Here is a 57671-nt window from a genome sequence, read left to right on the forward strand (position 1 = left end):
CACCTACATTCCCGCCATCGCCACAATTTCTCCCGTTACCTCCAAAACAGTCTAGAAAACCATCATATATCATTATGATACTGTCACTTCACGTCTGTGATGTTCCGCGCCCCCCTTAAATCTGCCACAAATGTGTATAGAATTTCATGGTGATTTTTTAGTTACAAATACCCATCCAAAAAAATCGTCCAAAACACATTCTCTGTTTTCTTCTGGCAGGAGCAATTCGGGTCGCTGTCTAATCCGGTAAGTAGGATTCAGCTATAAATTGGAGGTTTAGCGGTTAGAATGAAATTAAATTATTGTTCTATATAATAATTATTAGTGTCACGTTTAATGAATTAAATAACCTTTCTTTGTAAGAGTTACGTTGCCATACCTTCATAATGAGTAATGAGTAATGAGTTTTTTATGCTACGGCTCAGTTTGTTAAATAATTAAGTATTAAATCGGTCCTTAATGTTTTTACATGTATTTTAATGATAATTAATCTGTCGAATATCTAGCAATGATGTACTCTTTTAATATTATTTGTGAATCTATCAGATAAGTCCCGTTGCGTTATGAGATATTTGGCTATGGCTGCTTTCAGCAGGATAAATCAAGGATAAGCAGGGAGTGGATTAACATGTATTTTAACAGGCAGTGGATTATACCTTATTTGTTAAGCGCACTATTAACTCAGGAAAATGAGATTATGTGCTCGGTGGCATTATGAAGACATTAATTGACTGTTATGTAGATGTTTTTCGTTTCGCTTTGATTCTGGAAAAACAGCCTGATTTTAACCATAATTATCAGTATATTCGTGAAAAAACCACAGAGGTTTTTGAAAGGGCGGCGAAAGCCGCGGAGTCGCAGGGCTATAGTGATTCTGAATGCGATCGGGCATTATTGGCTGTCATGGTTTGGTTTGATGAGTTTATTTTATCCTCCTCGCTCTCTTATGCTAAGCAATGGAAAGATATTTTGCTGCAAACACAATTATTTCAGACCACTACCGGTGGGGATGTTTTTTTCAACCAGCTAGAAAAAATTGATAAAAATGAAAATGAGCTTCGAATGGTCTATTTACTTTGCCTGCGGCTAGGATTTCATGGGAAATATAACAAGGACAACGATATTTTCCTGGATAAAACTATTGCCAATGAAGAAAAATGCTTGCCTGAGTATTGTTATCTCAAATTAGTTGATATTAGCCATAAACTGATGTGTTCCAGGAAAAAATCAATAATTAAGTTGATATTAAATCGAGTTATTAATAGGAGATGGTCAGCATCTATTATTGTACTCCTTTTTTTCTCTGTTATTTCGTGGATTGAGTTTTTTTGATGCTTACAGGCTCGACCTATGATTAAGAAAGTAACGATCCTCCACGGGGCGGGAATGTGGGCTCAGCGGTCTTTAGCTTTGCGTATCTTTATTACGCTATGGCGGGGATTTTGCCATAAAAAGGCCAGAATAGGATTATTAGTCATGCTATTCGGATTAATGGTTCTCTGGGGATGGCGGAGCTGGGCATTAATCACTTTTAAAATAAAAAGTCTCGATCCAAATGCGTTGGTTACTCAATTACAGATCAACGAGCGCTGGCAAGATTCGCCGCTGAGTTATCTCCCTTTTATCCCCATATTGAAATGGCAGCATCGAACTATTGAAAAAGCGCTATTGGAAAGCGCTCCTGCTGATTTGGGAAATATCACAGAGGAATTTCGCCGCTATTATGACCGCTTCCGCACTGAAGCACCAATACGGCAGCGTGAAATGATACTGGCGTTGGCTCAGTATATTTTGGTTAAACAAAGCCTTTTCGAGCACGATTATCTTGTCGATTCTTTTGAACGGCTACGTTATGTCAAAAAACCAGTTTCTGATGTTGCCGCTCCTATTTTATTACCTTACATCCAATTAGCTTTGCAGCGTGCTCAATGGCGATTACAACCGGAAAAAAGCGAGTTAACTCAGCTACGGCAATTATTGGCTCGGTTAGTAGAAAGCGATCCCCAATGGCGCTGGTTGCTGGCCAGTGCATCTAATGCTTCGGTAAAGCCTGCAGTTAACATCTGGCTCCATTCTTTGTCTATGGACGATTTTCCCGATCTTTGGACGTTAGTCCGCGTACAGCAGGTAAATGATTGGCTGGAAACCGTTGAACAGGCGGTTGGCGATGATATTGCACTGACAACGTTCACCGCTTTTCGCCAGCAATGGCCATCTATTCGGCAGGAAAACTGGCTAGAGCTTCTATTTAACGTGGTTAATGAGGATTTTCCGCCATTGAGCGCGCAGGAGTGGCAGGATCGTTTGTTAAGTATCAGGCAGGGTAGTAGTCCGTCGATGGAATTTGCCAGACAAATGAATCTGCAATTATCTGATATTTCCGAAGCGCAGAGCCAGCCTTGGTTACAAGAACACCGGCGTTTAATCATTCTCGATCAATATACTACGCGATCACCGAACATGGGATATCTGCACAAAATAAAGCAACAATGGCAGCAGCGTATCGAGCGGTGGCTGATGCCGGAGCCTCGGTCGGCAGCGGCTTCAACCAAAGTGTCGCTCCGCGCATGGCAGGCTTGGCGAGAGGCATTAAGTTTTGCGGTTGAAGAAAGTATCAAGACTGCGCAGGATAGCCGTAATTTGACCGAAGGGTTGTTCCAGCAACAGGAGGAAACGACGAGTAATCCGCTGCAACGGCTGTTTCAACGTTAGTCGAACTGCAAAAAGGAGCCGGTAATCATGCGCAGGATTTGGGAATAATGGCGGTGTGGAAGCTGTATCAAAGCGACGGTGATTTTCTATTAGCTCATGCTATTCGCTGTACTGGATGCTGGGTTCAGAAACAGTGGGAGGATCAGGTATTGGAGCCAATGAACCAGAATGGGAAAGGGCTGAGCTACGATGAGCGGCAGGCGCTGGCGTGGCAGTATGTATCAGACTTTTTAGCTGGTCCGGCTCAGGCGATTTTGAGCATGAGTGAGAAAGGGCCACAGATTAACCACTATCAGGGGAAATCTGCCGCTTTAACGCCGGGTTTTCTCGGATTGCTCGGAACCTTGTCGCAAAGAGAAAATACCATAGCCAATGTTGCTAGAAAAAATATGCAGCAGCCCTGGCCGAAAAGCCAGCAAGATAAGGCTTTGAAGGTCGATTCGGATGGTCTTCGCCAGCGCCATTCTTTGGACATAAATCCGCAACAATCGATGGCATCATGGTCATTCCAATTACCGCCGAAGGTTGTTCACTGCCAATAATATTATGTTAAATAGCTTGTCGATGGGATGGCCATTTAACGTGAATAATTATCATTTGCGTTAATTGTTGTAGTGATTTATGTAAACCAAGTGTGAAATATATGTGATTCTGTGCGCAAAAATAGACCAATTTTATGCTGGTTTTGTTAGTGATATCACGTCTAATATTCTTTTGAACCGATATATATCAATTTTGATACAAATATAACCAATTGATTATAAAGTGTTTTTGTAATTTCACACCGTCATTTATCTTCAAAAGTCAGTTGTTATTCCTTAGCTTGCTTGTACTTGTCTATACGAGTATATGTTAATAAACATCCAAAGCGAGCAGTGCCTATTGGCACTCAGAAACCCTGTTGAAGGAAATTGCCGTGACTGCTGAAAACAGATTTCGTGATAGTGAAATTCGCGCCCCGCGTGGTACGCAACTGAATGCCAAAAGCTGGTTTACCGAAGCGCCACTGCGCATGCTAATGAACAACCTGGATCCTGAGGTGGCTGAAAATCCTAAGGAATTAGTGGTTTATGGCGGAATTGGCCGAGCGGCTCGTAACTGGGAATGTTACGACAAAATTGTTGAAAGCCTGAAACAGCTTAATGATGACGAAACGCTGTTGATTCAGTCCGGTAAGCCCGTTGGTGTGTTTAAAACTCACAGCAACGCGCCACGAGTGCTGATCGCCAATTCCAATCTGGTGCCACATTGGGCCAATTGGGAGCACTTTAACGAACTGGATGCGAAAGGGCTGGCAATGTACGGTCAGATGACCGCAGGCAGTTGGATCTATATCGGTAGTCAAGGCATCGTACAGGGCACCTATGAGACATTTGTGGAAGCAGGCCGCCAACATTTTAACGGTAGCCTAAAAGGGCGCTGGGTTCTCACCGCCGGTTTAGGCGGGATGGGCGGCGCGCAGCCTCTGGCGGCCACTCTGGCGGGCGCTTGCTCGTTGAATATCGAGTGCCAGCAAAGCCGCATCGATTTTCGTTTAAAAACGCGCTATGTGGATGAGCAAGCAACGGATTTAGACGATGCGTTAGCGCGAATCAAAAAATATACCGCTGCTGGCGAAGCCGTTTCTATTGCTTTGTGCGGTAACGCCGCCGAAATTCTGCCGGAATTGGTACGCCGTGGCGTTCGCCCGGATATGGTGACTGACCAAACTAGCGCCCATGACCCTCTTAATGGTTATTTGCCGAAAGGTTGGGGCTGGGAAGAGTACCGTCAGCGCGCGCAAAGCGAACCAACTTTAGTCGTCAACGCGGCTAAAACCTCTATGGCCGAGCATGTTGAAGCCATGCTGGCTTTCCAAAAAATGGGTATCCCGACTTTCGATTACGGCAACAATATACGCCAAATGGCCAAAGACATGGGTGTCAGTAATGCTTTTGATTTCCCTGGCTTTGTTCCTGCCTATATTCGTCCATTATTCTGTCGCGGTATTGGGCCATTCCGCTGGGCTGCGCTCTCTGGAGAGGCGGAAGATATTTATAAAACTGATGCCAAAGTAAAAGAGCTGATTCCAGATGATGAGCATTTGCATCGTTGGCTGGATATGGCGCGCGAACGTATTAGTTTTCAAGGATTACCGGCGCGTATTTGCTGGGTCGGTTTAGGTCAGCGGGCAAAATTAGGCCTGGCTTTCAATGAGATGGTTCGCAGTGGCGAGCTGTCTGCCCCTATCGTTATTGGCCGCGATCATCTGGATTCCGGCTCGGTCGCCAGCCCGAACCGGGAAACTGAAGCGATGCAGGACGGCTCCGATGCAGTTTCTGACTGGCCGTTGCTTAACGCATTACTCAACACCGCCAGCGGCGCGACCTGGGTTTCTCTGCATCACGGCGGCGGCGTAGGCATGGGCTTCTCACAGCATTCCGGCATGGTCGTTGTATGCGACGGAAGCGATGAGGCCGCAGAACGTATTGCCAGAGTTCTTCATAACGATCCGGCCACCGGCGTGATGCGTCATGCCGATGCGGGATACGAGATTGCGATCAATTGCGCGCAACAACAAGGGCTTAACTTGCCGATGGTTGCCGCCACTCAAGGGAAAAAAGCATGAAAACTCTGACACTGCGTCCGGGTCAGTTGACGCTGGCCGATCTGCGCCATATTTATCAGCAGCCGGTACGCATCATCCTGGATGATGAATCCTATGGGCCAATTCAGAAAAGTGTGGATTGCGTGCAGGCCATTTTGGCCGAGAAACGCACCGCTTATGGTATTAACACCGGTTTTGGATTGCTAGCTTCAACCCGTATTGCGACGGAAGATTTGGAAAACTTACAGCGCTCAATCGTACTCTCTCACGCGGCTGGCGTCGGTGAAGCCAATGATGACGCTATCGTGCGCCTGATTATGGTTTTGAAAGTAAATAGTCTGGCTCGCGGTTTTTCCGGTATTCGTCTGGAAGTGATTCAGGCGCTTATTGCGATGATTAATGCCGAGGTTTACCCCCATATTCCGTTAAAAGGTTCCGTCGGCGCTTCAGGCGATTTGGCACCTCTGGCGCATATGAGTTTGCTGTTGTTGGGTGAAGGCAAGGCTCGTCATCAGGGGGCGTGGTTGTCAGCCACCGATGCGCTGGCAAAAGCCGGTCTTAAACCGCTGACGTTGGCGGCGAAAGAAGGGCTGGCGCTGCTCAATGGGACTCAGGTTTCTACCGCTTATGCGCTGCGCGGCTTGTTTGAAACGGAAGATTTGTATGCGGCCGCGACGGTATGTGGCGGTCTGACGGTTGAAGCGGCGTTGGGTTCGCGTAGTCCGTTCGATGCTCGCATTCATGAGGTACGTGGTCAGAGAGGGCAAATTGACGCCGCCCATGCTTACCGTCACTTGCTCGGCACAAAGAGCCAGGTTTCTGATTCCCATAGAAACTGCGAAAAAGTGCAGGACCCGTATTCTCTGCGCTGTCAGCCGCAGGTTATGGGCGCGTGTCTGACCCAAATGCGTCAGGCTGCCGAAGTTCTGGCGATTGAATCGAACGCAGTGTCTGATAACCCATTGGTCTTTGCCGAACAGGGCGACGTGCTATCTGGCGGTAACTTCCATGCGGAACCGGTGGCGATGGCGGCAGATAATTTGGCGCTGGCGCTGGCCGAGATAGGTTCTTTGTCTGAGCGTCGTATCTCGTTAATGATGGATAAACATATGTCCCAGTTACCGCCGTTCCTGGTGGATAACGGCGGCGTTAACTCCGGCTTTATGATTGCACAGGTGACCGCCGCGGCGCTGACCAGTGAGAATAAAGGGCTGGCTTTTCCATCAAGCGTGGATAGCATCCCGACCTCTGCGAATCAGGAAGACCACGTTTCTATGGCACCGAGAGCCGGTAAGCGCCTGTGGGAAATGGCCGAAAATGTGCGCGGGATTCTGGCGGTTGAGTGGCTGGCGGCCTGTCAGGGGCTGGATCTACGTAAGGGCTTAAAAACGTCTGATACGCTGGAATCTGCGCGCCATTTGCTCCGAGAACAGGTGGCCTATTATGATAAAGATCGCTTCTTCGCTCCCGACATTGAAGCCGCCAGTCAACTGCTGTCTCAGCGCCATTTAAATGCGTTGATGCCTGCCGGATTGCTTCCAAGCCTTTCATAAAATAATAAAAACAGATCTTATGGGTGATTCCAAATACTGGTATCACCCTCTCTGAACCCCTGCCTGAAAGGGCTTAAACATTGCGAGAATGCACCATGAAAAATGATTCATCCACGCTCAAACGCGGTCTTAGCGCGCGGCATATTCGCTTTATGGCGTTAGGTTCGGCCATTGGTACCGGGCTGTTTTATGGTTCGGCTGAGGCGATTCGTCTGGCTGGCCCGGCGGTGTTACTGGCTTACTTAATTGGTGGCGCAGCCGTTTTCATGGTGATGCGAGCGTTGGGTGAAATGGCGGTGCACGATCCGGTGGCAGGTTCTTTTGGTCATTATGCCGGTCGCTACCTCGGGCCGTTAGCAGGCTTTCTGACCGGCTGGACCTATACTTTTGAGATGGTCATCGTGGCGCTGGCCGACGTTACCGCGTTCGGTATCTATATGGGGTTATGGTTCCCAGACGCGCCGCAGTGGGTGTGGGTGCTCAGCATTATCTTCTTTATCGGCGCGCTGAATTTGTGCAGTGTTAAAGTATTTGGCGAAATGGAATTTTGGCTTTCATTGCTGAAAGTCACCGCAATTATCGCCATGATCGCCGCAGGTTTGGGCATTATGATGTTTGGCTTTGGTGCCGGGCATGAAAGCACTGGCTTAAGTAATTTGTGGTCGCATCAGGGTTTTATGCCGAATGGCATCAGTGGCGTGATAGCTTCATTTGCCGTCGTGATGTTTGCCTTTGGTGGTATTGAGATCATTGGGGTTACCGCCAGCGAAGCGAAGAATCCGGAAAAAGTGCTTCCGAAGGCCATCAACACGGTGCCGGTGCGCATTTTGCTGTTTTACGTTCTGACGTTATTAGTGCTGATGGCGATTTATCCGTGGAATAGCATTGGGCAGAATGGGAGCCCTTTTGTTGAGATTTTCAGCAGTCTGGGAATCAGTTCTGCGGCAAATATCCTTAATTTGGTGGTGATCACTGCCGCAATATCCGCGATCAACAGCGATATTTACGGCGCGGGGCGTATGATGTTTGGTATGTCTCAGGAAGGATTGGCACCTAAATGTTTTAGCCGCCTGACGCGTAATGGCGTGCCCTGGATGACGATTTTAGTGATGTCAGTGGCTTTGCTGTGCGGTGTGGTTCTTAACTATCTGATTCCGAAGAATGTATTCCTGATTATTGCCTCTATCGCCACTTTTGCCACCGTGTGGGTATGGCTGATGATCCTGATTTCGCAGGTAGCCATGCGCCGCTCCATGAGTAAGGAAAGTGCCTCTCGTCTGGCATTCCCGGTGCCATTCTGGCCGGTAGCACCAATGCTGGCCATTCTGTTTATGGGCTTTATTATTATGGTGTTGGGCTATTTCCCGGATACTCGGATTGCGATGTATGTAGGATTAGGCTGGATCATATTAATGACGCTGGCATGGTGGATTTGGGCGCGAAAAGCGTCGGCAACACCGGTTGACCTGACAGAGCGTAGCGAGTCTTAAACTACGTTGAGGAAAGGAATGAACGGGCTGCTTGATGCAGCCTGTTTTACTTCACTACTTCACTACTTCACTACTTCACTTTCGTTTTAACTCTCTTTTGATTTCCCCGCCGTTGACGCATTAATTTTCGCTGCCAGCTGATGTGTTAACTTCGTCAATTCGGTATTTTGGCGCAATAATTCCAGCATTTGTTCGGCCATGGTCGCGGCCATTTTCTGTCGTTCCTCATTGGCGATAGCCAGCGCCTCCCGGTGCTGTGCGTCAGCTTCGGCATTGGCTTTATCACGTTCAGCCTGACGAGTTTGAGCCAACAGGATCAGCGGCGCAGCGTAGGCGGCCTGTAAGCTGAACGCCAGATTCAGCAAGATAAAGGGATAGATATCAAATTTGGCGAAACCCATAACGTTGGCACCGATCCACAGAACAACAATCAGCGTTTGTGCTCCCAGAAAAAGCGGAGTGCCAAAAAATCGGGCGAAAGCCTCTGCTTTTAGCGCAAACCAGCCGTTGCCAAAGGGGCCGGACAGATGCTCGTGAGTGTGATGGAAGCGAAGATAATCACGACGCGAGCCGCTACCTGATTTGGTCGTTGGCTCAGTTTGAGGGCTATTCATATGTTTTATCCATATAGTGAATTTGTGAGATTCAATTTTAACTAGGGTCTTTATTTACCTTAGTGGAAAATAGCGCAGGTTGTTTTAGTCGTTTAATTAACCAATTGCTTATTTATTCAACGTTAACTTCTATTCTAGCCGAATGAAATCCGGTTAAGATACTGGGATTGCCGAATGGTGATAAACTCAATGTTATATTGATTCCTAATACAGGTCGGGAGTAGCGACGCATGCCTACCAGAGCTATTACGCGGTGGATTAAACGAATTGTACTGGTAGTGGTGGTGATTGCCGTTACCCTATTGGCCGTGCGAATTTACGATACGCAAAGAGGCCCTAAACTTGAGCTTTGGCATACCTTTGTTCCCCATGAAATGCGGGCGGGAGAAATAGATAAAGCCAACTGGGCGGATTATCTGAAAGCGGAAGACAATGTTTTTGCCGAAGTTAAAGCTAATGTGACGGACAAGCTGGAACCCAGAGTTGAGGTGCCGTTAAACCGTTACTATTCCGGTAGCCCTATTTATTCCCCGCATTTTGCCAATGACTGGAACCGTTCTTATATATTGAATCCGGAAGGCACGCCGAAAGGGGCGGTGGTTTTATTACACGGTTTAACCGATACGCCATACAGCCTACGTCATATTGCCGAAAATTATCGTCAACGAGGCTACGTGGCTGTCGGTATTCGTTTGCCGGCTCATGGTTCTGTACCTGCGGCGTTGACGGATGTGGATTGGCAGGATTGGATGGCCGCTACCCGTTTGGCGGTTCGTGAAGCCAAGATATTGAGCGGAAAAGAGTTGCCGCTGCATGTTGTGGGCTTTTCCAACGGCGGCGCGCTGGCGATGAAGTATGCGTTGGATTCTCTGGAAGATCCGCAGTTAGCGAAACCTGAGCGAGTGATCCTGATTTCACCGATGATTGGCGTCACCAGTTTTGCCCGTTTTGCCGGTATCGCTGGCTGGCCCGCTATTTTCCCCGCGTTTGCAAAAGCGTCCTGGTTGGGCATAGTGCCGGAGTTTAACCCGTTTAAATACAATTCGTTCCCGGTAAATGCGGCTCGACAATCCTACCTGTTGACGGCGGCGCTGCAACAGCAGATTTCCCGCGATGCGCGAGATAACAAACTGGAAAGTCTGCCGCCCATTCTGACCTTCCAGTCGCTGATGGATTCCACCGTTAGTACCCGCGCTGTGGTTACCGCGTTGTACAATCACCTGCCAAAAAATGGCAGTGAAGTGGTGCTGTTTGATTTAAACCGCGCCGCTAGCTTTGGCCCGTTATTACGCACGTCGTCTTATACCGCGTTGGCTCGTTTGTTGCCGCCGCCGCCGCGTAACTACAACACCACGGTAATTACCAATGTGTCACCGGAAAGTAACGACACTTTGGCCATAACCACTCTGGCCGGTGAAACCACGGAAACGTCAGTACCGACCGGATTGATTTATCCACCGGACATTTTCTCGCTGTCTCACGTGGCTTTGCCTTTCCCAATGAGCGATTCGCTGTATGGCCGCTATCCGGAACCTCGGGATCAGTACGGTATCAGCTTGGGCACCTTTGCTGCGCGCGGGGAGCGAGCGGTGCTGGTAGTGGGATTAGATTCTCTGATGCGTATTTCATCAAATCCGTTCTATCCGTATATGCTGCAACGCATTGATGCCAAAATAGACGCGCCAGCTAAGTAACTAAGTAAAGTAAGCGCAGAAAGCCTCCATTTACTGGGGGCTTTTTATTTGAGCTGAAATTGCTTGCGATTACATCGCACACTATATATATTGAATCCATAGTTTTTGAATTGGACGCCTGACGTTGAAGAATCCGTTACTGCTTGACCAGCAAATGTGCTTTGCACTGTATTCCGCCAATCTGGCGTTGCATAAAGTTTATCGTAAGCTGTTGGGGAAGCTGGGTCTGACCTATCCGCAATATTTGGTGATGCTGGTGCTGTGGGAAAGGGATGAAGTGACGGTATCGGATATTGGACAACGGCTGTTTTTGGATTCCGCGACTCTCACGCCATTGTTAAAACGTATGGAAAACGCAGAACTGCTGATCCGCACCCGCGCATCCAATGATGAGCGGCAGGTGATCATCCGTTTGACCGAGCAAGGTCGTGCGTTGCGCGAGCAGGCTCAGGGTATTCCAGAAGCGGTGATGTGCGCTGCAGACTGTGATTTTGATAAATTAGTAGATATAAAACAACAGCTTGAATCATTGCGAGAGAAGTTGTTGCAGGAAATCTGATTTCCATAGATGAGAGCCACAATGACATGGCTCCAATCTGTTCTACACTTATTATTGTAAAACCATTTAAATAGTGTGCGATTTAATAGTAACTTATTTAAATGTTATTTCTTGAAACATAAACTAGGCCAATGATTACCTAAAAAGGAAAATATTATGTCTATTGAGAAAGTTGTTTATCGTGCGAAAGCCAAAGCTACCGGTGGCCGTGACGGCCGTGCGACCTCTTCTGACGGCGTACTGGATGTTAAACTGGGTGTGCCAAAGGAAATGGGCGGCGCTGGCGGCGCAGTCACCAACCCAGAGCAACTGTTTGCTGCTGGCTATTCTGCTTGCTTCCTTGGCGCGCTGAAGTTTGTCGCCGCTCAGGATAAAGTGAAAATTCCTGATGATGCGCAAATCGAAGGAACCGTTGGTATTGGCGCTATTCCTACTGGTTTCGGCATTGAAGTCCAGCTGGATATCAGCCTGCCGGGCGTTGAGCGCAGCGTAGCGGAAGAGTTGGTGAAAAAAGCCCACATTGTGTGCCCTTACTCTAATGCCACTCGCGGCAATATCGACGTGACGCTGAACCTGAAGTAATAGGCTCGTCTGGATTTTATGCATCCATAAAGGGCGAAATGTCCTTTATGGGTGATTTATCTATTCCCCTCTTTTATTTACCTTTCTCTCGCCATTCCTCTGTTTTTTTCCTGATTTTCTCGCCATAACTTTGTTCCGGCGCATGTCTGCTCGCGTGATAATCCATAAGATATTTATTGCTGGTGAAATCAATAGTGTGCTTATCACCTGTAAACGGAACCAGCAGTGATGATTACTGTCTGATACATTCAAGTTGTAAATAGTTTGCCCCCGGGATCCCATTTTTTATGGACAGAGTTAAGTCTTTATCGCAGCAAAACATGTCTTTGTTGTTGGCTATCTATATTGGTATTTTCCTGAATATTTCGGTCTTTTACCGTAGATTCGACTCATTTTCCCAGGGTATTCAAGGTATAAAGGTGCTTTCCGCCGTCACTGAGGTGGTGGCTATTATTCTGTTTACCTTCTTTATGATGCGCCTGATTTCGCTGGGTGGCCGTTTGTTTTACCGCATTACTGCCAGCCTGTTAGTGCTGATTTCCGTTGCTGCCAGCTATTACATGACGTTCTTCAACGTAGTGATTGGTTACGGCATCGTGGTGTCGGTGATGACGACGGATATCGACCTCTCGAAAGAGGTCATTGGTCTGCATTTCGTTCTATGGATGGCGTTGGTCAGCGTCTTACCGTTGCTGCTGATTTGGAAGAACGCTTTGCGATTAACGTTGCTAGAGCAGTGTCGCACGCCGGGTCAGCGTATTAAGCCATTGTTATTACTGGTCGCCGTGGTGGCTTTGGTTTGGTTGCCTTTACGCTATCTGGATAAGGCGCAAAAACTGGATGAACAGCTAAAAACGGTAGATTTACCGAGTTATGGCGGCGTGGTGGCTCACTCTTACTTACCGTCTAACTGGCTGGCTGCCTTGGGTTTATATGCTTACACCCAATATGACGAAAGCCACGATGCAGCTACGTTACTCGATCCCACCAAAGAATTTACCTATGTTGCCCCCGCAGATATCGATCAAACCTATGTCGTCTTTATTATTGGCGAAACGACCCGCTGGGATCATATGGGAATTTTGGGCTATCCGCGTGATACCACGCCGCGCCTGAGTAAAGAAAAGAATTTGGTGGCTTTCAAGGGGACGTCTTGCGATACCTCGACAAAACTTTCTCTGCGCTGCATGTTTGTTCGGGAAGGCGGGGCGGCAGATAACCCGCAGCGTACTTTGAAGGAACAGAATATTTTCTCCGTGTTGAAATCACTGGGCTTCAGCTCTGAACTGTTCGCGATGCAAAGCGAAGTGTGGTTCTACAATAATGCCAATGCGGATAATTACTCATTCCGTGAAATCATTGCCTCTGAGAAACGCAACGACGGCAAACCGGTGGATGACATGTTGTTAGTAGATGAACTGAAAGAGTCACTGGGCCGCTATCCGGATGGAAAGCATCTGGTGGTATTACATACCAAAGGTTCTCATTATTTATATTCTCAACGTTATCCCCGCAGTTACGCTCGCTACACGCCGGAATGTATGGGCGTAGACGATTCCTGTACTCGTCAGCAATTGGTCAATGCCTTTGATAATAGCGTGTTATATACGGATACTTTCATTGCTAACGTTATCGATCAGGTAAGAGATAAAAAAGCGTTGGTATTTTACGCCGCCGATCATGGCGAATCCATTGCCGCCAACGCTCATTTCCACGGTACTCCTCGTGAAATGGCTCCTGTAGAGCAATTCCGTGTTCCTCTGTTGGTGTGGGCTTCCGATAAATTCCTGGCGGAACCGCAGCACCAAAATGCGTTTGAGAATTTACAGGCCCAACAACGCCTGGGAACCCAACATCGTCATGAAGAGCTGTTTGATTCCATATTGGGTTGTCTGGGTTATACCTCGCCAGACGGGGGAATTGCGCAGAAAAATAACTGGTGTCATGCGCCAGAGAAGAAAATTCGTCGCGCTAATTAATCATCCACGCCGGCTAGTTATGCTATCCGGCGTTAATCCTGTTTCCTTCCGCAGTTGAGCATCGCTTGTTGTATACTCCTCGCCATATTTCCCCCCAGTAACTGGAGACCTCCATGACTTATCGCGTGGCGTTTATTGACGATCATGACATTGTGCGATCGGGCTTTGTGCAGCTGTTATCCATGGAGGACGACATCCAGGTGGTTGGGGAATTTAGTTCGGCAGAGCAGGCGCGCGCAGGTTTGCCGGGGCTGAATCCGCATATTTGTATTTGTGATATTTCCATGCCAGATCAAAGCGGTTTGGATTTGTTGAAAGACATTCCCTCCGGTATCGGCGTGATCATGCTGTCGATGCACGACAGTCCGGCGCTGGTTGAAATGGCGCTAGAACGCGGTGCCAAGGGCTTTTTGTCCAAGCGCTGCAAGCCGGATGACCTGATTACGGCGGTACGCACCGTGGGCGGCGGTGGCGTTTATCTGATGCCGGAAATTGCCCAGCGGCTGGTGCAAGTCGCGGTCGATCCGCTGACACGCCGTGAACGAGAAGTGGCTATTTTACTGGCTCAGGGGATGGAAGTGAGGGAAATTGCCGAATCTTTGGGTTTATCCCCTAAAACCGTACATGTGCATCGGGCTAATCTGTTCGCCAAATTAGGTGTCAGTAATAACGTTGAATTAGCGAAGCGAGTTTTGAATTTATGATGCAGCGCCTGATTACGCTGTTAGCGTTGTTTTTTATCTATTTCACCGCTGCATTTTGTCTGTGGAGCATTGGGACGCTGCTGGTCGAACAGCCATTACAGGCATTATTGCTCTTCCCCTTCGGGCTGCGTTTAGGCATTTTACTGCAAAGCCCGCGCGGTTACTGGCCGGGAATCTTATTGGCCGACACTTTGCTGTTATGGTTGCTGGCAGATCAATTCGATAGCCTGATATTACTGTGGACTGCCTTACCCGTATTGCTGTTTACCACGTTGCTGGCAGTGTTTGCCTCCCCTTGGCTATTGCGGCACCAGCAGAGCGATAGCGAGTGGCAGTGGCCGTTGATGCAAGGTTCGGTGGTTGCTATCGCCGCGTTGATTCAGGCATTGATATGGCAGCTTTCCACCGCGCAGGGCGCGATGGCGCTACTTTTGGGGCTGGCGGGAGGATTTACCATAGCGCCCACCTGCCTGTTGCTGTGGCACTATCTGGCGCGACAAATCTGGCTGCCGCTGGAGCCGGGGCTGATTCACAAGCCTATTAACCTGCGTTTGCGCCATCTGGTGTGGTATTTGCTGCTGTTTGCTCTGAGTATCTGGCTGCAACATCAGGTTAGCGAAGCGGAATTAAGGCGTTTTGCACCATTTTGTCTGGCTATCCCCATTGTGTTTATGTCCTATCGCTATGGCTGGCAGGGGGCATTAGTGGCGACCTTGCTAAACGGTGTCGCGCTGATGGTTAATGAACCCGCCCAGCTTGATTCTCATCGGGATTTATTGCTTTCTCTGTTGGCACAAAGTCTGACTGGCTTATTGTTGGGGGCGGGCATTCAACGTCAGCGGGAACTGAATCAGCAACTTTCTGCGCGTCTGAGTGAAAATCGCCGATTAGCCAGAGACTTAGTGATTGCCGAAGAAAGAACCCGGCGGGAAGTCGCGCGCGAGCTGCACGATGAAGTAGGGCAAAGTATTACGGTCATTCGCACTCAGGCGACCATCATCCGGCGCTTGACGGATCAGGCACCGGTAGTGAGTTGTTCTGACGTGATTGAGACTCTGGCGCTGCGGGTTTATGACGGCGTTCATGATGTTCTGAAGCAGCTGTGGCCAGCAGCGCTGAACAATTTACCGCTTTCTGCGGCGGTGGCGGCGCTGATGCGCGAACTTATTCCGCAGGATGAATCTGTGGTTGGCGTATTGCAATGGCAACTGAGCGATGGGCAATTGGATGAAACCCTGAAAATCACCTTGTATCGCATCTGTCAGGAAGGCGTGACGAACGCTTATCGCCACGGCGAAGCCAGTCGCATCGAGGTCGATGCCCGGCAGGTTAAGCAGCAGGTGCATCTGACTATTCGCGATAACGGAAAAGGGGTGAATCTGGAGAAGTTCACGCCTGGCTACGGTTTACGTGGGATGCAGGAGCGGGTTAGCGCGCTGGGCGGGCACTTCAAATTTCAGGTGGATAACGGTACCTGTTTGAGTGTGATCCTGCCCACAGTTCCTTCGCTAACTAAGCAAAACTAGGAAATACTCTCGGTGCCGGTGGGAATGTACCCCGTTTCTTTCCTACGCGTGCGCGCCATGATGACCACACTTTTATTAATGTCTGAGGTTCAACATGTGGTCTTTCTTTAAAAGCCGCGATAACGTGCCGCCGGTAACGGATCAAAAAGAAATTGATGCGACCTACAAATATTGGCGTATTCAGTTGATGTGGACGATGTACATTGGCTATGCCGCCTTTTACTTCACCCGCAAAAGTTTCAACTTCATCATGCCAGCAATGCTCAGCGATTTAGGCCTGACCATGTCTGACGTCGGCATTTTAGGCACGCTATTTTATATCACCTACGGCTGTTCCAAATTTATTTCCGGCATGATCAGTGACCGTTCCAACCCGCGCTACTTTATGGGTATCGGCCTGATTATGACGGGGATAATTAATATTCTATTTGGTATGAGTTCTTCCCTGCTGCTATTTGGCGCGCTATGGATTTTAAACGCCTTCTTTCAGGGCTGGGGCTGGCCGCCGTGTTCCAAAATTCTGACTAGCTGGTACTCCCGCTCTGAGCGCGGCGGCTGGTGGGCGATCTGGAATACTTCTCATAACTTTGGTGGTGCTTTAATCCCACTGCTGGTGGGCGGTATTTCTCTGCATTTCAGTTGGCGTTACGGCATGATCATTCCTGGCATTATTGGCGTCGTGATTGGTTTGCTGATGTGCTGGCGTCTGCGTGATAAGCCAAGCACCATGGGGCTGCCGAGCGTTGGTAAATGGCGTAATGACGCCATGGAACTGGTACAGGAATCTGAAGGTCTGGGTCTGACCAACAAAGAAATCGTGAAACGCTATGTATTGACGAACAAATACATCTGGCTGCTGGCGGTATCTTATGTGCTGGTTTATATCGTGCGTACCGCGATTAATGACTGGGGTAACCTGTATCTGACTCAGGAAAAAGGTTATTCCCTGATGACCGCAAACTCGGCAATTTCATTGTTTGAAGTCGGCGGTTTTATCGGTTCTCTGGTCGCCGGTTGGGGTTCTGATAAATGGTTCCGCGGTAACCGTGGGCCAATGAACCTGATTTTCTCTATCGGTATCTTCCTGTCCGTGGCGTCCCTGTGGATTATGCCGGGCATCAGCTATGTACTTCAGGCAGGTTGCTTCTTCGCGATTGGTTTCTTCATTTTCGGGCCACAGATGCTAATCGGTATGGCGGCGGCAGAATGCTCCCATAAAGACGCTGCCGGTGCGGCTACCGGGTTTGTTGGTCTGTTTGCCTATCTGGGGGCCGCATTATCTGGCTACCCGATTGCACGCATCATGGAAGTGTGGCACTGGAACGGCTTCTTCGTGGTTATCTCTATTGCTGCCTGTATGTCCGCGTTGTTCCTGTTGCCATTCCTACGCGCGCAGTCACCGCGTCAGGTTGAAGCCAACGCCTGATCAAAGAGGTAGAAAAGGGGGAGGTAAGTCACTTTTTAGTCAGCGCCGGTGATTTTATCAACACTCGGCGCAGGGTTGTTAAAAAGTGATTGACGCCCCAGGAGCGTAGCAGTAAGATGCGCCCCGATTCGGCGAGTAGCGCAGCTTGGTAGCGCAACTGGTTTGGGACCAGTGGGTCGGAGGTTCGAATCCTCTCTCGCCGACCACATTTAAGAACCCTGGCTTTTTGGCCGGGGTTTTTTCGTTTATAGACCTCAATATTCTCAAGACTCCAAGACTCCAAGACTCCAAGACTCCAAGACTCCAAGACTCCAACCTTTTCCTACAATAAATCTTCTGTCTGTTCCCGCGGGATCTTTTGGCTATTAACTCGCTGACTTCAGTGGAAGGTAACCAATCAATCTATCGGATAAGTTTTAATTTTTATTGGTAATGCATCAGGCATTAATAAATATTATATGAAAGGTTTTTTTACGGTGTGAATATTTTCAGTATAAATAAAAACCTCTATTTATTATCATTAATTTTAATGATATACATCCCATTGTCAGGACTGAGATATAGTATTATTACTATAAATAAAAATATTTAATACTCGATGGCATAAATTTATCTCGATAGGATTTTTATTTATCTTGGATATTATATTTGATGTTAATCCGTAATTATAAATTTGGAATCATCTAATGTTATTGGATGAATATATACTTGATAGGCAATTTGAGGATAATAATAGAGAAAAGGTTTTACTCGGTTCTCATACAAAGTGTTATGTCATTTTTTTCTCAATGATACGGGGATCGTAATACAGAGACGACGTTTGAGCCGATGGAGTTTGGGGTTGTAATCTTGGCCGCCGGTTGGGTGATTGGCAATTGGACGGCAATATCAGCTACCAGCAAGAAATAGAGTGGCTCACTTTGCTTGCGATGTTTAACTATACATTAGCATTTACACAAGAACCCGTGAACATTGTTTAGCTCTTAGCTCTTAGCTCTTAGCTCTTAGCTCTTAGCTCTTAGCTCTTAGCTCTCAGGCTCAGCGAGTAAACCTTTTATACCAGCAAACCAAGAGTTCAGTTATAGACCCGCATTCCATCAACCGTTGACTCTCACCTGCCAGACGCCGGACCTCTGTTGTCACTTGACTTTGTTGATAGTTAAGGAGGGCGAACGAGCGCGCTCAATGTTTTAATGCTTATTTCAACATGCCATTCAACGCCATAGATATTTATACACCAATATTCTTTCTTTTATTCTTGTCAAATGTTTGAGCTGAAATCGTGGTCGATAAAAAAGCGGCTGAGAGCCAAATAGCTGGATTAATATCAGCGAGAAAAGAAAAAAATGTAAATGTCAGGATAGATATTTTCAGGGAGGATTAAGTACGATAATAAATATTCAGACTCCGAGTAAAGATGGCGTTTCATACAATAAATTGACTAAATCTGAAGTGAAGGATCGTAAAAAGCATGATCAGATAATATATTAACAATATTCTGGCTACCTCTCCCATTGGAAACCCTTATTTAACGGGCGATCAAGCCAAGATTATTATTAATGAAAAGGAGTTAGAGAGACGGCGAGCTGGGCATCGCGGGGAAAAGAGCGCGTGTTATGTAGTTATCGCTAACAGGTCAGGGTTTTTATGTAATGGTTGTCGTTTTGAGGACGTCGAAAGGCTGACCAGTGATTCGGGTCTGATCCAAGGCGGCTTAGGGGTGAAGAAAACGTTCAGATCTTGATGGAGGACTATTTTAATTTTCCTGAAGCGCCGGGTGATTTATGGCGGCGCAAAGACATATTTTTATGCGGCCAATGCGAAGTGATTAAAGCGGTTTGCCCGGACGCACTATTTTGGTGCTTTGCTTTGGTGCGCGAAGGCTAGACGCCCAACGATCTCAAATCTGCTTTTGATTGACCTGACCTTATTCCTTTCGCGAACCAGTCGGTAAAGATGAATGAACCATGTATGAAATGAGTCTAGTCGTCACCTATTTATGGGTATAAGGCAGCATTTCATCCTGTTTTGCTGTGAGATCACAAAAATAATTGAGCAGATTTTCATCATTTAGCAACAAAGTTTTTCTGATTATCTCTGGGTATTACCACTGGAGTATGAATTTTACCCAGTGGATAACACTGACTAATTAGTAGTAGCATAATTTTTAATGCTAATTATGTTAATAAAAAGTTTTTTTTATGTTTGCTTGCTGTTTCTCATACTCTGTATAAAACCCCATCAGCCATATTGACGTTGCTGTTAACTGTTGCCAAATTGGTACCCTCAGGGGTAGTTAGCGACAGAAGTTTTGGGGTTTTAACCTCTTCAAACCGACCGCCTGAATAGGTTTCTATTCGGCATCGCATTCCACCATTCCTGCGGCCATCAGGCCAGAACAGCACAGACCGCGGACTAAAAAATTATAGGGTCTGGCTGTACACACAACACACATCACCACAATGGAGCACAAGCGATGACGATTTCCTTGGGAAAGGCAGGGATAGTAAAATTCGGTATTGGGCTGGTTGCGCTGGCTGTTTCTGCCGGGATTCAGGCAAAAACACTGGTGTATTGCTCAGAAGGCTCGCCGGAAGGCTTTAACCCGCAGTTGTTCACCTCTGGCACTACTTACGATGCCAGCTCTCGTGCCATTTATAACCGTTTAGTTGAGTTCAAGATTGGTACAACAGAAATTCAGCCAGCGCTGGCTGAGAAATGGGAAGTCAGCGAAGACGGCAAAACCTACACTTTCCATCTGCGTAAAGACGTGAAGTGGCAGGGCAGCAAAGATTTTAAACCTACCCGCACTTTCAACGCGGATGACGTGATCTACACCTTCATGCGTCAGAAAGACGCCAACCATCCTTACCATAAAGTCTCTGGCGGCAGCTATGAGTACTTCCAGGGGATGGGGATGGGTGAGTTAATCAGCAACATTGAGAAAGTTGACGATCATACCGTTCGCTTCGTGCTGACTCGTCCGGAATCGCCTTTCCTGGCCGATCTGGGGATGGACTTCGCTTCAATCCTGTCTGCCGAATACGCGGATAACATGATGAAAGCCGGTACGCCGGAGAAAGTCGATCTGAATCCAATCGGTACTGGCCCGTTCCAGCTACAGCAGTATCAAAAAGACTCACGCATTTTGTATAAAGCCTTCGACGGTTATTGGGGCACCAAACCAAAAATCGATCGTTTAGTCTTCTCTATTACGCCAGATGCCTCTGTGCGTTACGCCAAAATGCAGAAAAACGAATGTCAGGTCATGCCGTACCCGAATCCGGCTGACATTGCCCGCATGAAAGAAGACAAATCAATTAATCTGATGGAGCAGGCTGGCCTGAACGTGGGTTACCTGTCATTTAACGTTGAGAAAAAACCGCTGGATAACGTCAAGGTTCGTCAGGCGCTGACTATGGCCGTGAACAAGGACGCGATCATCAAAGCAGTTTATCAGGGGGCTGGTCAGCCGGCTAAAAACCTGATCCCACCAACAATGTGGGGCTACAACGATGAAATCAAAGATTACGCCTATGACCCAGAAAAAGCGAAAGAGTTACTGAAAGAAGCTGGTTTGCCAGACGGTTTCTCTATCGATCTGTGGGCGATGCCGGTACAGCGCCCGTATAACCCGAATGCTCGTCGTATGGCCGAGATGATCCAGTCTGATTGGGCGAAAGTTGGTGTGAAAGCCAAAATCGTCACCTACGAGTGGGGCGAGTATCTGAAGCGCGCCAAAGAAGGTGAACATCAGACCGTGATGATGGGCTGGACTGGGGACAATGGGGATCCGGACAATTTCTTCGCTACGCTGTTTAGCTGTGATGCGGCCAAGCAAGGTTCCAACTACTCCAAATGGTGTTACAAGCCGTTTGAAGACGTAATCCAACCTGCGCGTGCTGAATCCGATCAGGCTAAACGTGCCGAACTGTACAAACAGGCTCAGGTGATTATGCACGATCAGGCTCCGGCGCTGATTGTGGCTCACTCCACCGTGTACGAACCTGTGCGTAAAGAAGTAAAAAACTACATCGTCGATCCATTGGGTGGCCACTACTTCCAGCAAGTGGATATCGATAAATAACCTGTCAATGCGGTTCATGAATGAGGGCGCTAAGGTGCCCTCGTTTGTCTGGCATTCCAGATAGTTAAGACATCGTTTTAGATGTGAGCCTTAAACCCATCCCTGAGAGCAGAGCCTGTGCGGATGGCTCCGGGGCCGGGTTTTTAATAAGCCTGACGGCCTATGAGCTGTTGGGCACTTTACACAGAGAGCTCGGGATATGTTTCAGTTCATACTCCGACGTTTGGGATTAGTGATCCCAACGTTTATCGGCATAACATTGCTGACCTTTGCTTTTGTCCATATGATCCCCGGCGATCCGGTGACCATCATGGCTGGGGAGCGCGGTATATCCGCAGAACGTCATGCGCAAATCATGGCAGAAATGGGGCTGGACAAGCCTCTCTATCAACAATACTTCCATTACGTTAACGGCGTGTTGCACGGCGATTTGGGGATTTCCCTTAAAAGCCGTATTTCCGTATGGGAAGAATTCGTGCCGCGCTTTAAAGCTACGCTAGAACTGGGGTTGTGCGCGATGCTATTTGCCATCAGCGTCGGGATTCCGGTTGGCGTTTTGGCCGCAGTCAAACGGGGTTCGATATTCGATCATACCGCCGTGGGTATTTCCCTGACGGGTTATTCGATGCCGATTTTCTGGTGGGGCATCATGCTGATTATGCTGGTTTCGGTGCAGCTCAATCTGACGCCGGTATCCGGGCGAGTCAGCGATACTATTTTCCTCGACGACAGTCATCCTCTCACCGGTTTTATGCTGATAGATACCCTGATTTGGGGTGAAGAAGGCGATTTCAAAGACGCCGTGATGCATATGATCCTGCCTGCCATCGTGCTGGGCACTATTCCGTTGGCGGTTATTGTGCGAATGACCCGCTCATCCATGTTGGAGGTGCTGGGGGAAGATTACATTCGTACCGCGCGCGCCAAGGGATTGAGCCGGATGCGCGTGATTGTGGTACATGCCCTGCGTAACGCTTTGCTGCCGGTTGTCACCGTCATTGGCTTACAGGTTGGCACTCTGCTGGCTGGAGCGATTCTGACCGAAACCATTTTCTCCTGGCCGGGGCTGGGGCGTTGGCTGATAGATGCATTGCAACGCCGCGATTATCCAGTGGTGCAGGGCGGTGTATTGCTGGTCGCGACCATGATTATTGTTGTTAACCTGCTGGTAGATGTGCTCTACGGCGTGGTTAACCCGCGTATTCGCCATAAGAAATAAGGGGCGCAGAATGTCTCAACTTACCGAGTCAGCAGTAAAAAGTGCGCCGAAGCCAATGACCCCGATGCAGGAGTTTTGGCACTATTTCAAGCGCAACAAAGGGGCCGTTGCCGGCCTGTTCTATATCATTATCATGCTGGTGGTCGCGATTGGCGCTGGCTGGTTGGCGCCGCATCTGCCGGCAGAACAGTTTCGCGATGCTTTGCTGAAACCGCCGGTGTGGCAGGAAGGGGGCAGTTGGAAATTCATTCTTGGCACCGATGACGTAGGGCGTGATGTGCTATCCCGCCTGATGTATGGCGCACGTTTATCCCTGTTGGTTGGCTGCCTGGTCGTTACGCTATCGCTGGTGATGGGCGTGATTTTAGGTTTATTGGCGGGCTATTTTGGCGGCGTAGTTGACGCCATTATCATGCGTCTCGTCGATATCATGCTGGCACTGCCGAGCCTGTTGCTGGCTTTGGTGCTGGTGGCGGTATTTGGGCCGTCAATCGTGAATGCCTCTCTGGCGCTGACTTTTGTGGCACTGCCGCACTATGTGCGTCTGACTCGCGCGGCGGTGCTGGTGGAGGTCAATCGCGACTATGTGACCGCCTCCCGCGTTGCCGGCGCTGGCGCACTACGTCAGATGTTTATCAATATCTTGCCAAATTGCCTGGCACCTTTGATCGTACAAGCCTCTCTCGGTTTCTCTAACGCCATTCTGGATATGGCAGCACTCGGCTTTCTGGGCATGGGCGCGCAACCACCAACGCCGGAGTGGGGCACCATGCTCTCCGACGTGTTGCAGTTCGCGCAGAGTGCCTGGTGGGTGGTGACCTTCCCCGGCGTGGCAATTCTGCTGACGGTTCTGGCGTTTAACCTGATGGGGGACGGCCTGCGTGATGCTCTCGACCCCAAACTCAAGCAGTAGAGGTAGAGAGAGATGGCACTTTTAAAAGTAGATAAATTGTCGGTGCATTTTGGTGATGAAAAAGCGCCGTTTAAAGCCGTAGACCGTATCAGCTATAGCATTGAGCAAGGTCAGGTTGTGGGTATCGTGGGTGAGTCCGGTTCCGGTAAGTCGGTCAGTTCTCTGGCGATTATGGGGTTGATTGACTACCCCGGCAAAGTCATGGCCGACAAACTGGAGTTTAACGGTCGCGATCTGACGAAAATTTCGGAAAACGAACGCCGCCAACTGGTTGGCTCAGAAGTGGCGATGATTTTCCAAGACCCGATGACCAGCCTGAATCCGTGTTACACCGTGGGCTACCAGATTATGGAAGCGCTGAAGGTGCATCAGGGCGGCAATCGTCGTACTCGGCATCAGCGAGCAGTAGATTTACTCACGCTGGTGGGTATTCCCGATCCGGCTTCACGTCTGGATGTTTATCCTCATCAGCTTTCCGGCGGGATGAGCCAGCGGGTGATGATCGCCATGGCGATTGCCTGTCGCCCTAAACTGCTGATTGCCGATGAGCCAACTACCGCGCTGGATGTGACTATTCAGGCGCAGATCATCGAACTATTGCTGGAGTTGCAGCAGCAGGAAAATATGGCTCTGTTGCTGATCACTCACGATCTGGCACTGGTAGCCGAGGCGGCGCACTATATTATTGTGATGTATGCCGGGCAGGTAGTGGAAACCGGTAAAGCCTCGGAAATCTTCCGTGCGCCGCGCCATCCTTACACTCAGGCATTGCTGCGTGCATTGCCGGAATTTGCGCAGGATAAAGCACGGTTAGCATCATTGCCGGGCGTGGTGCCGGGTAAATATGACCGTCCCGACGGCTGTTTGCTCAATCCTCGTTGCCCATATGCCAACGAACGCTGTCGCAGCGAAGAACCGGAACTGCTCGGCCCGCCGGGACGTCAGGTTAAATGCCATACACCGTTGGATGATGCGGGGAGGCCGACCCTATGAACCACAATGAAACTGAAATGAAGCCTGAATCCCAGGCGACCAAGCCGCTCTTGCAGGCGATTGACCTGAAAAAATACTATCCAGTGAAGAAAGGCTTTTTTGCTCCGGAACGCTTGGTAAAAGCGCTGGACGGTGTCTCCTTCACTTTGGAACGCGGCAAAACGTTGGCGGTAGTTGGTGAATCTGGCTGTGGTAAATCGACGCTAGGCCGTTTGCTGACCATGATCGAAATACCTACCGGCGGTGAGCTGTATTACCAAGGGCAGGATTTGCTGAAGCCGGATGAAAGCGCAGAGAAACTACGGCGCCAGAAGATTCAGATCGTTTTCCAAAACCCTTATGGCTCGCTTAATCCGCGTAAAAAAGTGGGGCAGATTCTCGAAGAGCCTTTGCAAATCAACACGACGTTGAGCAGTAAGGAACGCCGTGAGAAAACGTTGGCAATGATGGCGAAAGTTGGCCTGAAAACTGAGCATTACGATCGCTATCCTCATATGTTTTCCGGTGGCCAGCGCCAGCGTATTGCGATTGCCAGAGGGTTGATGTTGAATCCGGATGTGGTTATTGCCGATGAGCCGGTGTCTGCTCTGGATGTGTCGGTGCGGGCGCAGGTATTGAACCTGATGATGGATTTACAGCAGGAAATGGGGCTGTCTTATGTCTTTATCTCCCATGACCTGTCGGTAGTTGAACATATTGCGGATGAAGTGATGGTGATGTATCTCGGTCGCTGCGTGGAAAAAGGCAGCAAAGAGGCCATCTTTAATAATCCGCGTCATCCCTATACGCAGGCGCTGCTATCTGCTACGCCACGGCTGAATCCGGATATGCGCCGGGAACGTATCAAGCTAACTGGCGAGCTACCCAGCCCGATGAATCCGCCTCCGGGCTGTGCGTTTAATGCTCGCTGCCGTCGGGCCTTTGGCACCTGTAGCCAATTACAGCCGCAGCTTAAACAGTATGGCGATCAAATGGTGGCATGTTTTGCTATCGAGCAGGATGAAGCCGAAGCGGCCGGTTAATATGGACTGAGGAAGTTAATAACAACGCCGGTGATGTTGCTGCCGGCGTTTTTTTATAACAAAAACAAATAAAGAATTGATAAAAGATGAATAACTCTATAAGCAAATGAGTTTTATTGTCTGTCGTCAATAAACATCAAGGAATTGAGGATATAAATTATAAATTTATTCACATCTGGCATATTCACTTGATTAGGATATTTATTCACTTCAATAGTCTGACATTGATTAATAAATGGGTAAATTTATCTTTGTTAGCGTAATGCTAATCAGGGAATATAGATTATTCGTCCAGACGAAATAAAAAAGGGACGTATTATTACGCCCCTTTTAGGTTGTATACCGCATCAGATTTATTGCGGGTACGGCACCCAATCTCCACCGTTCAGACGAATGTAACTTTTACCCTGATATTGCATAACAATCGCATTATCATTCTCTGAAACGATGGCGGTTTCCGGTAATCCTTTAACCAGTGTCTGCCAATCTACACTCGGTGCGGTAAATATTTTGCCGTCCACGACGCGAGAAACCAGCTCTGAAATTGCCAGATAGCTGCTTGGCGCTTTGATTTCCAGCGGGCTAGTTGGCTGTGGTGCTTTCATACCGATCAGCTTCACGCCAACAGGAATGTGAGTAATGCTCGGGCTTGGGATATCACGCAGGCCGGACATCTGCATTTTATCTCCGATCAGCGCTGCGCCGTGCTCAGGAACCACCACGACCATTACCTTGCGGCCAGATTTTTCTAACTCATTCAGGAAGCTATCTAGTTGATCGAACAAGGTTTGCGCTCTGGCTTTGTAATCGGCGGTTTTACTTGTTCCCGTAAAACGGTTGCCATCGTGTAGCGGCACAATATTGACGAAAGTCGCGCTACGCGCATCTCCTGCCTGGTTCTTTTGCTGCTCCAGCCAGCGGTTCAGTAGCTCTAAACCGTTGTAAACCGGTTCATTGTCGAAGGAAATCAATTGGTTGCTAATACCAGTCTGAGACATCAGCGGCGCGCGCATATTGGCATCTTCTCTCAGATTTTGCAGATAGTTGCCGAATGCGCCGGAGTGATCCATAACTAATTGAGAGCTGAAGCCCAGTTTGGCTAAATTATCAAACAGATAGCACTGCTGCTCGGCGGGTTGATACAGGTCGTGATGGGATTCTTGGCCGCAACTGGCGCGCAACAAGCGAATGGATGCCGGGCCGCTATAGGCGGTGGCCGAGTTGAAGTTCTGGAACACTAAATCGAACTTGCTCCACAGCGGATGCTTTTCCAACTGAATGGCTTCTATATCTGACCAAGATAGGGAACAGATATTAATTACCAGTAAATCAAATGGTTGAGCATCAGCTGGCAGCGTAGTCGGGAATTGAGTGATGCGACCTTTTTCCTGTTCGTAGAAACTGTTTAAGTACGCCGTCAGGTTTGCGCTGGTTGGCGGCGCATCAGCCGCGGGTTGCGCACTGGTCGTGGCGCCCGACCCATTGGTCTGACTCGAGGACGCCGTGGTATCAGCGGCTGTTGTGGTAGTCGGCAGCAGCGAAAACGCAGGGCCAGCGATGGTCAACACGTTTAGCCCGATCATTGCCGCTACGATAAACACGGTGACGCGAATCCACTGGGAAATGAACAGATAACCAACCAGCATCACGAAGGCTGCGCCGATCATGCGCCAGTTGATGAAGCGTTCAACTAACTCTATGAAATAGTTGAAACTAAACCCGGCAACCTGCGAGCCATGGCTGAAAATACTATTGATGCCCGGCAGCCAAGTATCGTAGTAGAAAAGCCCCAGACCGATAGGAATACCGACCCAATGGCGCAAACGATGTAGCCGCTCAGAAGGAATAGGGAAAACCAGATAAGCGACGAATACCAGGTTGGCTAATGGATGAAAGTTAAGGTAGCCAAACCAGAGTAGGGCAAATTTTAGCAGAAAATAGTAGTTCCAGCCGCCCAGGCCGCGCCAATAACGCCATGGCGCCTGCGATTCTTGCGCATTTTTTTTCAGGTTCATGGTTATTTCTTAATATGTAAGGAAGAGCCGTCACGCAACCAGATCCCTTCTGATTTCAGATAGCGTGCTGAGAGAAAAAAGTGTTGTTTCTTCGCCCACCATGCGGGCAGGCGGCCGCGAGCAAAATAACCCAAAGGGAAAAAGACGATGGCTGCCAGTAAGATAACCTGAAAAATATCGCTGAGATTCATTAAACTTTCTCCTTGCGGCTACCCAGATTCAGCGTCAAAGCTACGGGGGTTCTGCGCGCTGACGGCGTTAATTTCTGCTGAGTTTTGTTCAGTTTATGGATTTTATTTTCTCCGACATTTTGTAAATAGTCCGGATTGTTCATCTTATTGATTTCAGAGATGATTTCCTGATCCTGATGCCACACCAGCTGATTAGTGAAGGTTTCATTCACCGGAAGGTGGAAAATAAAGTTCAGGGCAGTATCCAGATCATTGATTCTGCACGTGGATAAGAATACGACCAGCCGATCGCCAGCCAACGTGACGATGTCGCCAAAGCGACGCATATGGCACAGAGTCAGCGCCTGACGCGTCGATAAACCGGGAACCGGGCGTAATGCTACTAGCACGCCTTTGCCGTCTTCTGGCAATAGGGTGTTACTCATCAAGGCTAGCACCGACTGGCAGAATTGCTCCGGTGAGAGATAGCCCTTTAGCTGCAATGGGCGCAGAGAAGCCAGTAAATTATTAATATCTTCAGGTATATGACGAGAAAAACGCTGGCCCTGAATACCTTCGATCATGGTTAGAAAGCGGGATAGCGGAGCGACATGTGGCACAATCAGATTGACGCCACAGGCGAGTAACAGGCGCTCATCGCTATAACGCAGACTGGAATCCATTTCCCGCACCACTATTTTTAACGCATTGCCGCGGTGGCGGCGCAGGCTGTGTATCTGGTGCGCCAGTTCATCTATTTGATCGCTTTGGTGAAGCGAAAAAATCAGCGTTGCTGCGTGAGCATTAAAGGCTTTCTCAGACAATAAAAGATTGTTTTCAAACAGTTGCCAGCTGGTAGATAGCGGCGGAGCGCCTTCCAGCACGCTGGCTTCAGCCAAATAGATATACTCGTCGTTACGAGATTGCGCCAATGGCTGCTGTTCTTTCTCTTCCGCCATCTGCCAGCCTTCCGGGCTTGGCTGCAATTTTACCAATTGGTTTGCGGTAACGCCGCTGAGGGTGCTCCACCAGGAAACCATATATTGGGCGTGATCGTGCTGCCATTGCAGGCTGGCAAGTCCTTGCAATGCTCGATGTTGGTTAACTAATTGCGTTTTAAGTTTACTGACGCCGCTGCCATGACTCAGAATCACTAATGTGGCCTGATATTTTTCCAGCCAGTTATTTAATTCCTTTACCCAGCGCTGAATTTCTTCCGTTGTAAATGTTTGCCATAAGCTGGCATGAGCCAATAAAATAAAAAAACGTCGCTGCGGTCTTAATGAGCGCATCAAATCATTGACGAGATTTTTAACGGCGGCTTTTTTTTCCGGCAGAGTAAATAAAGGGAGTTTTTCCGGCCCGTAGCCGACAATATTTTCTAGTAAATTCGAGGGTTTTTGGCCAGAACAAATCAATGCCGAGCGGGTATCTTTGGGCTGGTCTCTAATTATCTGTTGGCAGAATAGATTAGCGTCACTTTCGCGGTCTATATTGATCCAATAGAGACCTGAAGCCTGCACAACGGCTAATTCATCCCAAATTTTATCAATACCTAACGAGAATGTTCTCAACATAGATTTTTATGCTTCTAATTTTGTTGAAGTTCTACAGGTCAATGTAAAAAGAAATGCTATGCTTTAATTGTATCATCGCATCTCACATTAACCAACTCTGTACTAGGATATTAAATTAAGACTTATCTTATTAGGCAAAGTATACTCTAATAATCAAAATACTTTATTACACTAGCCTATTTTTCAAGGGCAGCAGAATGAATACTTCAATCAATCGGTTTTATGTGAATTCATCTCCCGAGGTTCAGGACGATCTACTAGCATTAAGCCGAGCATTCGCATTACCCAAATTAAGTTATATCGATATTGTCCGTCAGGAACGTATGGCGCAAATGATGGCGCGCTGGCCATTATTAGCCGAATTGGCGCAAAACTCGGGGAGCAAATAGCTTATGCCAGTGATTGCGGTGCAAGGGCTAAGAGGCGGTGTTGGTGCGACATCCATTACGGCTGCACTCGCTTGGGCATTACAACAGCTTGAGGAATCGGTGCTGGTCATTGATTTCTCGTCTGATAATTTATTACGTCTCCATTTTAATATGCCTTACGAACAGGCGAACGGCTGGGCGCGGGCGGCAATGGATGGTAATCGCTGGCAGCAGCAAGCCATGCGTTATATGCCTTTGCTGGATTTCCTGCCTTTTGGCCAGCTCAATATGAATGAGCAGCGCCATCTGTCCGGTTCTTTAGCTTCGTTCGACTGGCAGGAAAAGCTGGCTGACCTAGAGGCCGCTGGCGATCACCGCTGGATTTTGCTGGATGTTCCCGCAGGAGATAGCCCGCTCACTCAGCAAGCGCTGGCGTTGGCGGATCACGTGCTGTTGCTGATCGCCGCCGATGCTGCGATTCATGCTCGTTTGCACCAACAGGCGCTGCCGGTTGGCTGTCATTTCCTATTGAATCAATTCTCTTCTGCCAGCCACTTACAGCAAGATATGCATCAATTGTGGCTACAAAGTTTGCGCAATTTATTGCCGCTATTTATTCATCGTGATGAAGCCGTTGCGGAAGCGTTAGCGGCGAAGCAGCCGTTGGGTGAATATGCGCCGCAAAGTCTGGCTGCGGAAGAAATCAATACGCTGGCAAATTGGTGTCTGATTCACGGCGCGGAAAAAAATCTATGAGCCTGTTAATTCGGGGACTTTTTATGCCTCCGGTCTATCAGAGGCTACAGCACCGATATAACCACTATCTGGACCAGGGCTGCACGATTCTGACCGCTTTTTTGACCACGTTCGCGGTGGCGCTGGGGTGGCTATTTTTGCGTCTTGAATCTCCGAGCTGGCAAAATGTAATTCAGAATCGTCGTTACTGGTTCCCGCATATTGCTAATCGCCGTCCGCGCTTGGCAGATGCGGTGCGTTATTTGCTGCAAGGCCTGTGGCTGGTGTTGACGCGTTCGTCTCAACCGCGGGAGAAAAAACCGAAGCCCGTCGATATGGCTCCGGGCTGGGTTCGCACCAAAAAGCTGAGCTATCGCTCCTGGCTGAATGTATTGCCGGAAAAAGTCAAAAAAAGTCGCTGGGAGCAGGCGTTAGTGGCGTGGGTCGGTCGTTTGCAGCAGCGTACCCGACGCATTCTGTTTATCTCATTGGGTATTTTTGCCGGAATTCTGGCGCTGATTTGTATTTCCCAACCTTTTGGTTTGATGGCGCAGTTTGTGTTTGTTCTGCTGCTATGGGCGATCGCGATGGTGGTTCGGCGTATTCCGGGGCGTTTGCCTACCCTAATGCTGATTGTGCTATCGCTTACCGTTTCCTGCCGTTATCTGTGGTGGCGCTATACCGAAACGCTAAATTGGGACGACCCGGTGAGCCTGGTCTGCGGTTTACTGCTGCTATTGGCAGAAACCTACGCTTGGGTAGTGTTGATTCTGGGTTACTTCCAAACTATCTGGCCGCTTAATCGCCAGCCGGTACCGATGCCGGAGGATATTTCGACCTGGCCGACCATCGATCTTATGGTGCCGACTTACAACGAAGATCTGGGTGTTGTAAAACCCACAATTTACGCGGCGTTAGGCATAGATTGGCCGAAGGATAAGGTGAATATCTATATTCTGGATGATGGTAATCGACCGGAATTTAAAGCCTTTGCCGATCAGGTTGGCGTGAATTATATCGCTCGCCCAACCCACGAGCACGCCAAGGCCGGTAATATCAACCATGCGTTGAAGCAGGCTAAAGGCGAGTTTGTGGCGATTTTCGACTGCGACCATGTGCCAACCCGCTCTTTCCTACAGCTAACGCTGGGCTGGTTCTACAAAGATCCAAAGTTGGGTATGTTGCAGACGCCGCACCATTTCTTCTCGCCGGATCCTTTTGAACGCAACCTTGGACGTTTCCGTCAGACGCCAAACGAAGGCACGCTGTTCTACGGTTTGGTGCAGGACGGGAATGACATGTGGGACGCGACCTTCTTCTGCGGTTCTTGCGCCGTTTTGCGCCGCAGCGCGCTGGATGATGTGGGCGGCATTGCCGTCGAAACCGTCACCGAAGATGCCCACACCTCATTGCGACTTCACCGTAAGGGCTATACTTCGGCTTATATTCGTATTCCACAGGCGGCGGGGCTGGCGACGGAAAACCTCTCGGCGCATATCGGCCAGCGTATTCGTTGGGCGCGAGGCATGGTGCAGATCTTCCGGCTGGATAACCCGTTGTTTGGCAAGGGGCTGAAGTTTGTCCAGCGGTTGTGTTATGCCAACGCCATGCTGCACTTTTTGGCCGGTATTCCGCGGCTGATCTTCCTAACCGCACCGCTAGCCTTCTTGCTGATGCATGCGTACATCATTTTTGCTCCGGCGCTGGCGATTGCGTTGTACGTCTTGCCACACATGATTCACGCCAGCCTGACCAACTCCCGCTTGCAGGGTAAATATCGCCACTCGTTCTGGAGTGAAATCTACGAAACCGTATTGGCGTGGTATATCGCCCGTCCAACCACGGTCGCGCTACTGAATCCGCATAAAGGGAAGTTTAACGTAACGGCCAAAGGCGGTTTGATAGAAGAGCAACATGTGGATTGGGTTATCACCCGTCCTTATATCGCGCTGGTGCTGCTCAATCTGGCGGGATTGATTGCCGGGTTGTGGCGTTTGGGGAATGGGCCGACCAACGAAATCATGACGGTGATAATCAGTTTGGTGTGGGTTATTTACAACATGACGATTCTGGGTGGTGCCGTGGCCGTGGCGGTTGAAGCTAAACAGGTTCGTCAGGCGCACCGGGTGGAAATTGCTATGCCCGCGGCGGTTGAGCGAAAAGACGGTCACCTGTTTGCCTGTACATTGCGTGACTATTCCGACGGTGGCGTAGGGATTGAAATGCGTAACGAAGGGCTATTACAGGACGGCGAGGCGGTCAATTTGCTACTGAAGCGCGGTCAGCAAGAATACATCTTCCCCTGCAAGGTCACTCGGGCATTTGGCAGAAAAGTCGGGATGCGTATTGACGAACTGAGCGTGGCTCAGCACATCGACTTTATCCAGTGTACTTTTGCCCGCGCCGATACCTGGGCGCTGTGGCAGGACAGTTTCCCTGAAGATAAACCTATCGAAAGTCTGCGCGATGTTCTGGCGTTGGGTTTCCGGGGTTATGTTCGTATGGCGAATTACGCGCCGCCGCTTATTCGTAATGTACTGGTTGGATTTACCTCTTTGCTTGCGTGGGTAGCGTCATTTGTTCCTCATGGCGTAGGACAGGGTCAGACTCTGCGGAGTCAGGACCAGACAGTGGCTCAACATTGATGATGATATGATGATTAGAAAAATAACCTGGTTTACAGCAATGGCTTTGGGGCTAACGACACTGTCTCATGCCGAAACGACCCCAACCGTTACGGCGTCCGAACAGCCGACGTTGGCCTCTCCCGCGGCAGTCGATCCTTCGTTGGCCGTTACGCCTGCGGATAGTGCTATACCGCAGGCCGCGCCGGTGAGGGATGTGGTGCATCCTTTTGCCAAATTGGCTCCGCCGCCGGGCAATTTCTCCCTAGGGGGCGTTAAGCCGGACGGTCAGTTGGAATTTGGCGTACGTAGCGATGAAGTGGTGACACAGGCAACTCTGAATCTGGAGTTTACCCCGTCGCCGTCGCTAACGCCGATCGAATCGCAGCTCAAAGTCTACCTGAACGATGAGCTAATGAACGTGACGGCTATTACCCGCGAACAATTGGGTAAACCGAATCGCATCCAGCTATCCATCGATCCTCGTTACATTACCGACTTCAACCGTCTGCGGCTGGTCTTTATCGGGCATTATCAGAATGACTGTGAAAATCCGGCAAACAGTACGCTGTGGCTGGATATCGGTAAGAATAGCTCGCTGGACTTACGCTATCAGTCACTGCCGCTGAAGAATGATTTGTCTCATTTCCCTGAGCCTTTCTTCGATGCGCGAGATAACCGCCCGCTAACATTGCCAATTGTTTTTGCAGCGGCTCCTGATGTGGCTCAGCAAAAAGCGGCCGCAATTCTGGCTTCCTGGTTTGGTGAGCAAGCTCAGTGGCGCGGTCAACACTTCCCTGCAGTTTTCAATCAGATTCCCGATCGTCACGGGGTGATTTTTGCCACCAATGACAAACGGCCTGATTTTCTGAAAGATTATCCGGCGGTGAATGCGCCAACGGTGGAAATGATCAGTCACCCGGATAATCCTTACGTGAAGCTACTGCTGGTTCTCGGGCGGGATGACAAGGATCTGATTGCGGCGGCAACGGGTATTGCTCAAGGTAACATTCTGTTCCGCGGTCAAAATGTGACCGTAGACAAAGTTGAGCAGCTGGCTCCGCGTGTGCCTTACGATGCGCCAAACTGGGTGCGTACCGAAAGACCCATGACCTTTGCCGAGCTACAGCAATATCCTGAACAGTTACAAAGTAGTGGGTTGATGCCGTCACCGATCTTGCTTTCGATGAATTTGCCGCCGGATCTGTTCTTGCTACGCAGTGCCGGTATCGATATGCAGCTGAAATATCGTTATACGGCACCGATCCTGAAAGACGGCTCACGCTTAAGCGTCAGCCTGAATGATCAGTTCTTTACCGATTATCCGCTAGTGCCTAATCGTCAGGAAAGCGCCAAAATTCTGCGTTTACCATTGATTCAGGGTCTACAAGACGGCACGCGAGCGGTGACGATCCCGGCGCTGAAATTGGGTATGACCAATCAACTGCGCTTTGATTTCGATTACAGCACGCTTATTGCCAGCAATGCCGGAGGGCGCTGCGAAACCTTCACCACCTCGCCTAACCATGTGGTGATCGACGAAAACTCCACGATCGATTTCTCCGGTTATCGCCACTTTATGGAAATGCCGGATCTGCGCTCATTTGCCAATGCAGGCTTCCCATTCAGCCGTATGGCCGATTTATCCCAAACCTTGGTTTTGGTACAGCCTAAGCCGCAGCCCGCTCAGGTTACCGCACTGTTGAATACGGTGGGGAATATCGGTGCGCAGGTCGGTTATCCTGCGGTGGGCATCAGCATTACCGATGATTGGAGCCAGGCGAAGGACAAAGATGCCGATATTCTGATGATTGGCTCTATTCCGCCAGAACTGCGGGATGATAAGAAAATCAACCTGTTGGTTGATGCGACTCAAAGCTGGGTGAAAATGCCGAATCGCCAGTCGATTGTCGCGGCGGCAACTATCGATCCAACGGATGCGGTGCCTGATAGTAAAACGGCCATCAGCTCCGAAGGCGCCATGTCGGCGATTATCGGGGTTCAATCTCCTTATTACGATCAACGCAGCATCGTCGCATTACTGGCTGATAGCCCGCAGGGTTATGAATTGCTGAATGATGCTTTGCTGGATACTGGCAAACGTGCGGCCGTGTTCGGTTCCGTGGCGGTGATTCGTGATTCCGGCGTTAACAGTCTGCGGGTTGGCGATACCTACAGCGTCGGCCATCTGCCGTGGTGGGAACGCATCTGGTACGCCTTATCCACCCATCCAGTGCTGCTGGCTGCGGTTGCGGTGCTGGTTGTCGTGCTGATTGCCGTGATGTTGTGGCGGGTTCTGCGCGCAGTGAGCCGCCGTCGTTTATCTCCAGATGAGAGGGACTAGGTTTTATGGTTGTGATGTTTAAACGACTGATATGCAGCCTGTTGCTGTTGGCCTATAGCGGGGCAACAGCGGCAGAATGTCATTGGCCCGCATGGCAGCAGTTCAAACAACACTATATAAGCCAAGGGGGGCGCGTTATTGATGCTAGCGTCCCCGAAATGCTGACCACTTCGGAAGGCCAAAGCTATGCGCTATTTTTTGCGCTGGTAGCTAACGATCGCGCGGCTTTTAACCTGCTGTTGGATTGGACGGAAAACAATCTGGCGGCGGGAGATTTAACCGCTCGCCTGCCCGCTTGGTCGTGGGGGCAGAAAAAGGATAAAACCTGGGGCGTGCTGGATAGCAATTCCGCTTCCGATGCGGATCTGTGGATTGCCTACGATCTGCTGGAGGCCGGACGGCTGTGGAATAGTCGCCGCTACACCACAATGGGGACTCTGCTATTGCAGCGGATTGCCAAAGAAGAGGTGGCGCATATTCCGGGTTTAGGCCGAATGCTATTACCGGGAAAAGTGGGTTTTGTTGACGAAGATACCTGGCGCGTCAATCCCAGCTATCAGCCGCCACAGTTATTGGCGCGGTTTGCCAGTATGAAAAAAGGGCCGTGGCAGGCAATGGAGTCGGTAAATCAGCGACTCTGGCTGGAAACAGCACCGAAAGGATTCTCGCCGGATTGGGTGGTGTGGCGCAAAACCAACGGCTGGCAGCCGGATAAAGTGAAACCCAATATCGGCAGCTACGATGCCATTCGAGTTTATCTCTGGGCCGGTATGTTAGCGGACGACAGCCCACAGAAAGCGGCGCTAATCGAACGTTTTCAGCCGATGGTTGAAGTGACGCAGCAGCAAGGGCTTCCACCAGAGAAAACCGATACCGCCAGTGGCAAAACGACGGGCAACGGGCCTGTAGGTTTCTCGGCCGCCCTATTGCCGTTGTTAAGCGCCAGCGCAACGGCAAGTGGCTCACAAATATTGAAAAAACAGACGCCGCGGGTGGAAGAATCACCTCCCGGCTCCGACGCTTATTACAGTTCCGTTTTGACGCTTTATGGTCAGGGATGGGCACAGAATCGTTATCGTTTTAATCGGCAGGGTGAGCTTTTACCCTCTTGGGGCAGTCAATGCGTAACTTCAAATTAAACTGGCTGAGCGTATTTCCTTTTAGTCTGGCGTTATTGCCCCAGGCTAAAGGCGCAGAGGCCGTTGCTCCCGCTCAATTTCTTCTGGAACAGGTTCGTCTGGGGGAAGCTACCCATAAAGATGAACTGGTGCGCCAATCCTTGTATCGCCTCAGCCTGATGGATCCAAATAACCCGGAAGTTGCTGCGGCGGGAATACGTCAGGCACTGCGCCAAGGGAACACGGAAGAGGCGAAAAAACAGCTGGATAGGTTGCAACAGCTTGCCCCGAATTCCGATATTTATCGCCAGTCAAAAATGGCGCTGGCGCTTACGCAGCCCGAAGTCATGCAGAAATTACAGCAGGCGCGATTGCTGGCCACCGCTGGCCGCGTTCAGGAAGCGAAAGTCCAATATGACCTGCTACTGAAAGGTGAGCTGCCAACGCTGGATTTAGCGGTGGAATACTGGCGGCTGGTGGCACGTTTGCCGGGGCAAGAGCAGACGGCGATGAAGCAGTTGCAGCGTTTGGATCAACAGTTCCCCGGTAATATTCCGCTGCGTATGGCATTAGCCAGAATGCTGTTTAGTCAAAAACAGGATGATCAGGCCTATGCTTTACTCCAAAAAATGGCTGCGGATCCTGCGGGTAACTCACCGGCTGCCGATTTGTGGATGGATCAAATCAAAGCGTTGCCTGTTAGCCCGCAGAGTATTTCTCTGTTGAATCGTTTTCTCGATGTTTTCGCCGGTGGTACCGCGGGTGATAAAGCGCGTATCGAATTGGCTCGGCAGGAAAAAATGTTGTCCGATCCCAGCTATCAGGCACGCTTGGCCGGATTGTCCCGAGTGGATAGTGGCGAGAGCCGCAATGCCATTCCTGATCTGAAACAGGCGCTTTCTACTGCCCCCAATGACGCCGACGTTTTGGGCGCATTAGGTATCGCCTATGCGCGAGCCGGAGATCGGCAAAAAGCTGCTAGTTTGTTTGAACAGGCGCAGAAAGTCGATAAAACTGGGCTGAACAGCGATAAATGGACCAGCCTGATTAAAACCAACCATTATTGGTTACTCGCGGATGAGGGAGATAAAGCCCTGAAAGCGGGTAACCCTGATTTGGCACAGCAGAAATATCAGCAGGCGCGCCAGCTTAATAGCAGCGACAGCTACGCGGTACTGGGTTTAGCCGACGTTGCCGTAGCGCGCCATGATGATAAAACCGCTGAACAGCTTTACCAGCAGTCGTTGCGTCTGGAACCCGGTAACAGCAGTGCGGTGCGCGGTCTAGCAAATATCTACCAGCGTCAGTCTCCGGAAAGAGCTATGGCTTACCTCAGCGGTTTACCGGCGGGACAACAGGCGAAAATGCGCGACACGCTGAACGGGCTGAAGCTGGATATGCTGAAACAGCAGGCCGAGCAACTCGCGGCGCAGCAACAGTGGCATCAGGCAGCGGAAAAATACCGACAGGCGCAGAAAATGGCGCCGGACGATGTCTGGCTGACTTATCGTTTGGCGCAGGCGCTGTATCAAAGCGGGCAGCCGCAGCAGGCTGACAGGGAATTCGCCGGGTTGGCGGTACGCAAACCGGCCGATCCCCAGCAGGTTTATGCTTATGCGCTATATCTTTCTAGCACCGAGCGAGACAATCAAGCACTTAGCCACCTGGCCACGCTTCCTAAGGGCCAATGGAATGATGATATTCGCGAATTGGATCAACGACTTCAATTCGAACGAGTATTGGAAAATGCCCAACGGCTACGTACTGGCGGGGATGAACCGTCGGCGATAGCTTTATTACGTCAGCAGCCGCCGAGTACGCGTATTGATATGACGCTGGCGGACTGGGCGCTGGAGCGTAACGACTACGCGCAGGCGCTAGCCGGCTATCGCGGTATTCGTGTTCGTGAACCCAATAATCCAGACGCTCGTTTGGGAGAAATCGAAGCGCTGGTGGCTCAGGGGAAAACCGACGATGCGCGCCAGCTTCTGCAAGGCGATTCTCTGGTGGCGAAAGATGCAACACTAAATACCCAGCGGCGTGTAGCGAATGCCTGGAGCGGCGTGGGCGATCCACAAAAGGCATCGGCCATCTTCCAGCAGCTAAAACCACAGGCTGAGAAAGAAGGCCCATCTCAGGCTAACGCGTTAGTGTTCCGTGATTCGGCGCGTCTTTCGCAAAAACTGGGCGATCCGCAGTTGGCGCAGGAGGATTATAAGCGGGCCATGGTTGGTAGCGGCATCACGCCAACGCTGCCAGCGGATAACGACAGCTACACGCTTCTTACGCGCAATCAGGCTACGGATGACTGGCTGAAACGCGGTATCCGTTCCGATGCCGCCGATTTGTATCGTCAACAAGATACGCGGGTCACGCTGGATCATGATTATGTTCGTTCCAGCGGAACAGAAGGTATTTCCGATCTGAATGCCCACAACACCATGTTACAGGTGGATACGCCGCTGTCTGATGGACGGGCGTTCTTCCGTGCTGATACCATTCAAATGGATGCAGGTACTTTCAATGCCAATGAACGCTATAAGGCTGGCACCTGCTATGACGTTGAAAATCCTTGTGTAGCTAACATGCGCCAGCGGGCAACCGGTACCAGTATTGCCGCCGGTTGGCAAAACGATAGCTGGGAAACGGATATCGGTACCACTCCGATGGGTTTTGATGTGGTTGATGTGGTCGGTGGCGTCAGTTATAGCAGCGATTGGAACCATATTGGCTGGACAGCAACGGCATCTCGCCGCCCGATTTCCAGTTCATTACTGGCGTTTGCCGGAACAAAAGATCCCAATACCAATGTGACCTGGGGCGGCGTTCGCGCCAACGGCGTCAGCTTGGGTACCAGTTACGATCGTGGCGAAGCGCACGGAGTCTGGAGCGATGTCAGTTACCATTATCTGACGGGGCAAAACGTTGCGGATAACCAACGCCTGCGTTTGATGACCGGCTATTACTACAAGCTGATTAACGAAGATAACCGCCGCCTTTCCGTGGGTCTGAACGGAATGTGGTGGCACTATCAAAAAGACCTCAGCGGCTACACCTTGGGGCAAGGGGGCTATTACAGTCCGCAAAAATACCTGTCTGTGGCTATTCCGGTGAATTATCGCCAGCGCACGGAAAACTGGTCATGGGAACTGGGTGGCTCGATTTCTCTTTCTCATTCGGCAACCAGCGATGAGCCGCGTTATCCGCTGAAAGGTTTATTGTCGCCAAGCTTGCAGGAAATCAGAGATCGCAACGCAACCGAGTTCGGCGACAGCAGCAGCAGCGTGGGTTATACCCTGCGAGCGCTGATAGAGCGGCGACTCAGTTCTCACTGGACGCTGGGTGCCGGTATTGATATTCAGCAGGCGAAAGACTACACCCCAAGTCATGCACTGGTGTATCTGCGATACTCAATGGCGGGCTGGCAGGGCGATCTGGATATGCCGCCGCAGCCGTTGGTACCTTACGCCGATTTTAAATAATCTTTCGGGGCGGTTTACCTGGTGAAAAACTGCTCTAAAAGTGATTTTTACGCTATAAAAAGCAGGATCCTGATAGGAAAACGCCAAAACCCGCGATATTCTTGCCCATCAGTTTAGTCTCGCAAGATAAAATCGGCAGACGATCGAGTATACTCAGACTGAGTTGGCGGTTGGCTTGATGATAAAGCCGCTTTTTTACGGGTACGATAGGCGGAGAAAAAGTTTGCGGGTTAGGCATTCGTTAACGATAAAGCAAATGGCAACGGTGTCCGGTGTGGCGCTGGTGACGATTTGTATCTTTATTGTCATTCAACTGTTCCATTTTGTGCAGCAGCGCAAAGATGACTACGCCAAGCAGTTGGAGAGTATCGCGTATTCCGTTAAAAACCCCCTTTCTTCGGCCATACTCAGCGTCGATATTCCAGGTGCTAAACGTGTGCTGGAGAGCACATTGCCGATTGGGATTTTGAGTCGGGCAGATGTGGTGTTGCCTAATGAGCTACAGGTATTACACGCTAATTTTAAGCCAGAGCAGCCGGTACCCAATTGGGTTAACCGGGTATTTAATCTGCCGGTGCAAATTACCGTTCCGCTCTATTCATTAGAAAGAGTCCCCGCCAACCCTAAGCCCCTGGCTTATCTGGTGTTACAGGCTGATTCTTACCGTATTTATCAATTTATTCTTAATACCTTATCCACCATGCTTTCAACCTATCTGTTGTTAGCATTGATTCTTTCCGTTTCAATTACATGGTGTATTAACCGGTTAATCGTGCATCCATTGCGCTCAATGGCTCGTGAACTGGAGAATATCTCTCAGGATCAGGTGTTAGATCATCAGCTTTCCATGCCCGCTCGTCATCTTGATGATGAATTAGGGGTATTGGCGCGAAATTATAATCGTAACCAGCATTTGTTAGCGAAAGCCTATGCGGAAATGAGCCGTATCAGCAGCCGCCACCCGGTGACTGAATTGCCGAATCGCACGCTGTTTTTAGCCATGTTGAATGAGCACATTGATTCCCCTGTTCGACCAGAAAAATTTCACCTCTTGGTTATTGGCATAGAAACGCTGCATGAAGCGTCCGGCGTCATGACGGAACATCAGCATGAGCAGCTGTTGCTGACCATAGTGCAGGAGCTTGAGCAGTGCATTGACCAGAACTGCTTGCTGGGCCATTTGAGTAAAACCGAGTTTGCCGTCATGGCAAAAGAGATATCGCGACCTTTCCCGGCGATGCAGCTTGCCCGGCGGATTATGGCGCAGATTACCGCTCCTCTGACCTTTGAAAACATGCAGTTGCGTCCGAAAGCCAGTATTGGCATCGTGCAATATCTTAATCAGCATGAAAGCGCTGAAGATTTAATGCGCAGTGCTAGCTCTGCCATGGTGGCAGCCCACCATAAGGGTAAAAATCAGATTCTCTATTACGAAGAGCATTTGTCGGAAAAAACGCAAAAGCATCTGACTTACGAAAATGACATTCTTCGAGCCATTGAGAAACGTGATTTTATATTGCACCTACAGCCGCAGTGGGACATGCGTAATGAAAAAGTCATAGGCGCGGAGGCGTTGCTGCGCTGGAATCAGGCCGATGGTACTTACCTCTCGCCGGTGGATTTTCTTCCGCTGGTGGAAGAAAAAGGCATTATGGTGCCGCTGGGTAATTGGGTATTGGAAGAGTCCTGCCGGATACTGGCAGACTGGCAGCGACAAGGCATTAAATTGCCCTTGGCGGTGAATATTTCCGGTTTGCAGGTGCAGCATGAGACGTTTTTACCGCACCTCAAAACTATCCTCAGTCATTACAAAATTGATGCCAGCCAGTTAATGCTGGAAATCACCGAAACTGCCCGTATTCCCGATCTGGATGAGGCGTTGCTACTGTTGCGTGAGCTGCATGAACTCGGCGTTTCCATCGCAATGGATGATTTCGGTATGGGTTATTCCAGCCTGCATTATCTCAATCGCCTAAAATGTCTGCCCATCGACATGATTAAGATCGATAAAAGTTTCGTCCACACGCTACCGCAGGATGATGCGATGGCGCGAATTATCGGCAGTATCTCCAATGTGCTCAAACTGCGCGTGATGGCCGAAGGCGTAGAAAATGAAGCTCAGCGTCAATGGTTGTTAGACCACGGTGTGACGAGCGGGCAGGGTTTCCTGTTCTCCCGTCCGGTGCCGCGCGAAGAGTTTGAGGCCAGTTTCCTGCCACGTTGATCGGGTTTGTCCGGTCAACGTTGGTTCGCAATATCCCCACCTTCTCTTATTTATCCTTTCCCTTATCAGGTCTCTCAGACCGGCTCGGTAGCAAAGAATATTTCACTGCTCCACTCCAGTTACCTTTTCTTGAAGCGTTTCAGTTCTTAGTTTCGTGTTAATGGGACAATTTACGATAATAAATGACTTACATATTGTTATTGGGGTGTTATTTTTCGCGCTAGCGCGGATAGAAAAATGAAGCGTCCCTTTCATTTGCGGAGACCATAACGACACATTGCCGTGCATTCTCCAAAAGGACATTGATATGAAAACCAGCATCTTTAAAAGCCTTTACTTTCAGGTATTAACGGCAATCACGTTAGGTATCCTATTAGGCCATTTTTATCCTGACATCGGTGCTCAGATGAAACCTCTGGGCGATGGATTTGTTAAATTAATTAAAATGATTATTGCTCCGGTTATTTTTTGTACCGTCGTGACCGGTATTGCCGGAATGGAAAGTATGAAAGCGGTCGGGCGAACAGGTGCCATTGCTCTGCTTTACTTTGAAATTGTAAGTACGATTGCACTGTTGATCGGCCTGGTTATTGTGAACGTGGTGCAGCCTGGAGCAGGGATGAATATCGATCCTGCCTCTTTGGATGCTAAAGCGGTTGCCATGTACGCGGAGCAAGCTTCTCAGCAAGGAATAATTCCATTCCTGTTGGATATTATTCCCGGAAGCGTGATTGGCGCCTTTGCCAGCGGTAATATTCTGCAAGTCTTGCTGTTTGCCGTACTGTTTGGTTTTGCCTTACATCGTTTAGGCGAAAAAGGTCAGCTTATCTTTAACGTAATTGAAAGTTTCTCCCGCGTAATCTTCGGTATCATCAATATGATTATGCGCCTGGCTCCGCTGGGTGCTTTCGGTGCGATGGCGTTTACTATTGGTAAATATGGCGTGGGTACGTTGTTGCAACTGGGCCAATTGATTGTCTGCTTCTACGCTACCTGTATTTTGTTTGTGGTGGTGGTGCTAGGCTCCATTGCGCGCGCTAACGGCTTCAATATCTTCAAATTTATTCGCTATATCAAAGAAGAATTACTGATTGTTCTGGGAACCTCTTCCTCAGAATCCGTATTACCGCGGATGCTGGAGAAAATGGAACGTGCGGGCTGTAAAAAATCCGTAGTGGGTTTGGTTATTCCGACAGGTTATTCATTTAACCTCGATGGGACTTCCATTTACCTCACCATGGCGGCGGTATTTATTGCTCAGGCAACCAATACCCACATGGATATCATGCATCAGGTGACGCTGCTGGTGGTATTGCTGCTGTCCTCTAAAGGCGCAGCTGGCGTGACCGGTAGCGGCTTTATCGTTCTGGCTGCGACTATCTCCGCTGTTGGACATTTACCATTGGCCGGTTTGGCACTGATTCTGGGTATTGACCGCTTTATGTCTGAGGCGCGGGCGCTGACCAATCTGGTCGGTAACGGCGTAGCGACCATTGTGGTCGCGAAATGGTGTAACCAGTTGGATAACGATCAACTGCAGGCGACATTGTCGAATAAGAGTCCGGCAGGTAAATCAGAAGGGCAGATATCCTCTTCCTGATTCTTTTAGGTCACCAGATTAGTCAATCAGCCACCGGTAGCTCATCGTTACCGGTGGTTTCTGCATAGTCAATCACTACCATTTTTCGCTCGTATTGCCCGTTGAACATTATTTTTCGCAGTGATGGGTGATATCGGCAAAAGCATGCGGTCTAACAGAATGGTACACTTGCTTTTTCCGCGGTCATAACTGTGATGAGCGTAGTTTTTTTATCCAACATAAGCACACGCCGATGAGTTTCGTATCATTGGGCTGTTTTGAGCGTGTAATTTCTTTGAAAGTTGGATAGTTTTAAATTGGATAGTTATTAAGTAGGGGTTCACATGCAGGGCACCAGAATTCGTCTTATAGTTGGTGGATTGTTGTTGGCGGCGGCCAGCGGCAATGTGCAAGCTGAAGCACTACAACCCGATCCTGCCTGGCAGCAGGGAAAGTTAGAAAACGGGTTTACATGGCAGCTGCTGGCAACGCCGCAGCGCCCAAGTGATAGAGTAGAGATGCGTCTGGTGGTCAATACCGGATCTCTGTCGGAAAGCGCACAGCAGGTTGGCTTTGCCCATCTGTTACCTCGTTTGGCGCTTATTCGCAGCCAGAGCTTTACTCCGGCACAACTCCAATCGCTGTGGCAGCAAGGGGTCGATAACGAGCGCCCTTTACCACCGGCGATTACTTCTTATGATTTCACGCTATACAGCCTGAGCCTGCCAAACAATCGCCCTGATTTGATTAAAGAGGCTTTGGCTTGGCTATCTGATACCAGCGGTAAGCTGGCCATCAGCGAGCAAACGGTGAATGCTGCGCTGAATCTTCCTAATGATCCCATTGCTACTTTCCCGCAAAATGTACAGGACACTTGGTGGCGCTATCGCCTAAAAGGGTCTTCACTGCTGGGTCACGATCCTGGGCAGCCGGTAAATAGTCCGGTTGATGCGGAAAAACTGAAGCAATTCTACAAACAGTGGTACACGCCAGATGCGATGACGCTGTATGTCGTGGGCAATGTCGATAGCCGTAGTTTGGTAGCGCAAATCAGTAAAACCTTCTCTTCGTTGGAAGGGAAGCGACAGACCCCGTCTTCTATCGCGATGCTGGCTCCTTTACCGCCTCAGCCGGTGAACCTGATGAGCGAGCAGGTGACGCAGGACACTTTGTCGCTAATTTGGGATACCCCGTGGCATCCGATACAGGACTCCCAGGCACTTAGCCGCTATTGGCGCAGTGATCTAGCGCGAGAAGCGCTGTTCTGGCATATGCAGCAGGCGTTGGAAAAAAGCGGTCAGAAGAATATGAAGCTGGGCTTTGATTGCCGGGTGCAATACCAACGTGCTCAGTGTGCGATTCATCTGAATACGCCAACGGAAAATCTGAATTCCGGCATGACGTTTATTGCTAATGAATTAGCCAGTATTCGTGCTAATGGGCTGAGTCAGGCTGAATTTGATGGACTGATGGCGCAGAAAAACGATCAGTTAAGCAAGCTGTTCGCGACTTATGCCCGTACTGATACCGATGTGTTGATGAGTCAGCGCCTGCGTTCTCAGCAGAGCGGTGTAGTGGATATCGCACCTGAGCAATATCAGAAGCTGCGACAAACCTTCCTGTCCGGCTTAACGTTGGCCAATCTGAATCAGGAGCTAAAACAACAGCTTTCGCAAGATACCACTTTGGTTCTGGTTCAGCCGAAAGGTGAGCCAGAAGTCAGCGTGAAAGCATTGCAGGAAAGCTATAACAGCATTATGACATCGGGTACGCCAATGGCTGCGCCGGAAGAAGTGAAACCGGAAGCTACGCCAGGCGTTGCGTCAGAAGGAACGACGCAAGAAGGCACCACGCCAGAAGGGACGCCGCCGGAAGCTTCGACCGCGCAGTAAAACCGGGTGTTCAAATCAGATATTCGGGGCCTTTCTGGTCCCGAATATTGTTTCTATCTCTCCCGTCAATACATCTCGTTTGGCTTAGACTTTTGGCATTGCCGCGATGGGAATAATCGCCCCCCGATACTGAATCACAGTACTGGCAGTCAAATGGCCACGCACTGCGGCTTGCTGAGGTGTGCCTCCGGTTAAGCGAACGGCCAGATAACCTGCACTAAATGAATCTCCCGCTGCGGTGGTATCGACGACTTTTTCCTTTGGCAAGGTTACGGCGGGTACCACATGTTGATCCGCGGGCCGCTGGCTATCGGGTTCCCGATTCCAGACAATGCAGGAATCTGCACCTCGTTTGATCACGATTTCGTTAACGCCCAAAGCTTGAGTGCGATCGATAGCCTGCTCCAGCGTCATCTCGCCCCACAGCATATCTTCATCATCCAGCGTCAGAAACGCGGTGTCAGTACAGGACAGCATAGCGCGATAGGCTTCCTGAGTTTCTTCTTTGCTCTGCCACAGGCGCGGGCGGTAGTTGTTATCAAAGATAACTTTACCTCCATTGGTACGACAGGCTTGCAGTAGTTTCAACAGGCGCTGGCGGCTGGAGGCGTCCAGAATAGCCAGGCTAATACCACTGAGGTAGAGATAATCGAAGTTTTCCAGCTTCTGGCAAATTTTATCAGCTTGCGGCCCCGTGAGCCAAAAACGGGCGGCGGCATCATTGCGCCAGTAATAGAAAGTACGCTCACCGGTCTCGTCGGTTTCAATAAAATAGAGGCCCGGCAACTTATCATCCATACGCTGAATCAAATCGATTTTAACTTTCTCTTTCTGCCATGCCGCCAACATGTCTTCGCTGAAGCTGTCAGTGCCCAAGGCAGTAACGTAGTGGACTTCCAGCGCCTCTTCGTCAACCTGACGGGCAATATAAACCGCAGTATTTAGCGTGTCGCCGCCAAAACCTCGGTTCAAATCGTTACCTTTTTGCGACAGTTCAATCATGCATTCGCCGATAACGGCAATCTTTTTGCTGGTCATGGAAAGCGGCCTATTTCTAAAGAAAACTCGATATGAGGGATATAGGCTTAGTCTCTCTGCTGGTTCTGCGTGAGTCAATAGAATTAAAATGGCGTTTTATATTTTTTATGACCTAGGTCGGGAAACTGACAGGTTTCCCGTTTGTTCCGTTAAAATTAGGGGGCTTTTCGCAGTTCGGTTACGCATTTCCCGCCAATACCCCAGTTATCGGTATCAACTTCATCAATGACCACGACGGTGGTAGCCGGATTTTTGCCCAAGGTATCGACTAACAGTTGCGTAACACCGGCAATCAGCCGCTTCTTTTGTTCGGCGGTGGCACCTTCACGGGTAATTTTAATATTTACGTATGGCATTATTTTCTCCATTTATCCTAATGTTAGCGTTAACTCAATCACGTTTGCCGGTTTGTCGTTCGTTGCTCAGTTGGAGGCGATTTCGCAGTTTTGAGAATCTGCCTGGCTCACATATAAAGTTCTGGTCGAACGAGTCGATAACATCTCCAGAAGGAAGAACGCTCTCATTGGGGAGCGTCTTTATGGCAGTAAGCATAGTATGAGCTTTGACTGCCTGATACCCCGACATATGGCGACAAAACTGATGCTAACTAACAAAATATCAGATTTACTTGCGCCATCCCTTGCCGCTCAGGATTGTAATAAGGGATTCAACTTTTGGCGGCAATGTCAGCGTAGGTATACTTTCCAACCTATTTATCGCACTTCAGGGAAGTTACTGGCGATAGAATTATTGACGGCTGTTTATCATCCCTCCTCGCCGGAAACCCGACTCTCACCAGAGGATTATTTCTCCTCTATCAGCATTCGGGCGCGTCTGAACGTGGTGTTAGAACAGTTGGAATTAGTGAAGCAATGGCACGGTATTTTTACCCATCGCTCAATGTTGGTATCGATCAATATCGACGGTCAGGCATTGATGGAGATGCAAAACGATCCCGAAGCGCGGCAGCTTATTGATTCTATGCCTTATGTGCGTTTTGAGCTGGTCGAACATATGGATACCGCCTGTATTACTCCGTTTGCTCAAATCGCTGAGGCCGATCGATTATGGCTGGATGATTTTGGCAGCGGTGTGGCTAACTTCTCGTCTTTTGTCAGTTGGCGCTATGAATACATCAAAATAGCTCGCGATTTATTTATTCTGTTACAGCAAAGTGAGGTAGGGCAACAGCTGTTCTTTACGCTGGTAACATTGATGAGCCGCTACAGTAAAGGCGTGATTGTAGAAGGAGTGGAAACTGACAAAGAATGGGCGCTGGTTAAACGATCTGATGCCTGTGCTGCGCAAGGTTACTATCTTTCCAGACCCGCACATTTTGATACTTTACAGTCACTTCCCCTGTTATTCGCCGGGTAACGTCCGGGTGAAATAATCGTCAAAACCGATGAGTCGTTTTATCATTAACCGTCTGATAAATTGACGTTTATATCTATTGGCTGCTTTTCATCAGGCCAATAATAATGGACGTTAGTTGATCCTCAACTATGGTTAATACAAGCGTCTAAGTCCGCGTTCCTCATCGATTAACTCTTTTTTCTACATTGACAGGCTGAGCGGTAGTACCCATAGCCGTTTTGTTTATTGCCGAACCGGATTTAGCTTCTGATAAATTTTGTGGAGCGATTATGACAAAAACCGGGAAGGTACTGCTTTGGGTGGCCGGAATTGTGCTGGTATTGCTGGCTGTTTTAGTGATTTTCGTTCTTACGTTCGATTGGAATCGCATAAAACCCACAATAAACCAAAAGGTTAGTGCTGAATTGCAGCGTCCCTTTGCCATTCGTGGCGAATTGGGCGTTGACTGGTCGCGCAAAACGGACGATCGCGGTTGGCGTGCCTGGATTCCCTGGCCGCAGATTCATGCAGAAGATTTGGTACTCGGCAACCCGCCAGATATTCCTGGGGATAATATGATGACCCTAAAGCGAGTTGAGGCTAATTTGTCTCCACTGGCATTGTTGGGTAAGCAGGTTCGCATTCCCAGAATTTGGCTGACGGAACCCGATGCTAATTTGCAGCGCTTGGCCAACGGTAAAAACAACTGGACCTTTAATCTCGCCAATCGCGACAAAGCTAAGGGTGAAGCATCTTCCGATTGGTCGGTGAATATCAGCGATATTGTGTTCGATCGCGGCCAGATTTCGCTTAAAGATTCGGTATTGAAAGCGGATCTACGGGCGAAAATCGACCCTTTGGGCAAGCCTCTTCCTTTTTCCGAAGTGATTGGCGACAAGGGTGAAGTGAAGGACAGCAAGGTTAGAAGTACGTCGGTGGATTATATTTTCGGCTGGCAGGTAGAAGGCAAATACCAAGGGCAACCTGTGAGCGGCAGCGGAAAAATCGGGGGGATGCTTTCTCTGACTAACGCTGATATTCCTTTCCCTATTCAGGCAGATGTGCGCTCCGGCTCTACGCGAGTGGCTATCGTCGGTACGCTCAATGATCCGAGCAATCTGGCGGATATCAATCTACGGCTGAAATTCTCCGGCGATAGTCTGGGTAACTTATATCCGTTGATTGGTGTACTTTTACCGAATACACCACCTTATGCCACCGATGGGTATTTGATTGCTCGGTTGCGTCAATCGGGCGGTGCGGTTTATCAGTATCAAAAATTCAACGGTAAAATCGGCGACAGCGATATTCACGGCGATCTCACCTATACCGCCAGTCAGCCAAGACCCAAACTGCTAGGAAAGGTTGTCTCCAATCAACTGCGTTTTGCCGATCTGGCTCCTTTAATCGGCGCTGATTCCAATCAACAGAAAAAAGGGCGCGGTGAGAAAAGTCGCCAGCCATCCGATAAAATTCTGCCGGTAGAGGCTTTTGAAACCCAAAGCTGGAACGTTATGGATGCAGATGTGACCTACGCCGCTAAACGTATCGAGCGGGATAAAGCCTTACCTATCAGCGATCTTTCTACTCATGTGGTGATGAAAAACGGTGAGTTGTTACTCGATCCGCTGCGCTTCGGTATTGCCGGTGGCAATCTCAACGCCACTTTACGCCTGAATGGTAATAAAAATCCGATGCAAGGGCGCATCGACCTTCACGCGCGTCGATTCCAGTTAAAGCAGCTGCTGCCGGAAGTCGAGTCGATGCGTAACAGTCTGGGGCAGCTCAATGGCGACGCTTCCTTCACGGCTCGGGGTAACTCGGTGGCGGCGCTGTTGGGAACCAGTAATGGTAGCCTGCGAATATTGCTGAATCAGGGGCTAATCAGCCGCAGCCTGATGGAATTATTGGGGCTGAACGTGGGTAACTACATAGTGGCAAAACTCTTCGGTGATGACGAAGTAAAAATTAACTGTGCTGCTGCGGATATCGTGATGCGAAACGGTCTGGCTACGCCGCGGCTGTTCGTCTTCGACACGGAAAATGCCATCATCAATATTACCGGTAATGCTAATTTCGCCACCGAACGGTTGGATCTCTCAATCGACCCGCAAAGCAAAGGGTTACGTATTCTGACGTTGCGTTCGCCTCTGTACGTTAAAGGCACGTTTAAAAATCCGGACGCGGGTGTGAAGACCGGGCCGTTAATTGCTCGCGGTGCGGTGGCGGCTGTGTTGGGCGTGGTTTTAACGCCAGCGGCGGCGTTGTTGGCATTGATTTCGCCTAGTGAAGGTGAAGAAAACCAATGCACGCCGCTGCTGAAAAGCATGAAGCAGAAGTAAGTTTTAGTGAGGAGGCACGGGCAGCACGCTGCAACTGTGGTCCTGGATACTCTCGACCGAGGCAAGATTCAGGCCGGTCAAATCGCGTTTCGTGGTTAATAGTAAGAAATCGCCGTTGGGCAGAGAGGTCATGGCTAAGCCGTATTTGCCCATATTTTCCGCAGCGCCCTGTACGCCGCTGGCTAGCAGGCGGAACGCGCCTTGTTCCTGGAGTTCACTGGGGGTGATTTGCCTTGCCAGATAATCATGACCGAGCAATCCTTTCGGCAATGGTTGCCAGCTTGGGCGGAACGAATCGCTTTGATCTGCCAGCGCTTTTTTCACTTTCGGTGATAGGCAGGAAATATGAATATGCAGCTGATTTTGACTGCGGCCCAATTCTGAATTCACCGCCAGAGAGATATTTTGATTATCAATAGGATGACCGTATTTTAGCGCCATGTAATCCCTGGCTTGCCATGCCAGAGCAAAATAGTTAGGCGTTGCTGCGGATAACAACTCGGGGCTTTCGATACCGGTAATTTTTTCAGTTGGTATTAACAAGTATTGCAGCGGTCCGTTACGGTCTTTGTACACCGCAAAACCGGCCTGAGTATTCACTTCGGCGCAAGGTTGAGGGGAATTCAGCTGGCGCTGATGGGGAACGCACTGTTGGCTAACAATTTGCCACAGAGCATCTGGATTCCCGATTTTGGGTTGCAGCGCATACACCGCAATGGCGGCGATCAGTACCAATACGCCCAAAGCAATCCATCGACGATAAGATAAAAGTGGCATTAACTGACCCTCCATGATCGATTAAGTAGCCAGCAGTATAGGGTTAAATTCCAACGCGCGGCAAAGGCTTCATCGCCGATAGGAGAAAAACCTCTCGCACGTTGACGGCGGGCATCTGACAGCCGCTTAGGCATGGCGTTCAGGCAAGGTTTCGTCATCCTTATATTTCGCCGTGGCGATCCAGGCGGCGCAAAATAAGGTTAAACGCGCGAAGAAATAGAAGAAAGCCATTAGCCCGATGACCGAACCGAAAGCCGCGCCCGAAGGCGAGCTGGCAAGACGCGGAAGCATCATGGTCATAATGAATTTAATGATTTCGAAGCCGATAGCGGCAATAAGAGTTCCCCGCAGCAAGGCCTTCTTTTTTGGTTTATGACGCGGCAAAATCCAGAATATCCATAAGAACAATAAATAGTTCGCGGCGATGGAAATAGACAGCGCAATTAGCGTCATGGCCGGTCGTAGCCATTCAATATCACCCAGCCCTAACGCATTCACAATCACAGACTGCGCAGAACCGGCAATTGATGTAAGAGAGAGAGTAATAATCAGCGCCAGCACCAAACCGGTAAGCGAAATAAAATCACGGGTGTAGCGCACATAAAATTTTTCCAGATCCTGCGGATTACGCTCCCAAACGTCTCTGGACTGAGCGCGAATTGCTTCTCGTAAATTTCCCATCCAACTGATACCGGAATAAAGCGCAATGGCTAAACCGGTTAATCCAACGGTAGTACGCTGCTGAATAGCGGTATTTACCGTATTTTTCAAGGTAGCAGCCAGGCTGGGATCGCTGATGCTATTCACGATCTTATTGATCAACTCGGCCAGCAAATCTGGATTAGATGCCAATACAAAACCCACGGTGGCGAAAGAAACCATCAAAATGGGAATGAGCGATAAAAAGGAAAAATAAGTGATTGCAGCGCCAAACTGGCTGCCTAATCGATCGTTAAAGCGATCGGTAGCGCGAATAATATGCGCAACACTGGGATAGGTTTTAATCCGATTGCCAAGACGGGTTAATACGGAAATAGCTTTTTTTCCGTTTTCAATTCCTGCACTTAACGGCGCTGTTTTGCTCTGCTGCGAATCAGTATCTGCGCTGGATGAAGTCTGATTATCCTTGAATGAGTTCGGCATAATATTCCTCATGGCCTAAATTCATGCCTTATGCAGATGATTATCCTACAGAATATCCTACAAAGACGGCTAACTCTGTTGATGATAGCAGAGTCATGGCTTATCACAAACGGCGGCTAAGGCAGAGGCTAGGCCGATAAAGAGAACGACAAAAGGGATTGCAGCCAGCCCAATTGATCCTGATTGCCTCATTTAATTCGTCATTAACGTCAGGGCCTTTGGGTGATCCAATTATCCCATACCGGTACGGGCTGCAAAGTTTCCACCAGATAATCAATAAAAGAACGAACCTTGGGATTGCTATAACGGCTGGGGAAATACAAGGCATACAGGCCATGAGTCGCGTGGGTTATTTCCCCATCAAGCGCCAGAGGAGTAATTTCACCTCGTTGAATAGCATCGCCGAGTAAATAAGTCGGCAAATAGGCAATACCCTGATGTTCCAGCACCGCTTTCAGCAATACCAGGCTGCTATTTGCCTGAATCGGTGAGCGTAACTTAAGTAAATGAGCGCTGCCGCTTTCGTCGGTATCTTTTAATACCGGTGTCAAACCGGGATATAACAAACACTGATGGTCTGATAATTGTTGGACGGAAGTTGGTGTCCCCATTTTTTCCAGATAAGTGGGGCTAGCGCAATAAGCCCAGTGGATAGTCGACAGTTTTCTTAACGAATAATTATCTGGCGGAGTTGATGCAACGCGAATAGCGATATCAAAGTTACTCTCATTTAAATTAACAAAGTTATCGTTTAGATCTATATATAATTCAACATCGGGGTAACGCTCTCGATATTTATTAACCAAAGTGATGAGGTGAGAATAACCAAAGGCAATTGAACAGGTGAGGCGTAATTCACCCTGCGGGTGGTTATAAAATCCAGCGGTAGTATTAAGAGATTCGTCAAAATCTAATAATAATTTAGTTGCCCGATGATAAAGATATTTCCCCGCGTCGGTTAACGTCAGGCTACGCGTCGTTCTTTTTAGCAGCATAGTGCCCAGCTGTGATTCCAGATGAGACAGACTCTTGCTGACCGCAGAAGGCGAGATGTTCAGCTGAGCTGCGGCTTCAGACAGCCCACCACACTCAACGATCTTGACCAGTATTTCCAGCTGTTTTAGCGATGCGATATTACTCATTCTTTCCTTCAGCTCATTAGTGATTTTAGTAAATGGCATCAATGTCGTATTTCATTTGTAGACTACAAATGTAATCATTTATTACCAATAGCGATATGTTATTCATATTAAGAATAAGAAATAAAAAGGTGAGCTTAATCACAGATAAGATATTTGCTTGCCGAAAGAAAAATAAAAGGTGACTGAAGTCACATGAAATTTAAATAATACACCAAGGAAAATCCTATGTGGAAACGTTTGGAACCCTACAAGTCCTCTATTATTCTTTTATTTGCACTGATTCTCGGTGGGGTTATAGGTATTTATGCCCCTTCTCTGGCTCTCAAATTACAGCCTATCGGTAAAATTTTCCTGAATTTGCTGTTTATGATTATCGTTCCATTGGTGAGCGTAAGCGTTATGTCGTCCATTGCCGGTATGACGGATTTGAAAAAACTGGGGCGCATAATGGGGCTGATTTTTGCAGTCTCTATCATTATGGCGCTCATTCCAGCGGCAGGAATCGTTGGGCTAGCGACCTTATTTGATCCGGCTCAGGGCGTCACTATTGAATTAACCCAAGAGTTCAAGGCCGGCAGCGGCGAAATGAACTTTGTGAATATGGTCACCACTAATGATTTTGTTGGTTTATTGTCTAAATCCAATATTCTGGCGCTGATTATTATGTCGGTTATCGCCGGTATTGCGATTGGGCAATCGGGCGAGCAAGGTAAACAAATTGCCCTGTCTTTGTTGGGCTTAAATACCGTGATTATGAAGATTGTCTCAATCATCATGAAAGCGGCACCCGTTGGTTTGGGCAGTTATTTCGCCGCGACGATGGCCAGTCAGGATCCACAATTACTGATGACTTTCGCCAGAGCCATCGGCTTATTCTTTATCGCCTCGCTGCTGTATTACGTTTTCGGCTCTATCTTTTATTCCTGGATTGGCGGCGGCATGAAAGCGGTAAGGGCTTTCTGGCAACACGCTATTGAACCTTCAGCCACCGCCTTAGGCACCTGCTCTTCATTGGGATCGCTGCCAGTGACTATTCGAGCGGCCAAAGCGATGGGCATTAACCCTGAAATCGTAGATATTTCTCTGCCGCTGTTGGTTAATTTAAATAAAGGCGGCGTGGCAATGATTGCCGCGCTGAAAATCGTCTTTATCTTCTCGGTACTGGGATTGGATTTCACCACCGAGACTTTCTTCCTGACCATGCTGATTTCGGTGCTCTCCGCCATTATTGTCGGCGGCGTTCCCGGTGGCGCTTTCCTCGGTGAAATATTTATTGTCACCACGCTGGGGCTACCGGTTGAAACTATTCCAATGCTGGTTGTTATTGGCACCATTACCGATGCACCTGCAACGCTAATTAACGTCATTCATGACCTTAATGCAGCCCAAATTATCGAAAGATTTACCGGTAAAAAATCCTCCAAGCGGCAGGCTGAGCTTCCTGCGGTGAATGAACCTACTTGTTAATACATAACGACACAGCGTGGCGGATTGTCCGTAAGTCGCTGTGAATATTTGAGTATGCCAGCACCAGAAAAGGAAAAAATAATGAAATCTAAAAAATTAGAAACAGCGTTAGTGACTGCCGGTCGGGGGAAAAAATTTACCCAAGGATCGGTAAACACCATTATTCAACGAGCCTCTTCCCTGGTATTTGATTCCGTAAAGGCGAAAAAATTTGCCACAGCAAACCGGGCAAAAGGCGAATTGTTTTATGGTCGTCGCGGTACGCTGACCCATTTTTCCTTCCAAGAAGCGATGGTGGAATTGGAAGGCGGCGCAGGTTGTGCGCTTTATCCTTGCGGCGCCGCAGCGGTGACCAATGCCATTCTGTCTTTTGTGGCCACCGGCGATCATATATTAATGACCGGTGCTGCTTATGAGCCAACGCAGGATTTTTGCAATAAAGTGCTGTCCAAACTGGGTGTCACCACCACTTATTATTCTCCACTGATCGGCGCTGGAATTGCCGAGCTTATTCAGCCAAATACCAAAGTGGTATTTTTAGAATCTCCCAGCTCCATCACAATGGAAGTTCAGGATGTTCCCGGCATGGTGCAGGCTATTCGGGCAGTTAATCCCAATATCGTGATTATGATCGATAATACCTGGGCTGCCGGAGTGCTATTTAACGCACTTGAGTTTGGCATCGATATTTCTATTCAGGCCGGAACCAAATATATCGTCGGTCACTCAGACGCTATGTTGGGCACGGCGGTATCTAATGCGCGCTGTTGGGATCAATTGCGGGAACATTCGTATTTGCTGGGGCAAATGGTCGATGCAGACACCGCTTACGTTGCTAGCCGCGGTCTGCGCACCTTAGGCGTACGGCTAAAGCAGCATGAAACCAGCAGTATTCAGATCGCCAAATGGCTGGCCGCTCGTCCGGAAGTGGCGCAGGTTAACCATCCAGCACTGCCATCCTGCCCCGGCCATGAGTTTTATTTACGTGATTTCACTGGGAGCTGCGGATTGTTCTCCTTTGTGTTGAAATCTCGTCTCAGTGATGAGCAAGTGGCTCATTATCTGGATAATTTTGAGCACTTCAGCATGGCGTATTCATGGGGTGGATTTGAGTCTCTGATTCTGGCTAATCAGCCGGAAGAACTGGACGAAATTCGTCCGGTAGGCGGCGTAGGTTTTGAGGGTACTTTGGTACGTGTTCATATTGGACTGGAAAATGTCGATGATTTAATTGCTGATTTGGAAGCCGGCTTCAATCGATTAATTGGCTGATATTTATTTTCGCATTCAGGCAAATTGAAGAGTATTGATATAAAGCAGCCGGAACAAGAGCTCCGGCTGTAGATTTGTACCCCAGGCTAATAAAACTGCCTTACGGAACAACTTTATGAGCGGTTAATATTATTTACCGTGAATCAAGTCGGTATAAGCCTTGGCGAATGCCTGATTATAAGCATTCCCCGCTTTATCTTTACCCTGATCCCAGTTGACCGACCAGGTCATCAGGCCTTTGATTGGCGTTCCCGCTTTCTCTAAATCAGCAAAGGCACGATAAACGTCCTGCGGATTTTTTACCGTACCTGATGCCGCAGCGTCAACGTTACTTGGTAAACCCAATACTAATTTATTGGCTGGGATTTTAATGAAGCCGCGTTTGCCATTAACAATAGAATCGGCCATGTAATACAGGAATTCATATTTTTTGGCGTCATTGTTTTGCGCCAGCCACAGGTTTACTTCTTCGACCCATACGCCGTCACCGCCTTGATTGTAGAGCTGAGGGGCAATAAAGTCATACACACCGTCCAAGGCGTTGATATAGGTAGTGTAAGGTCTGCCGGTTGTCAGATATGGGAATTCTGGCGCCATACTGATGATAAAGTGTTTACCTTGTTGTTCGTAATGCGCCCGAACAATTTTCAACGCGGCGGGAATAACGGTGGTGTTATTAGCTGCATTAATAGCCGTTTGTTCCAGATCGATATCCAGCCCGTCAAAACCATAGGTTTCAACCAAACGAATAATCTCGTCTGCGAAAGCCTGTTCCTGACCGTTATTCAATGCCACGTGTGCGTCAGCGCCGCCCAATGAAATGAGCACAGCGCGGCCTTGTTTATTTAACTCACCGATTTGTGCGCGAAACTCTGCGTCCGTTGCGTTGTACGGCTTAAAGGTTGGAATACCGCTGCCTTTCATAAAGGAGGCAATGACAACGTTAAAGGCCGCGGGTGTTTCGTTTATTTTTAGATTCTTCGGATAACCACCTTGATAGCCACGGCTTTCTTGGCTGTCCCAGTTATGCCAGAAACCCGCCATAATCTTTTTATTTACCAGGCTTGGCATAACCGACGCGTCATCATTAACCGAGGCGGCAAACGCGGAGGAATGAGAAAAACCAAACAGGGTGCATAGAGTCAGAATCGTAATCAGACTATTTTTACAATTGATAGGTTTCATAGATGTTCCTTTTTATATTTTAAATGAATTTTTAGGTTCTAAATTAACCGCTGCGAACGGCGAATATATTTTCATGAGCTATTTATTCTCATTGATCGTGAGTAATAAAAAGAAAATAAAGTTATCTGATTCGCTTGGGATAAATTTAGAAACAAAGTATC

General features: G+C 49.0%; 40 protein-coding genes, 1 tRNA gene and 1 pseudogene. 32 read left to right on the forward strand and 10 right to left on the reverse strand.

Annotation, left to right across the window (positions count from 1 at the left end; translation table 11 throughout):
* Positions 1-714 precede the first annotated feature (714 nt).
* The 6 genes from ACQ4OC_RS17225 (at position 715) to ACQ4OC_RS17250 (ending at position 8342) form a co-directional block, all read left to right on the forward strand.
* Positions 715-1332, forward strand: coding sequence for a DotU family type IV/VI secretion system protein (locus ACQ4OC_RS17225; protein ID WP_430971443.1), 618 nt, complete (start codon positions 715-717; stop codon positions 1330-1332).
* Positions 1333-1350: 18 nt separating this feature from the next.
* A complete protein-coding gene (locus ACQ4OC_RS17230; protein WP_430971444.1) occupies positions 1351-2712 on the forward strand; it encodes a hypothetical protein in 1362 nt (453 codons plus the stop codon).
* A gap of 47 nt (positions 2713-2759) precedes the next feature.
* Positions 2760-3254, forward strand: coding sequence for a hypothetical protein (locus tag ACQ4OC_RS17235; RefSeq protein ID WP_430971445.1), 495 nt, complete (start codon positions 2760-2762; stop codon positions 3252-3254).
* A gap of 374 nt (positions 3255-3628) precedes the next feature.
* Entirely contained in the window at positions 3629-5320 is a 1692-nt protein-coding gene (gene hutU / locus ACQ4OC_RS17240) for a urocanate hydratase (RefSeq protein ID WP_064515825.1), read from the forward strand.
* Positions 5317-6852 carry a histidine ammonia-lyase gene (gene hutH / locus ACQ4OC_RS17245; protein WP_064515822.1) on the forward strand — a complete coding sequence of 512 codons (1536 nt, stop codon included), beginning with the start codon at positions 5317-5319 and terminating at the stop codon, positions 6850-6852. Before hutU ends, hutH begins: the two co-directional genes overlap by 4 nt.
* Before the next feature lie 95 nt (positions 6853-6947).
* The gene (locus ACQ4OC_RS17250; protein ID WP_064515819.1) at positions 6948-8342 is read left to right on the forward strand and encodes an amino acid permease; all 1395 of its coding nucleotides are present in this window, start codon (positions 6948-6950) and stop codon (positions 8340-8342) included.
* A gap of 86 nt (positions 8343-8428) precedes the next feature.
* On the opposite strand, the gene ACQ4OC_RS17255 is transcribed toward ACQ4OC_RS17250, so the two are convergent.
* Positions 8429-8956 (reverse strand): DUF1003 domain-containing protein, encoded by a 528-nt coding sequence (locus ACQ4OC_RS17255; protein WP_064515816.1) that lies wholly within the window; start codon positions 8954-8956, stop codon positions 8429-8431.
* 230 nt (positions 8957-9186) lie between these two features.
* On the opposite strand from ACQ4OC_RS17255, the gene ACQ4OC_RS17260 reads away from it, so the two are divergent.
* From ACQ4OC_RS17260 to dppF, 13 genes are all read left to right on the forward strand, one after another.
* A complete protein-coding gene (locus ACQ4OC_RS17260; protein WP_064515813.1) occupies positions 9187-10650 on the forward strand; it encodes an alpha/beta hydrolase in 1464 nt (487 codons plus the stop codon).
* A 154-nt stretch (positions 10651-10804) separates the two neighbouring features.
* Entirely contained in the window at positions 10805-11209 is a 405-nt protein-coding gene (locus ACQ4OC_RS17265) for a MarR family winged helix-turn-helix transcriptional regulator (RefSeq protein WP_064515810.1), read from the forward strand.
* A gap of 156 nt (positions 11210-11365) precedes the next feature.
* A complete protein-coding gene (locus tag ACQ4OC_RS17270; protein WP_064515808.1) occupies positions 11366-11791 on the forward strand; it encodes an organic hydroperoxide resistance protein in 426 nt (141 codons plus the stop codon).
* 287 nt (positions 11792-12078) lie between these two features.
* Positions 12079-13770 carry a kdo(2)-lipid A phosphoethanolamine 7''-transferase gene (eptB, locus tag ACQ4OC_RS17275; protein WP_430971446.1) on the forward strand — a complete coding sequence of 564 codons (1692 nt, stop codon included), beginning with the start codon at positions 12079-12081 and terminating at the stop codon, positions 13768-13770.
* Between the two features lie 113 nt (positions 13771-13883).
* Positions 13884-14474 (forward strand): transcriptional regulator UhpA, encoded by a 591-nt coding sequence (gene uhpA, locus ACQ4OC_RS17280; protein WP_064515803.1) that lies wholly within the window; start codon positions 13884-13886, stop codon positions 14472-14474.
* Positions 14471-16000, forward strand: a complete 1530-nt coding sequence (gene uhpB, locus ACQ4OC_RS17285) for a signal transduction histidine-protein kinase/phosphatase UhpB (protein WP_064515799.1) — start codon at positions 14471-14473, stop codon at positions 15998-16000. Before uhpA ends, uhpB begins: the two co-directional genes overlap by 4 nt.
* Before the next feature lie 94 nt (positions 16001-16094).
* On the forward strand, positions 16095-17426 hold the full coding sequence (locus ACQ4OC_RS17290) for an MFS transporter (protein ID WP_064515798.1): 1332 nt from the start codon (positions 16095-16097) through the stop codon (positions 17424-17426).
* Between the two features lie 129 nt (positions 17427-17555).
* Positions 17556-17632 (forward strand) — tRNA-Pro (locus ACQ4OC_RS17295).
* A 2270-nt stretch (positions 17633-19902) separates the two neighbouring features.
* A complete protein-coding gene (gene dppA, locus ACQ4OC_RS17300) occupies positions 19903-21513 on the forward strand; it encodes a dipeptide ABC transporter periplasmic-binding protein DppA (RefSeq protein ID WP_064515795.1) in 1611 nt (536 codons plus the stop codon).
* Between the two features lie 199 nt (positions 21514-21712).
* Positions 21713-22732 carry a dipeptide ABC transporter permease DppB gene (dppB, locus tag ACQ4OC_RS17305; protein WP_064515792.1) on the forward strand — a complete coding sequence of 340 codons (1020 nt, stop codon included), beginning with the start codon at positions 21713-21715 and terminating at the stop codon, positions 22730-22732.
* Positions 22733-22742: 10 nt separating this feature from the next.
* Complete coding sequence (gene dppC, locus ACQ4OC_RS17310; protein ID WP_064515789.1) at positions 22743-23645, forward strand: dipeptide ABC transporter permease DppC; 903 nt, start codon at positions 22743-22745, stop codon at positions 23643-23645.
* A gap of 12 nt (positions 23646-23657) precedes the next feature.
* Positions 23658-24638, forward strand: coding sequence for a dipeptide ABC transporter ATP-binding protein (gene dppD, locus ACQ4OC_RS17315; RefSeq protein WP_064515786.1), 981 nt, complete (start codon positions 23658-23660; stop codon positions 24636-24638).
* 17 nt (positions 24639-24655) lie between these two features.
* Positions 24656-25660, forward strand: a complete 1005-nt coding sequence (dppF, locus tag ACQ4OC_RS17320; RefSeq protein ID WP_430971457.1) for a dipeptide ABC transporter ATP-binding subunit DppF — start codon at positions 24656-24658, stop codon at positions 25658-25660.
* Positions 25661-26013: 353 nt separating this feature from the next.
* Here dppF and bcsG read toward each other — a convergent pair whose 3' ends face one another.
* The 3 genes from bcsG to bcsE are packed head-to-tail and all read right to left on the reverse strand — an operon-like array spanning position 26014 to position 29422.
* Positions 26014-27675: a cellulose biosynthesis protein BcsG gene (gene bcsG, locus ACQ4OC_RS17325; RefSeq protein WP_064515784.1), complete on the reverse strand. Its 1662-nt coding sequence runs from the start codon at positions 27673-27675 to the stop codon at positions 26014-26016.
* A 2-nt stretch (positions 27676-27677) separates the two neighbouring features.
* Positions 27678-27866 carry a cellulose biosynthesis protein BcsF gene (bcsF, locus tag ACQ4OC_RS17330; protein ID WP_064515781.1) on the reverse strand — a complete coding sequence of 63 codons (189 nt, stop codon included), beginning with the start codon at positions 27864-27866 and terminating at the stop codon, positions 27678-27680.
* Positions 27866-29422, reverse strand: a complete 1557-nt coding sequence (gene bcsE, locus ACQ4OC_RS17335) for a cellulose biosynthesis protein BcsE (protein ID WP_430971447.1) — start codon at positions 29420-29422, stop codon at positions 27866-27868. Before bcsE ends, bcsF begins: the two co-directional genes overlap by 1 nt.
* 197 nt (positions 29423-29619) lie before the next feature.
* Here bcsE and bcsR point away from each other — a divergent pair, with 197 nt between their 5' ends.
* From bcsR to ACQ4OC_RS17380, 9 genes are all read left to right on the forward strand, one after another.
* Entirely contained in the window at positions 29620-29811 is a 192-nt protein-coding gene (bcsR, locus tag ACQ4OC_RS17340) for a cellulose biosynthesis protein BcsR (protein ID WP_064515776.1), read from the forward strand.
* A 3-nt stretch (positions 29812-29814) separates the two neighbouring features.
* On the forward strand, positions 29815-30546 hold the full coding sequence (gene bcsQ / locus ACQ4OC_RS17345; RefSeq protein WP_064515773.1) for a cellulose biosynthesis protein BcsQ: 732 nt from the start codon (positions 29815-29817) through the stop codon (positions 30544-30546).
* On the forward strand, positions 30543-33170 hold the full coding sequence (gene bcsA, locus ACQ4OC_RS17350; RefSeq protein ID WP_430971448.1) for a UDP-forming cellulose synthase catalytic subunit: 2628 nt from the start codon (positions 30543-30545) through the stop codon (positions 33168-33170). Before bcsQ ends, bcsA begins: the two co-directional genes overlap by 4 nt.
* A 10-nt stretch (positions 33171-33180) precedes the next feature.
* A complete protein-coding gene (gene bcsB, locus ACQ4OC_RS17355) occupies positions 33181-35493 on the forward strand; it encodes a cellulose biosynthesis cyclic di-GMP-binding regulatory protein BcsB (RefSeq protein WP_064518408.1) in 2313 nt (770 codons plus the stop codon).
* A gap of 5 nt (positions 35494-35498) precedes the next feature.
* On the forward strand, positions 35499-36632 hold the full coding sequence (gene bcsZ, locus ACQ4OC_RS17360; RefSeq protein ID WP_430971449.1) for a cellulose synthase complex periplasmic endoglucanase BcsZ: 1134 nt from the start codon (positions 35499-35501) through the stop codon (positions 36630-36632).
* Positions 36614-40093, forward strand: coding sequence for a cellulose synthase complex outer membrane protein BcsC (gene bcsC, locus ACQ4OC_RS17365; RefSeq protein WP_430971450.1), 3480 nt, complete (start codon positions 36614-36616; stop codon positions 40091-40093). The genes bcsZ and bcsC overlap by 19 nt, the downstream gene beginning before the upstream one ends.
* 223 nt (positions 40094-40316) lie before the next feature.
* Positions 40317-42317 carry a biofilm formation regulator HmsP gene (hmsP, locus tag ACQ4OC_RS17370; RefSeq protein WP_205582787.1) on the forward strand — a complete coding sequence of 667 codons (2001 nt, stop codon included), beginning with the start codon at positions 40317-40319 and terminating at the stop codon, positions 42315-42317.
* A gap of 307 nt (positions 42318-42624) precedes the next feature.
* A complete protein-coding gene (locus ACQ4OC_RS17375) occupies positions 42625-43917 on the forward strand; it encodes a dicarboxylate/amino acid:cation symporter (RefSeq protein ID WP_064515761.1) in 1293 nt (430 codons plus the stop codon).
* A gap of 323 nt (positions 43918-44240) precedes the next feature.
* Positions 44241-45788 carry a M16 family metallopeptidase gene (locus ACQ4OC_RS17380; protein ID WP_430971451.1) on the forward strand — a complete coding sequence of 516 codons (1548 nt, stop codon included), beginning with the start codon at positions 44241-44243 and terminating at the stop codon, positions 45786-45788.
* A gap of 84 nt (positions 45789-45872) precedes the next feature.
* Here the strand turns inward: ACQ4OC_RS17380 and ACQ4OC_RS17385 are convergent, their stop codons facing one another.
* Together ACQ4OC_RS17385 and ACQ4OC_RS17390 are read right to left on the reverse strand one after the other, a co-directional pair.
* Positions 45873-46826, reverse strand: a complete 954-nt coding sequence (locus ACQ4OC_RS17385; RefSeq protein WP_430971452.1) for a sugar kinase — start codon at positions 46824-46826, stop codon at positions 45873-45875.
* Positions 46827-46981: 155 nt separating this feature from the next.
* The gene (locus ACQ4OC_RS17390) at positions 46982-47182 is read right to left on the reverse strand and encodes a 2-hydroxymuconate tautomerase family protein (protein WP_049597327.1); all 201 of its coding nucleotides are present in this window, start codon (positions 47180-47182) and stop codon (positions 46982-46984) included.
* Between the two features lie 244 nt (positions 47183-47426).
* On the opposite strand from ACQ4OC_RS17390, the gene pdeH reads away from it, so the two are divergent.
* Positions 47427-48203, forward strand: coding sequence for a cyclic-guanylate-specific phosphodiesterase (gene pdeH / locus ACQ4OC_RS17395; protein WP_120806929.1), 777 nt, complete (start codon positions 47427-47429; stop codon positions 48201-48203).
* A 269-nt stretch (positions 48204-48472) separates the two neighbouring features.
* On the forward strand, positions 48473-50524 hold the full coding sequence (locus tag ACQ4OC_RS17400) for an AsmA family protein (RefSeq protein ID WP_430971453.1): 2052 nt from the start codon (positions 48473-48475) through the stop codon (positions 50522-50524).
* Between the two features lie 3 nt (positions 50525-50527).
* On the opposite strand, the gene ACQ4OC_RS17405 is transcribed toward ACQ4OC_RS17400, so the two are convergent.
* From ACQ4OC_RS17405 to ACQ4OC_RS17415, 3 genes are all read right to left on the reverse strand, one after another.
* On the reverse strand, positions 50528-51301 hold the full coding sequence (locus tag ACQ4OC_RS17405; RefSeq protein WP_064515747.1) for a CDP-diacylglycerol diphosphatase: 774 nt from the start codon (positions 51299-51301) through the stop codon (positions 50528-50530).
* Positions 51302-51427: 126 nt separating this feature from the next.
* Complete coding sequence (gene yhjD, locus ACQ4OC_RS17410; RefSeq protein ID WP_235600967.1) at positions 51428-52444, reverse strand: inner membrane protein YhjD; 1017 nt, start codon at positions 52442-52444, stop codon at positions 51428-51430.
* Between the two features lie 209 nt (positions 52445-52653).
* Complete coding sequence (locus tag ACQ4OC_RS17415; protein ID WP_430971454.1) at positions 52654-53586, reverse strand: LysR family transcriptional regulator; 933 nt, start codon at positions 53584-53586, stop codon at positions 52654-52656.
* A 225-nt stretch (positions 53587-53811) separates the two neighbouring features.
* Here ACQ4OC_RS17415 and ACQ4OC_RS17420 point away from each other — a divergent pair, with 225 nt between their 5' ends.
* Positions 53812-55053, forward strand: a complete 1242-nt coding sequence (locus ACQ4OC_RS17420; protein ID WP_120806931.1) for a dicarboxylate/amino acid:cation symporter — start codon at positions 53812-53814, stop codon at positions 55051-55053.
* A gap of 81 nt (positions 55054-55134) precedes the next feature.
* Complete coding sequence (gene metC / locus ACQ4OC_RS17425; RefSeq protein WP_430971455.1) at positions 55135-56325, forward strand: cystathionine beta-lyase; 1191 nt, start codon at positions 55135-55137, stop codon at positions 56323-56325.
* A gap of 135 nt (positions 56326-56460) precedes the next feature.
* Here the strand turns inward: metC and ACQ4OC_RS17430 are convergent.
* Positions 56461-57396 (reverse strand): annotated as a pseudogene (locus ACQ4OC_RS17430) (glycosyl hydrolase family 18 protein); the annotation flags it as partial.
* Between the last annotated feature and the right edge of the window lie 275 nt (positions 57397-57671).

Origin of the sequence: Yersinia sp. J1, from assembly GCF_050586585.1 — a bacterium.
Classification (GTDB): Bacteria; Pseudomonadota; Gammaproteobacteria; order Enterobacterales; family Enterobacteriaceae; genus Yersinia; species Yersinia entomophaga.

Bases quoted from the DNA above. Each gene is read 5' to 3' on its own strand.
- ACQ4OC_RS17260 (WP_064515813.1), top strand. From the start codon at position 9,187: ATGCCTACCAGAGCTATTACGCGGTGGATTAAACGAATTGTACTGGTA.
- dppA (WP_064515795.1), top strand. From the start codon at position 19,903: ATGACGATTTCCTTGGGAAAGGCAGGGATAGTAAAATTCGGTATTGGG.
- ACQ4OC_RS17265 (WP_064515810.1), top strand. From the start codon at position 10,805: ATGTGCTTTGCACTGTATTCCGCCAATCTGGCGTTGCATAAAGTTTAT.
- ACQ4OC_RS17400 (WP_430971453.1), top strand. From the start codon at position 48,473: ATGACAAAAACCGGGAAGGTACTGCTTTGGGTGGCCGGAATTGTGCTG.
- ACQ4OC_RS17290 (WP_064515798.1), top strand. From the start codon at position 16,095: ATGTGGTCTTTCTTTAAAAGCCGCGATAACGTGCCGCCGGTAACGGAT.
- dppF (WP_430971457.1), top strand. From the start codon at position 24,656: ATGAAGCCTGAATCCCAGGCGACCAAGCCGCTCTTGCAGGCGATTGAC.
- ACQ4OC_RS17375 (WP_064515761.1), top strand. From the start codon at position 42,625: ATGAAAACCAGCATCTTTAAAAGCCTTTACTTTCAGGTATTAACGGCA.
- dppC (WP_064515789.1), top strand. From the start codon at position 22,743: ATGTCTCAACTTACCGAGTCAGCAGTAAAAAGTGCGCCGAAGCCAATG.
- ACQ4OC_RS17270 (WP_064515808.1), top strand. From the start codon at position 11,366: ATGTCTATTGAGAAAGTTGTTTATCGTGCGAAAGCCAAAGCTACCGGT.
- ACQ4OC_RS17390 (WP_049597327.1), bottom strand. From the start codon at position 47,182: ATGCCATACGTAAATATTAAAATTACCCGTGAAGGTGCCACCGCCGAA.
- pdeH (WP_120806929.1), top strand. From the start codon at position 47,427: ATGCTAACTAACAAAATATCAGATTTACTTGCGCCATCCCTTGCCGCT.
- bcsF (WP_064515781.1), bottom strand. From the start codon at position 27,866: ATGAATCTCAGCGATATTTTTCAGGTTATCTTACTGGCAGCCATCGTC.
- ACQ4OC_RS17230 (WP_430971444.1), top strand. From the start codon at position 1,351: ATGATTAAGAAAGTAACGATCCTCCACGGGGCGGGAATGTGGGCTCAG.
- bcsG (WP_064515784.1), bottom strand. From the start codon at position 27,675: ATGAACCTGAAAAAAAATGCGCAAGAATCGCAGGCGCCATGGCGTTAT.
- bcsE (WP_430971447.1), bottom strand. From the start codon at position 29,422: ATGTTGAGAACATTCTCGTTAGGTATTGATAAAATTTGGGATGAATTA.
- bcsQ (WP_064515773.1), top strand. From the start codon at position 29,815: ATGCCAGTGATTGCGGTGCAAGGGCTAAGAGGCGGTGTTGGTGCGACA.
- eptB (WP_430971446.1), top strand. From the start codon at position 12,079: ATGGACAGAGTTAAGTCTTTATCGCAGCAAAACATGTCTTTGTTGTTG.
- metC (WP_430971455.1), top strand. From the start codon at position 55,135: ATGAAATCTAAAAAATTAGAAACAGCGTTAGTGACTGCCGGTCGGGGG.
- bcsZ (WP_430971449.1), top strand. From the start codon at position 35,499: ATGGTTGTGATGTTTAAACGACTGATATGCAGCCTGTTGCTGTTGGCC.
- yhjD (WP_235600967.1), bottom strand. From the start codon at position 52,444: ATGCCGAACTCATTCAAGGATAATCAGACTTCATCCAGCGCAGATACT.
- ACQ4OC_RS17415 (WP_430971454.1), bottom strand. From the start codon at position 53,586: ATGAGTAATATCGCATCGCTAAAACAGCTGGAAATACTGGTCAAGATC.
- ACQ4OC_RS17380 (WP_430971451.1), top strand. From the start codon at position 44,241: ATGCAGGGCACCAGAATTCGTCTTATAGTTGGTGGATTGTTGTTGGCG.
- bcsA (WP_430971448.1), top strand. From the start codon at position 30,543: ATGAGCCTGTTAATTCGGGGACTTTTTATGCCTCCGGTCTATCAGAGG.
- ACQ4OC_RS17405 (WP_064515747.1), bottom strand. From the start codon at position 51,301: ATGCCACTTTTATCTTATCGTCGATGGATTGCTTTGGGCGTATTGGTA.
- hutH (WP_064515822.1), top strand. From the start codon at position 5,317: ATGAAAACTCTGACACTGCGTCCGGGTCAGTTGACGCTGGCCGATCTG.
- ACQ4OC_RS17250 (WP_064515819.1), top strand. From the start codon at position 6,948: ATGAAAAATGATTCATCCACGCTCAAACGCGGTCTTAGCGCGCGGCAT.
- uhpB (WP_064515799.1), top strand. From the start codon at position 14,471: ATGATGCAGCGCCTGATTACGCTGTTAGCGTTGTTTTTTATCTATTTC.
- ACQ4OC_RS17255 (WP_064515816.1), bottom strand. From the start codon at position 8,956: ATGAATAGCCCTCAAACTGAGCCAACGACCAAATCAGGTAGCGGCTCG.
- bcsR (WP_064515776.1), top strand. From the start codon at position 29,620: ATGAATACTTCAATCAATCGGTTTTATGTGAATTCATCTCCCGAGGTT.
- ACQ4OC_RS17235 (WP_430971445.1), top strand. From the start codon at position 2,760: ATGGCGGTGTGGAAGCTGTATCAAAGCGACGGTGATTTTCTATTAGCT.
- bcsB (WP_064518408.1), top strand. From the start codon at position 33,181: ATGATTAGAAAAATAACCTGGTTTACAGCAATGGCTTTGGGGCTAACG.
- bcsC (WP_430971450.1), top strand. From the start codon at position 36,614: ATGCGTAACTTCAAATTAAACTGGCTGAGCGTATTTCCTTTTAGTCTG.
- ACQ4OC_RS17420 (WP_120806931.1), top strand. From the start codon at position 53,812: ATGTGGAAACGTTTGGAACCCTACAAGTCCTCTATTATTCTTTTATTT.
- uhpA (WP_064515803.1), top strand. From the start codon at position 13,884: ATGACTTATCGCGTGGCGTTTATTGACGATCATGACATTGTGCGATCG.
- dppD (WP_064515786.1), top strand. From the start codon at position 23,658: ATGGCACTTTTAAAAGTAGATAAATTGTCGGTGCATTTTGGTGATGAA.
- ACQ4OC_RS17225 (WP_430971443.1), top strand. From the start codon at position 715: ATGAAGACATTAATTGACTGTTATGTAGATGTTTTTCGTTTCGCTTTG.
- dppB (WP_064515792.1), top strand. From the start codon at position 21,713: ATGTTTCAGTTCATACTCCGACGTTTGGGATTAGTGATCCCAACGTTT.
- ACQ4OC_RS17385 (WP_430971452.1), bottom strand. From the start codon at position 46,826: ATGACCAGCAAAAAGATTGCCGTTATCGGCGAATGCATGATTGAACTG.